Annotated in this window: 48 protein-coding genes and 1 tRNA gene; 25 read left to right on the top strand and 24 right to left on the bottom strand. The window is 34.9% G+C overall.

Annotation, left to right across the window (positions count from 1 at the left end; genetic code table 11):
• Window positions 1-157 precede the first annotated feature (157 nt).
• The 3 genes from LUU93_RS18775 to LUU93_RS18765 all read right to left on the bottom strand — a co-directional run bounded on the left by LUU93_RS18775 (window position 158) and on the right by LUU93_RS18765 (window position 1,444).
• Entirely contained in the window at window positions 158-700 is a 543-nt protein-coding gene (locus tag LUU93_RS18775) for a dihydrofolate reductase family protein (RefSeq protein WP_232682680.1), read from the bottom strand.
• A 263-nt stretch (window positions 701-963) separates the two neighbouring features.
• Window positions 964-1,221 (bottom strand): hypothetical protein, encoded by a 258-nt coding sequence (locus tag LUU93_RS18770; RefSeq protein WP_232682679.1) that lies wholly within the window; start codon window positions 1,219-1,221, stop codon window positions 964-966.
• 149 nt (window positions 1,222-1,370) lie between these two features.
• A tRNA-Met gene (locus LUU93_RS18765) sits at window positions 1,371-1,444 on the bottom strand.
• Window positions 1,445-1,595: 151 nt separating this feature from the next.
• On the opposite strand from LUU93_RS18765, the gene LUU93_RS18760 reads away from it, so the two are divergent.
• A complete protein-coding gene (locus tag LUU93_RS18760; RefSeq protein ID WP_026727620.1) occupies window positions 1,596-1,988 on the top strand; it encodes an START-like domain-containing protein in 393 nt (130 codons plus the stop codon).
• A gap of 54 nt (window positions 1,989-2,042) precedes the next feature.
• Window positions 2,043-2,879: an aminotransferase class IV gene (locus LUU93_RS18755; RefSeq protein WP_232682678.1), complete on the top strand. Its 837-nt coding sequence runs from the start codon at window positions 2,043-2,045 to the stop codon at window positions 2,877-2,879.
• On the opposite strand, the gene LUU93_RS18750 is transcribed toward LUU93_RS18755, so the two are convergent.
• From LUU93_RS18750 to LUU93_RS18725, 6 genes are all read right to left on the bottom strand, one after another.
• Window positions 2,876-3,436 carry a YqgE/AlgH family protein gene (locus LUU93_RS18750; RefSeq protein WP_073416430.1) on the bottom strand — a complete coding sequence of 187 codons (561 nt, stop codon included), beginning with the start codon at window positions 3,434-3,436 and terminating at the stop codon, window positions 2,876-2,878. The two genes, LUU93_RS18755 and LUU93_RS18750, sit on opposite strands and share 4 nt — an antisense overlap.
• A gap of 129 nt (window positions 3,437-3,565) precedes the next feature.
• Window positions 3,566-3,838: an HU family DNA-binding protein gene (locus tag LUU93_RS18745; protein WP_012022249.1), complete on the bottom strand. Its 273-nt coding sequence runs from the start codon at window positions 3,836-3,838 to the stop codon at window positions 3,566-3,568.
• A gap of 180 nt (window positions 3,839-4,018) precedes the next feature.
• A complete protein-coding gene (gene fmt, locus LUU93_RS18740) occupies window positions 4,019-4,966 on the bottom strand; it encodes a methionyl-tRNA formyltransferase (protein ID WP_232682677.1) in 948 nt (315 codons plus the stop codon).
• Window positions 4,966-6,861 carry a RecQ family ATP-dependent DNA helicase gene (locus tag LUU93_RS18735; RefSeq protein ID WP_232682676.1) on the bottom strand — a complete coding sequence of 632 codons (1,896 nt, stop codon included), beginning with the start codon at window positions 6,859-6,861 and terminating at the stop codon, window positions 4,966-4,968. Before LUU93_RS18735 ends, fmt begins: the two co-directional genes overlap by 1 nt.
• Window positions 6,862-6,926: 65 nt before the next feature.
• A complete protein-coding gene (locus tag LUU93_RS18730; RefSeq protein WP_073486309.1) occupies window positions 6,927-7,460 on the bottom strand; it encodes an AAA family ATPase in 534 nt (177 codons plus the stop codon).
• Window positions 7,461-7,935: 475 nt separating this feature from the next.
• Window positions 7,936-8,847, bottom strand: a complete 912-nt coding sequence (locus tag LUU93_RS18725; RefSeq protein ID WP_232682675.1) for an alpha/beta hydrolase family protein — start codon at window positions 8,845-8,847, stop codon at window positions 7,936-7,938.
• 286 nt (window positions 8,848-9,133) lie between these two features.
• Here LUU93_RS18725 and LUU93_RS18720 point away from each other — a divergent pair, with 286 nt between their 5' ends.
• The 4 genes from LUU93_RS18720 to LUU93_RS18705 all read left to right on the top strand — a co-directional run bounded on the left by LUU93_RS18720 (window position 9,134) and on the right by LUU93_RS18705 (window position 12,493).
• The gene (locus LUU93_RS18720) at window positions 9,134-9,430 is read left to right on the top strand and encodes a DUF493 family protein (RefSeq protein WP_053472805.1); all 297 of its coding nucleotides are present in this window, start codon (window positions 9,134-9,136) and stop codon (window positions 9,428-9,430) included.
• 4 nt (window positions 9,431-9,434) lie between these two features.
• Complete coding sequence (locus tag LUU93_RS18715) at window positions 9,435-10,157, top strand: DUF4290 domain-containing protein (protein ID WP_073486305.1); 723 nt, start codon at window positions 9,435-9,437, stop codon at window positions 10,155-10,157.
• Between the two features lie 91 nt (window positions 10,158-10,248).
• On the top strand, window positions 10,249-11,562 hold the full coding sequence (gene murA / locus LUU93_RS18710) for a UDP-N-acetylglucosamine 1-carboxyvinyltransferase (RefSeq protein WP_073486303.1): 1,314 nt from the start codon (window positions 10,249-10,251) through the stop codon (window positions 11,560-11,562).
• Window positions 11,563-11,617: 55 nt separating this feature from the next.
• Complete coding sequence (locus tag LUU93_RS18705; protein ID WP_073486302.1) at window positions 11,618-12,493, top strand: cation diffusion facilitator family transporter; 876 nt, start codon at window positions 11,618-11,620, stop codon at window positions 12,491-12,493.
• Window positions 12,494-12,740: 247 nt separating this feature from the next.
• Here the strand turns inward: LUU93_RS18705 and LUU93_RS18700 are convergent, their stop codons facing one another.
• The 3 genes from LUU93_RS18700 to LUU93_RS18690 all read right to left on the bottom strand — a co-directional run bounded on the left by LUU93_RS18700 (window position 12,741) and on the right by LUU93_RS18690 (window position 16,502).
• The gene (locus LUU93_RS18700) at window positions 12,741-15,230 is read right to left on the bottom strand and encodes a DUF5686 and carboxypeptidase regulatory-like domain-containing protein (RefSeq protein ID WP_232682674.1); all 2,490 of its coding nucleotides are present in this window, start codon (window positions 15,228-15,230) and stop codon (window positions 12,741-12,743) included.
• 169 nt (window positions 15,231-15,399) lie between these two features.
• Window positions 15,400-15,813, bottom strand: coding sequence for a type II 3-dehydroquinate dehydratase (gene aroQ / locus LUU93_RS18695; RefSeq protein WP_073486298.1), 414 nt, complete (start codon window positions 15,811-15,813; stop codon window positions 15,400-15,402).
• Window positions 15,814-15,938: 125 nt separating this feature from the next.
• Window positions 15,939-16,502 carry a porin family protein gene (locus LUU93_RS18690; RefSeq protein WP_073486296.1) on the bottom strand — a complete coding sequence of 188 codons (564 nt, stop codon included), beginning with the start codon at window positions 16,500-16,502 and terminating at the stop codon, window positions 15,939-15,941.
• A gap of 559 nt (window positions 16,503-17,061) precedes the next feature.
• Between LUU93_RS18690 and LUU93_RS18685 the strand changes: the two genes are divergently transcribed.
• The 3 genes from LUU93_RS18685 to LUU93_RS18675 all read left to right on the top strand — a co-directional run bounded on the left by LUU93_RS18685 (window position 17,062) and on the right by LUU93_RS18675 (window position 20,275).
• Window positions 17,062-17,637 (top strand): porin family protein, encoded by a 576-nt coding sequence (locus LUU93_RS18685; RefSeq protein WP_073486294.1) that lies wholly within the window; start codon window positions 17,062-17,064, stop codon window positions 17,635-17,637.
• Between the two features lie 78 nt (window positions 17,638-17,715).
• Window positions 17,716-18,612, top strand: a complete 897-nt coding sequence (gene xerD / locus LUU93_RS18680; RefSeq protein ID WP_232682714.1) for a site-specific tyrosine recombinase XerD — start codon at window positions 17,716-17,718, stop codon at window positions 18,610-18,612.
• A gap of 142 nt (window positions 18,613-18,754) precedes the next feature.
• Window positions 18,755-20,275, top strand: a complete 1,521-nt coding sequence (locus tag LUU93_RS18675) for a sensor histidine kinase (protein ID WP_232682673.1) — start codon at window positions 18,755-18,757, stop codon at window positions 20,273-20,275.
• Between the two features lie 57 nt (window positions 20,276-20,332).
• Here LUU93_RS18675 and rny read toward each other — a convergent pair whose 3' ends face one another.
• The 3 genes from rny to LUU93_RS18660 form a co-directional block, all read right to left on the bottom strand.
• Window positions 20,333-21,892: a ribonuclease Y gene (rny, locus tag LUU93_RS18670; protein ID WP_232682672.1), complete on the bottom strand. Its 1,560-nt coding sequence runs from the start codon at window positions 21,890-21,892 to the stop codon at window positions 20,333-20,335.
• Window positions 21,893-22,100: 208 nt separating this feature from the next.
• Complete coding sequence (locus tag LUU93_RS18665) at window positions 22,101-22,394, bottom strand: cell division protein ZapA (RefSeq protein ID WP_057124075.1); 294 nt, start codon at window positions 22,392-22,394, stop codon at window positions 22,101-22,103.
• 5 nt (window positions 22,395-22,399) lie between these two features.
• On the bottom strand, window positions 22,400-22,690 hold the full coding sequence (locus tag LUU93_RS18660) for a coiled-coil domain-containing protein (RefSeq protein WP_232682671.1): 291 nt from the start codon (window positions 22,688-22,690) through the stop codon (window positions 22,400-22,402).
• 179 nt (window positions 22,691-22,869) lie between these two features.
• Here LUU93_RS18660 and LUU93_RS18655 point away from each other — a divergent pair, with 179 nt between their 5' ends.
• The 3 genes from LUU93_RS18655 (at window position 22,870) to LUU93_RS18645 (ending at window position 27,839) form a co-directional block, all read left to right on the top strand.
• Complete coding sequence (locus LUU93_RS18655; RefSeq protein WP_232682670.1) at window positions 22,870-24,552, top strand: M23 family metallopeptidase; 1,683 nt, start codon at window positions 22,870-22,872, stop codon at window positions 24,550-24,552.
• Between the two features lie 11 nt (window positions 24,553-24,563).
• A complete protein-coding gene (locus LUU93_RS18650; RefSeq protein WP_232682669.1) occupies window positions 24,564-27,035 on the top strand; it encodes a TonB-dependent receptor in 2,472 nt (823 codons plus the stop codon).
• 84 nt (window positions 27,036-27,119) lie between these two features.
• Entirely contained in the window at window positions 27,120-27,839 is a 720-nt protein-coding gene (locus tag LUU93_RS18645; protein WP_232682668.1) for a hypothetical protein, read from the top strand.
• Window positions 27,840-28,007: 168 nt separating this feature from the next.
• Here LUU93_RS18645 and LUU93_RS18640 read toward each other — a convergent pair whose 3' ends face one another.
• From LUU93_RS18640 to LUU93_RS18620, 5 genes are all read right to left on the bottom strand, one after another.
• Entirely contained in the window at window positions 28,008-28,709 is a 702-nt protein-coding gene (locus tag LUU93_RS18640; protein ID WP_232682667.1) for a DUF2971 domain-containing protein, read from the bottom strand.
• Window positions 28,710-29,042: 333 nt separating this feature from the next.
• Window positions 29,043-30,872: an ABC transporter ATP-binding protein gene (locus tag LUU93_RS18635; protein WP_232682666.1), complete on the bottom strand. Its 1,830-nt coding sequence runs from the start codon at window positions 30,870-30,872 to the stop codon at window positions 29,043-29,045.
• A 282-nt stretch (window positions 30,873-31,154) separates the two neighbouring features.
• A complete protein-coding gene (locus LUU93_RS18630; protein WP_232682665.1) occupies window positions 31,155-32,882 on the bottom strand; it encodes a phospho-sugar mutase in 1,728 nt (575 codons plus the stop codon).
• 181 nt (window positions 32,883-33,063) lie between these two features.
• The gene (locus tag LUU93_RS18625) at window positions 33,064-34,011 is read right to left on the bottom strand and encodes a glycosyltransferase family 2 protein (protein ID WP_232682664.1); all 948 of its coding nucleotides are present in this window, start codon (window positions 34,009-34,011) and stop codon (window positions 33,064-33,066) included.
• Between the two features lie 9 nt (window positions 34,012-34,020).
• On the bottom strand, window positions 34,021-34,551 hold the full coding sequence (locus LUU93_RS18620) for a DUF4199 domain-containing protein (protein ID WP_232682663.1): 531 nt from the start codon (window positions 34,549-34,551) through the stop codon (window positions 34,021-34,023).
• Window positions 34,552-34,800: 249 nt separating this feature from the next.
• Here LUU93_RS18620 and LUU93_RS18615 point away from each other — a divergent pair, with 249 nt between their 5' ends.
• The 6 genes from LUU93_RS18615 to LUU93_RS18590 all read left to right on the top strand — a co-directional run bounded on the left by LUU93_RS18615 (window position 34,801) and on the right by LUU93_RS18590 (window position 43,089).
• Window positions 34,801-35,055 (top strand): type B 50S ribosomal protein L31, encoded by a 255-nt coding sequence (locus LUU93_RS18615; protein WP_011921626.1) that lies wholly within the window; start codon window positions 34,801-34,803, stop codon window positions 35,053-35,055.
• 530 nt (window positions 35,056-35,585) lie between these two features.
• Entirely contained in the window at window positions 35,586-36,761 is a 1,176-nt protein-coding gene (locus tag LUU93_RS18610) for a GlmU family protein (protein WP_232682662.1), read from the top strand.
• Window positions 36,762-37,413: 652 nt separating this feature from the next.
• Window positions 37,414-39,048, top strand: coding sequence for an ABC-F family ATP-binding cassette domain-containing protein (locus LUU93_RS18605; protein ID WP_232682661.1), 1,635 nt, complete (start codon window positions 37,414-37,416; stop codon window positions 39,046-39,048).
• 205 nt (window positions 39,049-39,253) lie between these two features.
• Complete coding sequence (locus tag LUU93_RS18600) at window positions 39,254-40,429, top strand: hypothetical protein (RefSeq protein ID WP_232682660.1); 1,176 nt, start codon at window positions 39,254-39,256, stop codon at window positions 40,427-40,429.
• A 111-nt stretch (window positions 40,430-40,540) separates the two neighbouring features.
• Window positions 40,541-41,638 (top strand): porin, encoded by a 1,098-nt coding sequence (locus LUU93_RS18595; protein ID WP_232682659.1) that lies wholly within the window; start codon window positions 40,541-40,543, stop codon window positions 41,636-41,638.
• A 20-nt stretch (window positions 41,639-41,658) separates the two neighbouring features.
• Entirely contained in the window at window positions 41,659-43,089 is a 1,431-nt protein-coding gene (locus LUU93_RS18590; protein WP_232682658.1) for an anion permease, read from the top strand.
• Here the strand turns inward: LUU93_RS18590 and LUU93_RS18585 are convergent.
• The gene (locus LUU93_RS18585; RefSeq protein ID WP_232682657.1) at window positions 43,086-43,397 is read right to left on the bottom strand and encodes a GNAT family N-acetyltransferase; all 312 of its coding nucleotides are present in this window, start codon (window positions 43,395-43,397) and stop codon (window positions 43,086-43,088) included. The two genes, LUU93_RS18590 and LUU93_RS18585, sit on opposite strands and share 4 nt — an antisense overlap.
• A 285-nt stretch (window positions 43,398-43,682) precedes the next feature.
• Between LUU93_RS18585 and LUU93_RS18580 the strand changes: the two genes are divergently transcribed.
• Window positions 43,683-44,342 carry an alpha/beta hydrolase gene (locus LUU93_RS18580; RefSeq protein ID WP_232682656.1) on the top strand — a complete coding sequence of 220 codons (660 nt, stop codon included), beginning with the start codon at window positions 43,683-43,685 and terminating at the stop codon, window positions 44,340-44,342.
• A 239-nt stretch (window positions 44,343-44,581) separates the two neighbouring features.
• Here the strand turns inward: LUU93_RS18580 and LUU93_RS18575 are convergent, their stop codons facing one another.
• Window positions 44,582-44,941, bottom strand: coding sequence for a hypothetical protein (locus LUU93_RS18575; RefSeq protein WP_232682655.1), 360 nt, complete (start codon window positions 44,939-44,941; stop codon window positions 44,582-44,584).
• Between the two features lie 99 nt (window positions 44,942-45,040).
• On the opposite strand from LUU93_RS18575, the gene LUU93_RS18570 reads away from it, so the two are divergent.
• The 4 genes from LUU93_RS18570 (at window position 45,041) to LUU93_RS18555 (ending at window position 50,465) form a co-directional block, all read left to right on the top strand.
• The gene (locus tag LUU93_RS18570) at window positions 45,041-45,247 is read left to right on the top strand and encodes a hypothetical protein (protein WP_232682654.1); all 207 of its coding nucleotides are present in this window, start codon (window positions 45,041-45,043) and stop codon (window positions 45,245-45,247) included.
• 63 nt (window positions 45,248-45,310) lie between these two features.
• Entirely contained in the window at window positions 45,311-45,526 is a 216-nt protein-coding gene (locus tag LUU93_RS18565; RefSeq protein ID WP_232682653.1) for a hypothetical protein, read from the top strand.
• Between the two features lie 301 nt (window positions 45,527-45,827).
• The gene (locus LUU93_RS18560; protein ID WP_232682652.1) at window positions 45,828-48,983 is read left to right on the top strand and encodes a phage tail-like protein; all 3,156 of its coding nucleotides are present in this window, start codon (window positions 45,828-45,830) and stop codon (window positions 48,981-48,983) included.
• Window positions 48,984-49,160: 177 nt separating this feature from the next.
• On the top strand, window positions 49,161-50,465 hold the full coding sequence (locus LUU93_RS18555; protein ID WP_232682651.1) for a peroxiredoxin family protein: 1,305 nt from the start codon (window positions 49,161-49,163) through the stop codon (window positions 50,463-50,465).
• A 2,137-nt stretch (window positions 50,466-52,602) separates the two neighbouring features.
• Here the strand turns inward: LUU93_RS18555 and LUU93_RS18550 are convergent.
• Complete coding sequence (locus tag LUU93_RS18550; protein WP_232682650.1) at window positions 52,603-53,118, bottom strand: DUF2892 domain-containing protein; 516 nt, start codon at window positions 53,116-53,118, stop codon at window positions 52,603-52,605.
• A gap of 168 nt (window positions 53,119-53,286) precedes the next feature.
• Here LUU93_RS18550 and rpmH point away from each other — a divergent pair, with 168 nt between their 5' ends.
• Both rpmH and carB read left to right on the top strand, forming a co-directional pair.
• Complete coding sequence (gene rpmH / locus LUU93_RS18545) at window positions 53,287-53,448, top strand: 50S ribosomal protein L34 (RefSeq protein WP_008464848.1); 162 nt, start codon at window positions 53,287-53,289, stop codon at window positions 53,446-53,448.
• A 145-nt stretch (window positions 53,449-53,593) separates the two neighbouring features.
• Window positions 53,594-56,449 (top strand): carbamoyl-phosphate synthase large subunit, encoded by a 2,856-nt coding sequence (carB, locus tag LUU93_RS18540; RefSeq protein ID WP_232682649.1) that lies wholly within the window; start codon window positions 53,594-53,596, stop codon window positions 56,447-56,449.
• Window positions 56,450-56,512: 63 nt separating this feature from the next.
• Here the strand turns inward: carB and yiaA are convergent, their stop codons facing one another.
• Window positions 56,513-56,911: an inner membrane protein YiaA gene (yiaA, locus tag LUU93_RS18535; RefSeq protein ID WP_232682648.1), complete on the bottom strand. Its 399-nt coding sequence runs from the start codon at window positions 56,909-56,911 to the stop codon at window positions 56,513-56,515.
• Between the last annotated feature and the right edge of the window lie 760 nt (window positions 56,912-57,671).

Raw genomic sequence — 57,671 nt, 5'->3', positions numbered from 1 at the left:
CCATTAGCAATGAACTGCTCTCAAATAGTGCCTAACTTTTTGGGGGCAGTTTAAAAATAATAGAGTCTTTTGTTATATATGTTTTGAATCTTTAATATCAGGTTTTGCAAAAATTCTCATTTCTCTCAAGGTATAAGCTAAAGCTTCGCTTGTTTTTTCATTCTGGTTGATAAGTTAGCTCTACCACTCCGGATTTAAAAACTCTGGTATCGATTAGCTTCAATCCAATTCGTTCCGATAAATTTTCAAACAAAGGTTTACCTGAACCTAAAGCAACCGGATGAACAGAGATTTTATAAACATCAACAAGGTTTAAGTTTATAAATGTCTTGATAAGACTGGCACCTCCATAGAGCCAGATATCTTTACCTTCCTGATTTTTTATTTCGGTTACTTTACGGGCAATATCTGAAGAAATAAAAACTGCTTTTTCATCATTTCGATTTTGGCTTGAGAAAACAAATTTGTTTTTAGAATGAATACTTTTCCATATTTCTTTTTCGGCAGGATCAGCATTTTCGTCTGCCTGAAAATTTCCCCAGGCATCGTAACTTATTCTTCCGTAAAATATTGTGTCTATGCTATCTAGGAAGGCATCAAAATTCATATCATCATCCATTATGCACCAATCAATTTCTCCGTTTGGACCTTCAATAAATCCGTCTAATGTAGCTGCAAGATTTAGAATTACTTTTTTCATATTTACAGGTTTATATGCAAAAGTAAAAATAGAATCCCAGACTTTCTCCACCGATTTTAAAATATAAAAAGGAGAAAGCCCGTATTTTTTTAAAGTAAAAGAAAAGTGGGAGAGGTATTCAAAACCTAGATCAAGATAAATTTAAAAGGAATGAGTCCTGCACAATATCGAACACATATTATCTAAATATAATTATTAATTTGGCTAAACTTTTGGTGCAGTCTATTTCAGTGTTTTTTTTGCAGACTTTAATTGAAGCCTGTTTATATCTGATCTTCTAAGCTGTCAACAGCAGAAATCTGATCCAGAATATTAGTTTGATTTGGCGAAATATAGTTTTTAGTTTCCGGAGGAGTTTCTTTCTTAAAAAGAAGATCTAATGCGTGGTATAGTTTCAATAAAACATCTTTGTCTTCTTTTGCAATATCTAAGGCAGTATTAAAATTAAAAACATAATTATTCGAATTGCGTACTTCTACTTTTATCGTTTTTGATGTAATTTTAAATTTAACTATGTCCATATTGTTTAAGTTGCTTAATGAAACTGCAAAGTTATTGTAATTAATTGTATAAATAAAAATATGAATAATTTAAAATAGCAAGCAGAGGTATTCTGGTTTGCATCAATAAAAAACCCTTAAACATTTACTGTTTAAGGGTTTGCCTTTTGTAGCGAGGACGGGAGTTGAACCCGTGACCTCAGGGTTATGAATCCTGCGCTCTAACCAACTGAGCTACCTCGCCTGGACTGCTATCATTGAATTCCTGATTGCGGGTGCAAAGATAGAAATAATATTAAAGCTTACAAGAATAAAATGAAGAAAAAAAAATATTTTTAAAAACGCATTGTTTTTGGACATATATTCTTATATTTCGAAAAAATTAAAAGTAGCACATGGATTCAAAAATACGTTACGAAATCGAGTTTCCGATCAATTCTTCCCCACAATTATTGTATCAATATATATCAACTCCGTCAGGTTTATCAGAATGGTTTGCTGACAATGTTAATTCAAGAGGTGAATTTTTTACTTTCATCTGGAATGACTCGCAGGAAAAAGCACGTCTTGCTTCTAAGAAAACAGGTGAAAAAGTAAAGTTTAAATGGGTTGATGAAAGCAGTAAGGATACTGAATACTTTTTTGAACTCCATATTTTAGTTGATGAATTAACTAAAGATGTATCATTGATGGTAGTCGATTTCGCTGAAAAAGAAGAAGTAGGAGAAGCTAAACAATTGTGGGAGAATCAAATCTCAGACCTAAAACATCTTATAGGATCTGTTTAGTAAAAGTCTATTTTATGCCTTATATTTGCCCTGAACAAAATTCAGGGTTTTTTTATGATCAATTTTAACGGAAACATTGCACAGGAAGAAAATGTATTAACTCAAAATCGTGCCTTTTTATATGGAGACGGCGTTTTTGAAACAGTAAAAATTATCAACAATAAAATCTTGTTTCTGGAAGATCATTATTTCAGGTTAATGGCTTCGATGCGTGTTGTCAGGATGGAAATTCCGATGAATTTTACAATGGAATATTTTGAAGAACAGATTTTGAATCTTGTACAGCAAAAAAACATTACTTCATCGGCAAGAGCCAGAATAACTGTTTTTAGAAACGATGGAGGTTTATATCTGCCAAAAACCAATGATGTTTCATTTTTGATTCATGCAGTGCCACTTGAAAACACTTTATATGCTTTAAATACGGACGAATATGAAGTTGATTTGTATAAAGACTTTTATGTAACAAAACAATTATTATCGTCGATTAAAACGACTAATAAAATGATTAATGTTACAGGTAGTATTTTTGCCCATGAAAACGGATTGGCAAATTGTATTTTACTAAACGATACTAAAAATGTTGTCGAAGCTTTACAGGGAAATTTATTTATGGTTTCGGGCAAAAAATTAATTACACCTCCAATTTCTGAAGGATGTTTAAACGGAATTATGCGCAAGCAGATTTTAGCCTTAGCTAAGAAAGTTGAAGGTATAGAAGTAACAGAAGAAATAATTTCGCCGTTTGATCTTCAAAAAGCTGATGAATTATTCTTGACAAATGTAATCACAGGAATACAACCGATAAGCAAATACCGAAAAAAAGAGTTTACCAGTAATCTGGCTCATTTATTAGTACAAAAACTAAATGAATCCATATCCGAAAATTAATTCAGATATGGGTTTTCAGGTGCATTTGACCAAATAACATAATCACCGCCAAGTTCAATAATCTGCTCTTTCCAAAAATGGGTAGTAGATTTTCCAATAATTTTGTTTTTGTAATTATTGTCAGCAATGATCCAGGAGTTTCCCTGCATTTCGTTCTCAAGCTGATTTTCGTCCCAACCGGTATAACCTAAGAAAAAACGAATATTGTTCTTATTGATCGATCCGTCGTTTATTAAGTCTTTAGTTGACTCGAAATCTCCCCCCCAATAAATTCCATTAGAAATCTCGACACTATTCGGGATCAAGTCAGGAATATTGTGAATGAAGTACAGATTGTCTTGTTCAACCGGTCCTCCATTATATATCTTAAAGTTAGCATCAATCTCTGGTATTAAATCATTAATAGTGTATTTTAATGGTTTATTAATGATAAAACCTATTGATCCTTCTTTGTTATGGTCTGCTAATAAAATTACCGATCTGTTAAATGATAAATCTCCAATTATTGAAGGCTCGGCAATAAGCAGGTGTCCTTTTTTTAATTTTTCTGAAATCATACGGCTACAATTTTTATTAAATTTAATCATAAAATTTCTAAACTCCCAAATAAAATCGTTAAACCGCATAAAAAAACCCTCCATAAGGAGGGTCTTAATTATATTATTTAGTTTAGAGAACTTTCTTACTTAGTTCACTGCACCTTCTAATTCAGCTCCAGCTTTGAATTTTACTACATTTTTTGCAGCAATTTTGATAGTTTTTCCTGTTTGAGGATTTCTACCGTCTCTAGCAGCTCTCGCAGATACTGACCAAGATCCGAAACCTACTAATGAAATTCTTCCGCCTTTTTTCAAAGTAGTTCCTACATTTCCTAAAAATGACTCTAAAGCTAGTTTAGCCGCAGCTTTTGTAATTCCTGCATCAGCAGCGATAGCATCGATTAATTCTGATTTGTTCATAATAATTAGTTATTAATTGTTGGTTAAAAAAAATTGTTAATACACAAATTTAGTAGGAAATCCGTTGCGTGCAAGTGTTTTCTTTAATTTTAGCAATAATTGTTGATAACTTGTTTTTTTTGTTCATAAAGCATGTTGTTTATCGATCAAAAACAGGTAAAAACCCCTGTTTTACTGACCTTAATAGACCTTTGCGCTATCTGAAAAAGTTATTCCATTTAACAATTCTGCCACCTGCATTCGTTTTTTTCCTGGTAATTGTAGACTTAATAACTGAATGAAGCCCTCTTTTATTGCAATTTTGATTTCTTTTTTATTACTGATTAAACTTCCAACTTCATAAGAATGAACTTCTGAAACCAGTTTGGCTTCATATATCTTTATATTTAATTCTTCATTTTTATCTTTCAAAAAGCACCAGGCTGCTGGATACGGACTTAAACCACGAATCAGATTATTGATTTCATCTCCAGGTTTTGCCCAGTCGATTTTACAATTTTCCTTGTTTAATTTATAAGCTGTTTTGATATCATCATTATCTTCCTGAATTGTCGTAGTAACATTTCCGTTTTCAATCACTTTTAAAGTATCAATAACAGTTGCGCTTCCCAAATTCATTAATCGGTCGTGCAGTTGTCCCGCATTTTCTGTTGGCTCAATTGCAATTTCAGAATTTAAAATCATTGCTCCGGTATCGATTTTATCATCGATAAAAAATGTAGTAACCCCGGTTTTGGTTTCTCCATTAATAATAGCCCAGTTTATTGGAGCCGCGCCGCGATAATTTGGTAACAATGAAGCATGAAGATTAAAAGTTCCTAAACTTGGCATTTCCCAAACTACTTTTGGTAACATTCTAAAAGCAACAACAATTTGTAAATTAGCGTTCAAAGCTTTTAATTCTGCCAAAAAACTTTCGTCTTTTAAATTTGTTGGCTGTAATAAAGTAAGATTATTTGCCAGAGCATATTCCTTAACAGCCGAATATTTTATTTTTTGTCCGCGTCCAGCTGGCTTGTCTGCCGCTGTAATAACGCCAACAACTTCGTAATTGTTTTTAATAATGGTGTCCAGAATGCCAACTGCAAATTCTGGAGTTCCCATAAATATAATTCGTAATTTTTCCATTATGATTTTAAAGCGTATTTATTATTGGCCAAAATAATGATATGATTGTTTTCAAGTAATTCCTGAAGAACCTCAATAACATCTTTAGCATCTAATTTTATTTGATTCTGAATTTCGCGCGAAGTTAGTGCAGTTGCCTTTAATAAGTGAAGAATTTTATCGGCAATTGAATCAGCTTCGGTGATTTTTCCTTTTTGAGTAATACAGAAAGAGCAAACGCCGCAATTCGATTTAGTTTCTTCTCCAAAATAATCCAAAACCAATCGGTTCTTGCACGTTTTATCTTCCTTTATATAATAAAGAACAGACGAAAGCTGATCCCGTTTTAGTTTGTTTTGTTTTTCCAGATATTTTGAAACTCTGTTTATTGTCAAATCATCTTCGCGGACTTCATTAAATAAAATCGTTGCATCGTTGTTTTTAGATTTGTATTCAATAATATCTTTCTCTTTTAATTTTTCTAAAAGATTCGTAACCTGTTCTTCGGTGTGATTTGATTTTTTTGCAATCAGCGAAAGATTAAGCGGTGTTTTCATTTCATGAATTCCCGGATAGGTTCTTAAAATAGCCAGAATAATTTCTTCATCATTCGGATTCAGGCTCATGTATCGAATTACTTCTTTCGATTCGATTAAAAACTGAATTGAAACTTTTTCTGAAAATTCCTGAGACATTGTGATGATCCCCTGCTGATTTAAAAACTGCAAAGCATTATACGTTTTCAAAGTAGGGAAGTCGTATTTATGGCAAAAATGATTCATTTTAAAAGAATACGAATCGTCTAAACCTTCGCCGTATGCAATCTGAAAATAATTACACAATTTAATGTACATCGTTTTCAGGAACTTTTTATCAGGAAGAACACTTATAAATTGCTGTTCTGTTTGATTTGCATCTGAATTATTAAATAATAAAACCGAAAATGATTTTTCGCCATTTCGTCCCGCACGTCCAGATTCCTGATAATAGTTTTCTAAGTTTTCTGGCAGTTGCGTATGAATAACCGTTTTTACATTGTCTTTGTCAATTCCCATTCCAAATGCATTGGTGGCTACAATGACCTGCGCTTGTTCTGACATCCACAATTGCATATTTTTATCTTTTTCCTGAGCCGAAAGTCCGCCGTGATAATATGTTGCCCGAAATCCCAACGATTGTAATTGCGTTGACATATTCAAACACGATTTTCTGTTTCGGACATATATAATAGACGGCTGCGGATTTTTCTTCAAAATCTGTTCAACACGATATAATTTGTCTTCAACTTCAAAAACCATGTACGCAATATTCTTTCTTTCAAAAGACTGTTGAAAAAGTTTGGTGTCTTTTAATCCCAATTCGGTTTTAATATCTTCGACAACTCTTGGTGTTGCAGTTGCTGTTAAGGCTAAAAATGGAATTTTAGGAAAGTATTTTTTAAGTTCTGAAATTTTTAAATAAGCCGGTCTAAAATCGTGACCCCATTGCGAAACACAATGCGCCTCATCAATAGCAATTAAATTTATAGGAAGATTTTTAATGCGCTCTAAAATCCAGTCAGACTGTAAACGCTCTGGTGAAAGATAAAGGAATTTATAATTTCCGAATTGGCAATTATCCAGAAGATCAATAATTTCTTCTGTGTGAATTCCGCCTGTAAGGGCAATCGCTTTAATATCTCTTTTCTGCAAATTCGCTACCTGATCCTTCATCAGAGCAATTAAAGGAGAAACTACCAGACAAATTCCATCTTGCATCATCGCCGGAACCTGAAAACAAATCGATTTTCCGCCTCCGGTTGGCAGCAGTGCAAAAGTGTCTTGCCCTTCTAAAACCGAATCAATAATTTCTTTTTGCAACGGTCGGAAACTTTGGTGTTTCCAGTATTTTAAAAGAATTTCCTGTGCGTCCTGCATGGCCTGTGTTTTAAAGTTAAAAATGTAGAAATCAGTTTCTAGTTTTGCAACTTTAAAACCGGCTGCTAAATTTTGTCTAAGATATAAAGAATTCTGTTTTCAACCGTATCTTTCGGAACCTCAATTAAATCGTAACCATATTTTTTATACGTTTCAATTAAGTGCTTCTGAATCGTAAGTGCCTGCTCGAAATTTTCATAACGCTCAGTGTCGCTCTGATAAATTTCTTCCCAAGGCGGTAAAATAAAAGTTTTAGAATATTTATAATTCTCACATGCTTTTACAAAATCTTCGGGATATTCATCGCCAATATAATCCATATAAGCCACAACATCAGGAATACCGCGATCTATAAAAACGATAGTATCGGGTTCTTTTTTAGCGTTTTTAAATTGCTGAATACGCCCTTCTAAAAGCATTTCGCTAAACAATAAAGGCTGTTCCAGAAACAATTGTTCGACGCCTCTTTTTTGGGCTTCGAGTGTAACTTCTCTGGAAATTTCAGGGTAACAACAATAGCCACGAGCGACTAATTCGTTTATAAGCGTAGATTTTCCTGTACCAGGACCGCCAATGAGAACTATGATTTGTTTTTGCACTATTCTAAAAATAAAGCGCAAATTTACCTAAACTTATTCGTATTTAAAAAGAATATTTATCAAGAGCGAATAAATTAGCATTTTTGTTAGGTAAATATTCCTGCTGTAAGCTTAGGTTCGATATATATTCTGGTAAACTGGACTGAAGTCCAGCTCTACAATATGGATCGTTCCTTCGGAACTGAATTGTGAAAAGAGCTGTGGGCTTGCTAAATATTGGGGTAACTGGACTGAAGTCCAGCTCTACAATATGGATCGTTCCTTTGGAACTAAATTATGAAAAGTATTTGGTTAATACTGTAATCATTGGACTATGTGCATCTCTATAATATAGATTGTTCTTCTGGAACTAGATTGAAAAGAGAGCCATAGGCTCGCCAAATATTGTAGGGCTGGACTTCAGTCCAGTTTGAGAATGTTTGTTTTAGATACCTAGCCGGAAACAGAATAATAATTTTGACATGATCAAATTTTTCTAATCACAAAACAAATATTTCCCAGAACCATTTCCTTTTTTAGAAGGAACAATCAAATGCGATTCAAATTTCTTTCCTTTCAAAACATCATTCACAAAATCCAGAACATATTGTTGACCGTCATGAAAAAGATAGCCAGAGAATTCATGTCCGCCGCCACAGAAAGTAATCAACTCAACATCTTTATGTAAATCCTGCATGTGATTGTAAACCGCATATGAACCAAATAAAATTAACCAGCCCGAAGCATTTGTTGGACAAGATCGGTGTGAACCAGCACTGTAAGGAACCGTATCGTCATTACTGCCATGTGCCAATAACATCGGAATTGCTTTTTCTTTGGTAATCAAATTGATATCCTGAATAGCGCCTGAGCCTCCAATAAATCCGGCATACTTAAAATTTTCCGGCAAATTGTTTTTGTATAAATTCATGAGTTTATAATCCCAAAATGAAGCGTGAAAACCAATTTCTGCCCCGGCACTAATTCCCGAAATAAAGATTTTCGAAGAATCAAGATTGTATTTGTCAGCGTTTTCAATTAAAAAGGAAGTAGCCTGCCACATATCGCTCACGCCAATTTGAATCGCTTTTATCTTTTCGGTTAAAACACCTTTGCATCCAAAATCTTTCCCTTTCATATATAAACTATACGAAATACTGGCAACCGCATAACCGTTTTCGGCCATAAACATTCCGAAGTTTTTTTCGCTCGTACGTTCTCCGCCAGAAAATCCACCGCCAAAAGCAAACATAATCAACGGGATTTTTTCGTTAGATTTTTTCTTTGGCAGATATAAATCTAAATCTAGTTTTAAAGTGTCATTTTGAAAATAGGTTAAAGTTTTAATTTCTTGTGCATGAATATTGTTGAATATGAGTATTATAAAAAGTAAAAGATTCTTTTTCATTTGTAATGTGATTTAGTCTCGTAATTTCGATAATTATGGGAAGCGAAGTAGCAAAGTATTTCAAATATAAAGGTTTGCCACGAATTTCACGAATTTTCACGAATTTTAATTTTAAAATTAATCAAAAGTCAGTAAAATTTATGAAGATATTCACCCCAATATAATTAGTGTAAATTAGTGAAATTCGTGGCAAAAAATCTACAGTTTCTCCAATGAAAAAAATCTAAAATCTAAAATCTGAAATCTGAAATCAAAACCGTATATTTGCGTTTATTTTTAATTACGAATGGAGAACGATAAAGAAAAAAATACCGCCGAATTTTTCGAAAGATTAAAAGTCGAATTAGACAACGCAAATACTTGGCCAGCAGAATATTTGTACAAATTTATTGTGCCTTCTGTAGGTGATAATGTTGAACGTGTTGAAAAAGCTTTTGACAGAATGGGCGCGGTTATTAAAACAACAAAATCTAAAACTGGTAAATTTACCAGTGTTTCTGTAGATGTTACCATGAACAGCTCTGACGAGGTGATTGGTAAATACAAAGAAGTTTCTACAATAGAAGGTATAGTTTCATTATAAACTTATGGTCGAAAAATATAAAAAAGAAGTCGCAAATGACGTTGTGTATAATTTAGAATACAATTCTGAAAGACAGCGTTTGATTATTCCGGAGTACGGTCGTCATTTACAAAAACTGATCGATCAGGCTACTGCAATCGAAGATGATGAAACACGCAACAAAGCTGCGAAATATATCATTCAGGTTATGGGAAGCTTAAATCCGCATTTGCGTGATGTGCCGGATTTTCAGCATAAATTATGGGATCAGCTTTTTATCATGTCTGATTTTAAACTGAATGTTGAGTCTCCGTACCCAATTCCTTCAAGAGATGTACTGCAGTTAAAACCAGATGTTTTACAATACCCTCAGAATTTTCCAAAATACAGATTTTACGGAAACAATATCAAATACATGATTGATGTTGCCAATAAATGGGAAGATGGTGAAATGAAAAATGCATTGGTTATGGTAATTGCCAACCACATGAAAAAATCATTTTTGAGCTGGAACAAAGACACAGTAAAAGACGATGTTATTTTTGAACATTTATACGAGTTGTCCGGAGGAAAAATAAACTTGCTGCACAGTACAGAAGAGCTGTTGAACACAACAGATTTAATGCGTACAAACAAACGTGTGTCAAACAAAATCACGCCTGCAGGACAGCCTAAAATTCAAAATAACAAAAACAATAATAAAGGCGGTAAACCTAAAACTTTTCAAAAAAACAATAATCAGAAATAAATAAAGGGGCTAAGATGCTAAGGAACTAAGACACTAAGAATTTTATCTTAGAACCTCAGAATCTCAGAACCTTAGAACCTAAAAAGAATCTATGGGAATTTTTAAAATCGAAGGAGGAACTCCTTTAAAAGGAGAAATCACTCCGCAAGGAGCAAAAAATGAGGCATTACAAATTTTATGTGCCGTGCTTCTAACAGGAGAGAAAGTAAGAATTAATAACATTCCTGATATTATAGACATCAATAAATTAATCACTTTGCTGGGTAATTTAGGTGTAAAAATTCAACGCAATGAACCGGGTTCGATTACGTTTCAAGCCGATGAGGTTAATGTTGGATATTTAGAAACCGAAGCTTTCAAAAAAGAAGGTGGAGCGCTTCGTGGTTCTATTATGATTGTTGGACCGCTTTTAGCACGTTTCGGAAAAGGATATATTCCAAAACCGGGAGGAGATAAAATTGGCCGTCGTAGATTAGATACTCACTTTGAAGGTTTTATTAACCTTGGAGCAAAATTTAGATATAACAGAGAAGATCACTTTTACGGAGTAGAAACTCCAGAAGAAGGACTGCAAGGAACAGATATGCTTCTAGACGAAGCTTCTGTAACAGGAACTGCAAACATTGTAATGGCTGCGGTTTTGGCAAAAGGAAAAACAACAATTTACAACGCTGCATGTGAGCCTTACTTACAACAGTTATGTAAAATGTTGAACTCTATGGGAGCTAAAATCACCGGAGTTGGTTCTAACTTATTGACTATCGAAGGTGTTGAAAGTCTTGGAGGATGTGAACACAGAATTCTTCCTGATATGATCGAAATTGGTTCTTGGATTGGTCTTGCGGCTATGACAAAAAGCGAAATCACGATCAAAAATGTAAGCTGGGAAAATTTAGGTTTGATCCCGAATACCTTTAGAAAATTAGGAATTACTATCGAAAAACGTAACGATGATATATATATTCCGGCTCACAAAGACGGATATGAAGTAAAAACAGATATCGACGGATCTATCTTAACAATTGCTGATGCACCTTGGCCAGGATTTACTCCTGATTTATTAAGTATCGTTTTGGTTGTGGCAACACAGGCAAAAGGAGATGTTTTGATTCATCAAAAAATGTTCGAAAGCCGTTTGTTTTTCGTTGACAAATTAATTGACATGGGAGCAAAAATCATGTTATGTGACCCGCATAGAGCTGTGGTTATGGGACATAATTTTGAATCTCAATTAAAAGCAACTACAATGTCATCTCCTGATATTCGTGCAGGAATTTCATTATTGATTGCGGCACTTTCTGCAAAAGGAACAAGTACAATTCAAAATATCGAACAAATTGACCGTGGATACGAGCGTATCGATGAGCGTTTAAGAGCTATTGGAGCAAAAATTGTAAGAGCATAAAAAATATTTGCTACTCCTGATAGCGATCGGGAGTGGCGAAAAAAAATGTCTTTAAATGACAGATGAACAAAAAGCTATAAAAGCTACTATTTTTAGTATAGCCGGAAACACCTGCTTAGCCTTGATAAAAGGGTTGGCAGGTTTTTTTGGCAATTCATACGCCTTGATTGCAGATGCAATCGAATCAACAGCAGATATATTTTCGTCCTGTTTGGTTCTATTTGGGATTAAATATTCTAATAAACCGGCAGATGAAAATCATCCTTACGGTCACGGTCGTGCAGAACCTTTAATTACTTTTTTGGTTGTTGGTTTTTTAATTACTTCAGCAACGATTATTGGATACGAAAGTATTGCCAATATTCAATCGTCGCATGATTTACCAAAATCCTGGACATTATATGTTTTAGGAACCATAATTATTTGGAAAGAATACTCGTATCGTTTAGTCATGAAACGAAGTAAAGAAACCAATAGTTCGTCTCTTGCAGCAGATGCCTGGCACCATCGCAGTGATGCTGTAACTTCTGTTGCGGCATTTATCGGGATTTCGATCGCACTGATTATGGGAAAAGGTTATGAATCTGCAGATGATTGGGCAGCTCTTTTTGCCGCTTTTTTTATCTTATATAACTGTTATAAAATTTTCAGACCTGCGCTTGGCGAAATCATGGATGAAAACATGAACGATGATTTAGTCGAAGAAATTCGTGTAAAAGCGCTGACAGTACCGGGAATTCTCGGAACTGAAAAATGTTTCATCAGAAAAGCCGGAATGCGCTACCATGTCGATCTTCATGCCATTGTATCAGCTGAAATTTCAGTAAAAAAAGGACATGATTTATCGCATAAATTGCAAGATACTTTAAAAGAAAAAATTCCGCAGTTAGGAAATGTTTTGATTCATATTGAACCAGATGATTATCATTGAGATTCTAAGTTACTAAGGTTCTGAGATGCTAAGATTCTAAGTTTTTCTTTTAGTAGGATCTAATTTTTTTGTCAGGCTGAGCGAAGTCGAAGCCCTTCAAAGTTTATCAAGTTTCAAATAAAAATCCGCTTTATCTGCCAAATCTGCGAGAAACAAGATTGCAGATAAGCGGATTTTTTTATTATTTAAGATGTTATAATTCAAAAGAAAAAAACTTAGAATCTTAGCATCTCAGAGCCTTAGCACCTTAATTAAGAACATTCAAAATCTTCAACCCAAACACAACACCATTTTGCTGAATTCCGCCTTGGTAAGAGTGCACATAATCAACCCTGAATAATTTAAATTTTCCGAAACCTAGATTATCTAAACCAACTGTAAATTCAGTATACGGTTTACGATCTGGAATTGCCAGCGAATGAAAACCAAGATTCATTGTTGATTTTAAAAGATTCAAAAGCGGAATTTTATTCGTTACAAATCCCATATCGTTATGTTCTAAATGCATTTCAAAATAACTATCGTTTGTACTATTGTCATAATACGGCATTAAATTGAAAACATTCAAATAACGATCGCTGGTGCCAATGTGGGTTTGGTTTCCGTTAAAATGTCTGTAATCTATAAAAGAAATATTTTCGGCATTAAAGAATTTACCCGTTCTAAAATTCATTCCTAAAATACCTTTGTTATTCAATGATAAATCATATTGAACAGCAGCGCCGATTCTTTCAAATTCATATTTTTTTTCACTTGCAGCAAATGCCTTTTCAAAAGCTAAAAATACAGTTGGATATTTTTCATCTTTAAAATTATACCTTCCGTCTGGTCTTGAAATGTATTTGTTCCCAAAATTAATTCTAGCCGTTAAATTAGCTTTCATTAAATGATGCTGATCAAAAGTCGGCGTGCTGAAATCATTTGGTGCCAGCGGATTATTTGACGAATAAATATCATCTCTTTTAAAGAACGAATAATCGGTTGTATTAAAAAGAGGCTTTCTTTGTTCGTAAGCTATTCTTGCGTTTAAATTTAGTCCGTTTGCGACATCTTGCGCATAGTTAATTTGAGCAAATTCCAAATTATACAATTTCATATAATTGTCTTTAAAAAACAACGAACTAACAGAATTGATTAATTTGCTAATAGGTTCAGCACTATTAAACTGCTCTGTTTTTGTTCCTCCTGAGGCTGAAATTGTGGCATAATTAATAGTATTAAATCGGTGGCTGAATTCACCAATAACGCGAAGACGTTCGTCAGAAAAACCATAATTGAAATTTGTACTTATTGAAGTGCTTTTTCCATTTTCTTCATTCCATTTTTTAAACGAAAATCCGGTTCCCAAATTAAAACCCTGAACCGTATTAAAACTCAAAGAAGTTGGACTTAACAAACCGTCAAATTTAAAAGAGTATTTCTCAAAAGTATTTTTATAATCGTAACCGCCAAGAATATCTAAAATCTTAAACTTATTATCTTTTGCATCAATAGAATCAGTGTATTTTTTAGATTTTCTGATAACCTGTAAACTGTCTTTTTTGGTATAATCGGTACTTTCTTCAAGGGTTAACGGAATCGGACGGATTTCATTCCAAAATGAATCGTCTTTTTTATTGGCATTCAAATCAAAAGCTACAATTTCGTTTCCAAAAGTTTTCTCGGCAAACGATTCCGGAAATTCATAATTAGAGTAAATATAATTAAACTGACCCGAAAATTTTATTCCAAGGCCACCCGCATTAAACGAAAGTGTTTGTGCATTTTTTGACCAGATTTTGTTTTTTGCATTGTGACTAAAGCTTTGTTTTAAATTCATCACTTCAGTAAATTCATTTTTCATTCGATAACCTTTAATGTCGAAATCAACGGCATAAATGGCAAAACTGTCATCAACAATGTAAATGTAGCCTTCAAAAACAGGTTCTTTATCTCGTTTTGGAATTACTTTAATTTTGTAAATCTGCTGTTTATTATCATCATAAAAACTTCCTTCCAGTTTGTATTTATAATAACTGAAAGCATTATTAGCAATAGGAGAGATGAGGTTTACATCAAATTCTAATGTATTATCATAGAAATCATAAGTTGATAAAGCGGCAGTATTATAGCTGAAACCTTTATTGTTTCCAGAGATTTTAGAAGCAATTATAGTCTCCTTTAATTTATCTGGTTTTTGATAGGAAACTTTCGAAATGGTTTCGGATAAATATAAAATTCCCGTTCCGGTTGAATCTAAATTAGAAGATAAATCCGGGCCAAGATCTACTTTTTGACCTAATATTTTCTTCGGAAGATCTTTTACTTTTAAGATTCCTTTCGAATAAAAATCGGCAGTAAAGCGAGCCGTTTTTTCAGAGTTTTCTTTTCTGTTTGCAATCGCGTTTTTAATGATGGCATTCGCAGGATTGTTTTTTGCATCAATAACAACTTCGTTTAATGCAAAACTTTCTTCCTGCATTTTTACATCTAGAGTTACTATTTTTGAATCTGCAGAAACGGTTATTTTCTGAGTCTTAAATCCCAGATATTGAAAAACGATTCTGTTTTTACCAATTTCTTTTACCTGCAATTGATATTGTCCTTGTTCGTTTGAAGTTGTTCCGCGATAGGTATTCTCTTCAAAAATAGAAACAAACGGCAGTGGATTCCCTTTCTCATCGGTTATGGTTCCTTTGATTTGGGCAAAATTGGAAAGCGAAAAAAATAAAAAGGCGAATAAAATAAAGTTTTTCATGAAAGCGGTTTCTCTCACAAAAATAAAAGAAGTTGAAAATGAGCTTATTAATAATTTGTTAAATTGTAATCAGGAAAATCAAAGTCGTTTGTCAGGCTGAGCGAAGTCGAAGCCCCTCACACACTATAAGCCCTTCGACTTCGCTCAGGGTGACATTCGTATAAAGTTTTTATAAAAAAGACTGAATCGCCAGTTCGTAACTTTTTAATCCAAATCCTAAAATAACACCTTTTGCATTTCCAGACAAATAAGACTGATGTCTAAAACTTTCGCGGGCATAAGTATTCGAAATATGTACTTCGATAACTGGAGTTGTAACTGCTTTTATAGCGTCGCCCAAACCTATAGAAGTATGAGTATAAGCGCCAGCATTTAAAATAATTCCGTCAAATGAAAAACCAACATCCTGAATTTTTCCAATCAATTCTCCTTCAATATTACTTTGGTAATAAGAAAGCTCAATGTTTGGAAATTTTTGTTTCAACGTTTCAAAGTAATCTTCAAAAGTCTGACTTCCGTAAACTTCAGGTTCACGTTTTCCTAAAAGATTCAAATTTGGTCCGTTGATAATGCAGATTTTCATAGTTTAAAATTATTTATTGAAATATTGATATTGCTATTGATTTTTGCAATTGCAATTGAATTCTGTAAAAATAAAAAAACCGATCTAATTAATAGACCGGTTTTTATTAAAGTATGTGATATTTTCTAGAACAAGAATCCTGCAGATACTTGAACAGTTGAGTTTTTAACGTCAGCATTTTTTGAAGCTTCAGTAAGTCCTAAACTATAACGACCTTGTATGAAAATATTTTTAGTTATTTTTAGACCTAAACCTGCGTTTACTGCAAAATCAAATGTACTGGCATCATCAAATCTTACATCATCTTTTTGGCTTAATAAAAACGAAGCCTGTGGTCCAACCTCTAAACTTAATGATTTTGTCATATAGATTTTAGCCATTACAGGAACTGATAAATAAGCTAATTCATTTTTAAAATCTTCTTGAGCATCGGCAAATTTATAAGTTGCTCCTTGTGTAGAATACAAAAGCTCTGGCTGAATTGAGAATTTCTCTAATAATTTAATTTCTGCAACTAGACCTGCATGGAAGCTGGTTATTCCATCTTTGTTAAAATTTTGCTCTGGAAATGCATCTCCGGTTTGGCTTGCAAAGTTTACCCCCGCTTTAACCCCAATTTGTAATAATTGTGCCTGGATTGTAGCTGTTGTTGCAATGAACAATACAGCTGCTAAAAGTATTTTCTTCATAAAAAATGTTTTTAGTTTGGTATTTAAATGTTATTCTATAGTTCAAAACTACATTATTTTGATTTTATTGTTTTATATACAGGAATATAAATTTATTAAAATTCTCACATTTTTTCAACTTTCCTCTATTTAAACTATTGTTGTTTGTACAAATGAACTGAAAATTAATAGGTTATTCGGAAATCCATTTTGCCTTATTTTAATACTTTAATTACTTTTAGGGTTACTTTTTAGTAAGTATAATCTTGGTTTTAATGTCTGGAAAAATGATAAACAATATTTTGGCTAGTTTTTAAAAAAGGCTTCTTCATCTTTGAACTGCCCCCAAATAGTGTCTAACTTTTGGGGCAGTCTACTTTGAGGGGCCTTTTTTATTTTTTTAAAAGGACATTGATTTTCACTTAAATAATTTGTGCTCTTTTTTCTTTTCATTTAAAGGCAAATTGACCTTCAGTTAACAATTTGTATGCTTATTACTATTTTTTTTGTTAAATTCCAAATTAGTTTTTGTGAAGAATTTTTTTATATTTGATTATTAATTTTAACCAAAATAAATAAGATGAGAAAAATTATTTTATCAGCAATTGCTATTCTTGCATTTGGATTTACTAATGCACAGCAAACTAGATTTGGAGTAAAAGGAGGTCTTAATATCACAAGTTTTAGTGGAGATAATGACTCAAATGCATTAATAGGTTTTCAGGTTGGCGGTTTTGCAGAAATAAAAGTTATTGAAAGATTATCGATTCAGCCAGAGCTTTTATTTTCTACACAAGGTGCATCGTTTGATGCTATTGGAAGTAATAATGATATTGATTATAAATTGAATTATATTAATATTCCAGTATTGGCAAAATTTTATATTACAAAACAATTTACTGTTGAAGGAGGTCCGCAAATAGGATTTTTAGTTTCTGCTAAAAGAGATGGTAATGATGTAAAAGGCGCTTATAAATCTACTGATTTAGGTTTTAACTTCGGGGCAGGGTATAATTTTACAGATAATTTTTCTGTTGGTATACGTTATACAGTTGGTTTATCGAATGTTGGAGATTATGATACAGATGATATCGATGACTATATTGATAGCCCAAAAAATAGCGTTTTAGCTTTAACAGCTGCATATAAATTCTAATCTGAATTTTAAAAATATTTAAAAACCTTCCGGAAATGGAAGGTTTTTTTATGCTCAAAAATGTTTTACTTTGTAAATATGAAATGGAACAATTATATAAAAGACTATCAATCGTATCTGCGAATAGAAAGAGGTTTGTCTAAAAATACAATTGAAAACTACAGCTTTGATATTGAGCGGTTATGTCTTTTTTTAGAAACCAATCAAATTGATGTTTCGCCTATAAAAATTACTGATGAAACTGTTCAGCAGTTTATATATTCAGTTTCAAAAGAAGTAAATCCGCGTTCTCAGGCGAGGATTATTTCTGGTTTGAAAAGTTTTTTTAATTATTTAGTTTTTGAAGATTATCGAAATGACAGTCCGCTCGAATTAATCGAGAGTCCAAAAACCGGACGAAAACTTCCAGATACATTATCAATAAAAGATATTGATGCGCTTATCGCTGCTATTGATTTAAGCAGCAATGAAGGGGAACGCAATCGCGCCATTTTAGAAACATTATACGGCTGTGGACTTCGGGTTTCTGAATTGGTTTCGCTTAAAATATCAGATTTGTTTTTTGACGAAGGTTTTATAAAAATTACCGGAAAGGGTAATAAAGAGCGTTTTGTGCCCATTGGAAAATTAACTAAAAAATATATTGAAATCTATCAGGAGGAGATTAGAGTTCACCTCAATATTAAAAAGGGCTGTGAAGATACTTTGTTCTTAAATCGAAGAGGAAACCAGCTGACCCGCGCCATGATTTTTACTATTATAAAAGATTTAGCTGTAAAAATTGGTTTAAGCAAAAATATAAGTCCGCATACTTTGCGCCATTCTTTTGCAACTCATTTATTAGAAAATGGAGCCGATTTAAGATCTATTCAATTAATGCTGGGGCATGAATCTATTACAACAACAGAAATTTACGTGCATCTGGACAGAAGTTTCCTGAAAGAAGTAATGCATTCTTATCATCCAAGGAAGTAATTTTTTGGATGGAGTCTGGTTTTTTTACGTCAAAAGTTATAACTTGGTATCACATTTGTATTCAAAGGAAGTAAATTAAAAGGATTTTGAGGATTTTTTTAACCCAGATCCAATAAGATATTATTTACTTAAATAGCAGCATATGGTTTTTGATTTGTATAGTAATGAAGATTGCCTGGAAGTAAATAATTTTTACAAAAAATTATTTGCCGAAATGCCAGATTTGCTTTTTCAATTTGTTATAGATAGTAATAATCATTATACTTTTCCCCTAGTCAGCAAATCAGTTGATGAAATTTTCGAACTTTCGTTTAATGAATTTACCGATGATGTTAAGCATATTATTTACGAGCGAATTTTTGAACAGGATAGAGAAATATTTTTTCAGTCTTTAGTAAAAGCGCGTAAAGAAGTTCGGCCTTGGGGATTAGAGTTTAGATCGGTTTTACCCAAAAAAGGACTGCGCTGGTTTCGGGTTTCTGCAAAAACAGAATTATCTCCAGATGGAAAAGTTAGCTTTTTTGGACATGTTTCTGATATTACCGACTTAAAAGACAAAGAAGAAAAACTCCGCATCTCCGAAGAACGTTTCCAGTTTGCTCTTGATGCATCAACCGTAGGGATTTGGGATTGGGATATGGTAACAAATAATGTTTTTTATTCTTCACTTTCATTAAAAATATTAGAATTAGAGTCGGCAGATATTTTTGATGACCCGGAACGCTGGGATAAAATTGTGCATCCTGATGATCTGCCAAAATATTACTCAGATATTAAAGAACATTTTGATAATAAGATTCCGTATTATGAAAATTACCATCGTGTAATGACTTCAAGCGGCAATTATAAATGGATTCTGGACAGGGGTAAAGTAATAAAACGTGATGAAAACGGTAAACCATTACGTGTTATAGGAACTCACACAGATATCTCTCTTCAAAAAGAGAAGGAGCTGGAGCTGCTCAAAACAATGAAATTATACAGTGACCAAAATAGCAGACTACTTAATTTTTCGCATATTGTTTCACACAATTTAAATACGCAGGCAGGAAATATAAAGTCGATTTTAGACTTTATTGATGCCGATGGAGATAAAGGAGCTGTTACCGAAATGCTGGAACACCTTAGAACAGTTTCAAATGATTTAAATGAGACGATTTCTAATTTAACGCAGATTGTAAAAACACAGAGTAATATTAATATTGCAGTTGAGCCTTTGAAACTTCACGAATATATTGAGAAAACCGTTTCGACTATAAAAGGTTATGATAAACAGAAAAAAGTTACAATCATAAATAACGTTCCGCAATATTTAACGATCAATTTTAATCCGGCTTATCTCGAAAGTGTTTTGTTAAATTTTACAACAAATGCTATAAAATATGCGCATCCGGATAGAGATCCGATTATTGTATTTGATTTTGGAATCGAACCGGAAGGGTATAAATCTTTAAAAATTACAGATAACGGTTTAGGAATCGATTTAAAAGTCTACGGTGAATTACTATTCGGGATGTATAAAACGTTTCATAAACACGATGATGCCCGCGGAATTGGTTTGTATATTACCAGAAATCAAATAGAGGCGATGAAAGGAACGGTTTCTGTAGAAAGTGAAGTTGGAGTAGGAACGAGCTTTAAAATCGTTTTTAATGATCTTTAAATAATTAATAAGGCTGTCATTTGACAGCCTTATTAATTTTATATAACAGAAAGAGAATTATTTAGCAATGTTAACTGCTCTTGTTTCTCTAATTACAGTAACTTTTACCTGACCCGGATAAGTCATTTCTGTTTGGATTTTTTGTGAAATCTCAAAAGATAGATTTGCAGCATTATCATCAGAAACTTTTTCGCTTTCTACAATAACACGCAGTTCTCTACCAGCCTGAATTGCATAAGCATTTTTTACACCGCTAAATCCGTAAGCAACATCTTCAAGATCTTTTAAACGTTGAATGTATGAATCCAGAACCTGACGTCTAGCGCCTGGTCTAGCACCTGAAATAGCATCACAAACCTGAACGATTGGCGATAATAATGATTTCATTTCGATCTCGTCGTGGTGCGCTCCAATGGCGTTGCAGACTTCTTCTTTTTCGCCGTATTTCTCAGCCCACTGCATACCTAATAATGCGTGTGGTAAATCACTTTCTGTATCTGGGACTTTACCAATATCGTGAAGTAAACCAGCTCTTTTTGCCAGTTTTACATTTAAGCCTAATTCAGCTGCCATGATACCGCAAAGTTTAGAAACTTCTCTTGAGTGTTGTAATAAGTTTTGTCCGTAAGAAGAACGGTATTTCATTCTACCCACAACTTTAATTAATTCCGGGTGTAAACCGTGAATTCCCAAGTCGATTACAGTACGTTTTCCAACTTCGATAATTTCATCATCGATTTGTTTAGCAGTTTTAGCAACAACCTCTTCAATTCTTGCAGGGTGAATACGTCCGTCAGTAACTAATTTGTGTAAAGACAAACGGGCAATTTCTCTACGAACCGGGTCAAAACAAGAAAGGATAATAGCTTCCGGTGTATCATCAACAATGATTTCAACTCCCGTTGCAGCTTCAAGAGCTCTAATGTTACGACCTTCACGGCCAATAATGCGGCCTTTTACATCGTCAGATTCAATGTTGAAAACAGAAACGCAGTTTTCAACAGCTTCTTCCGTTCCAACTCTTTGAATGGTATTGATAATGATTTTTTTAGCTTCTTGCTGTGCCGTAAGTTTAGCCTCTTCAATAGTTTCCTGAATGTGAGACATGGCTTTGCTTTTAGCTTCGGCTTTTAAGCCTTCAACTAATTGCTCTTTTGCTTCTTCTGCAGAAAGTCCAGAAATTACTTCAAGCTGTTGTAATTGACTTTTGTGTAATTTGTCAACTTCAGCTTGTTTTTTGTCTAAAATTTCAATTTTGTTATTGTATTCTTCTGTTTTAGCTTCAAAATCGTCATTTACTTTTTTAGCCTTAGAAAGCTCATTAGAAACCTGAGATTCTTTATCACGCACGCGTTTTTCTACTTCGGCAACTTTTTTATCGCGTGCCAGAATAACTTGTTCGTGTTCAGATTTTAATTCGATAAAACGTTCCTTTGCCTGAAGTATTTTATCTTTTTTTATGTTTTCGGCTTCTAAATTAGCATCTTTTAAAATAGAAGCTGCTTCTTTTTTAGCATTTTTAATGAGGTTTGAAATATTACTTTTCTCGATAATTTTAGCTATTGCAAAACCTGCCGCAATACCTACAATACCAATAATGATCGTTATGATGTCCATGTTTGTTAGGGTTTATATATAAAAAAAGCCTACATTAATTGCTTGTATAAACTCGTAAAGACAAGTTTTGAGCTAACTCACTGTTCAAGTTTCCCGGTCAAAGCTGGGCATACTATAGTAGCGACGATTTGCTCATTCTAAATTGTTAGTGTTGAGTTTACCAATTGTGAACTAATGTAGGCAGTATCTTAGTTTATGTAAAGAACGTTTAATTTTCGAGATATTGATCTAAAAGCAAATTTAATCTTTTAATTCTTTCGATAGTTTCTTCGCCATCGATTGCGTTGTCAATTTGTTTTTGTTCCACCTGCGATGCAAACTGCAGTGCGCACATGGCTAGTACATCTTGTTTGTCGCGAACTGCGTAACTTTCTTCGAATTGCTTGATCATAGCATCAATTTTTTTTGAGGCGCTTCTAAGGCCTTCTTCCTGAGCCGGTTCAACCGTTAATGGGTAAACGCGGTCGGCAATTGATATTTTAATTCTAAGCTTTCCGTCCATGTTTTCTAATCTGATAGTTGTGCTATACAGTAATCAATTTCGCGAATTAATGAATTTATTTTAAGCTTTGTCTCTCTCTTGTTATTGTCGCTGCCGAGCAACGAATTGGCTATCTTAAGTGTTTCATATTGCTTTTTCAAAGCTTCCATTTCTTCAGATTGTTTCTGGATAATTTGCACGGCTTTGTCTAATTCTAATCGTAAATCCTGATTGTTTTTCTCCAGGCTTTTTGATTTTTCAAAAAGCTTCTCGACTTTATATTCAAGAGTATCAATTATTTCGGCAATTACACTCATTATAAATCCTTTTCATTACTTAATCATACAAAGTTAGTATTCCTTTTTATTAATGCAATTTTTTCTCGATTTTTTTGCATTAAAAATAGACAAATAAATGAATTTCAATCAATTGTGTTTTTGTGAGTTTTTCTTCGGTTTTTACCTGTTAATTTTTTACCTTAGCAAAAATGTTACTCATGAAATTTTTAATACTTGCCTTTTTATTTAGCCCTTTTCTATTCGCCCAGACACAATATCCTAAAGATTATTTTCGACCGCCTCTTGATATTCCAATGCAGCTTTCGGGGAATTTTGGTGAGTTAAGACCCAATCATTTTCATGCAGGTTTTGACTTAAAAACGAATCAAAAAGAAGGATTAAATGTGTATGCGATTGCTGACGGTTATGTGTCAAGGATTAAAATTTCGACCTTTGGAAACGGAAAATGTATCTACATCACGCATCCAAACGGGTATACTTCTGTATACGGACATTTGCAGACAACAGTTGGGCCAATTCAGGATTATGTAAAAAAGACGCACTACAAAGAAAAGGCTTATGAAATTGAAATGCTCCTGAAACCAGATGAGCTTCCGGTTACAAAAGGACAGTTAATTGCGCTTTCCGGAAATACAGGATCTTCAGAAGGACCGCATCTTCATTTTGAAATTCGTGATACCAAAACGGAGTTTGTAATCAATCCGATATTCTTTGGCTTTGACCAAAATATTAAAGACACTAAGAAGCCAACATTATCGAGTTTGTATGTGTATCCATTGTATAATGCAACGGTTAACCAGTCCAAACAGCCATTGCTTGTAAACATGACGCTTCAAAAAGATGGAACTTATTTGGCAGCAAAAGTAAAAACAAACGGAAAAATTGGTTTTGGAATTAATGCCTCAGATACTGATGATGTTTCTTTTAATAAAAATGGGGTTTTTAATGTTTCAACATTTTTAAACGGAAACCAGAATTATAATTATCAATTCAATACCTATTCGTTTGATGAAATGCGTTACATTAACGCTTTTATCGATTATCCGCGATATAAAAAGACAAGCCAGCGCGTGCAGAAACTTTTTATGAAAACGCCTTTTGCATTAAGTATTATTAAAACAGATTCGCTGAGAGGGATAATTTCGGCTGTGCCAAATCTGACTTCCAATTATAGAATTGAAGTTTCGGATTATTTCGGAAATTCAAATTCGATTACAGTGCCAATTGAATATGATTTGGAAACGCCGCTTGTTCCGTCAGAACCTGTAACTTCAAAATATTTTGTTCGTTACAATAAAGATTCCAATTTTGAGAAAGATAATATGTCTGTTTTCTTTCCTGCCGGAACTTTTTACGATGACTTCAATTTGAATTTTGATGTAAAAAACAACAAAATTTATATTCATGATGATACTGTTCCGGTACATTCTAATTTTACAATTACGATAAAAGATACCGTTTACCCGGAATCTTTGAAGGATAAACTCTACATCGGAAAAGGTACCAGTTATAACGGAACTACAAGAAAAGGGGATGTTTTTACCGCTAAAGCAAAAATATTGGGAACGTATGGTTTAGTTCTCGATACCATTGCTCCGGTTATAAAAATCGCAAAACCTGTTGAAGGAAAATGGATCAGTGATCAGAAAAAAATTGAGTTTACAATTAGTGATTCTCTATCTGGAATAAAATCGTATAACGGTTATTTAAACGGAAGCTGGGTTTTATTTGAATATGAAAATAAAAATAGAAAAATTACTCATATTTTTGACGATCAATATTTGACAGAAGGAGAAAACTTTTTAAAAATTGAAGTAGTTGATAATGTAGGAAATTCTACTATCTTTGAAACTCATTTTTTTAGAAGTCAACAAAAATAAACCCCAAATCATTGAACAAAAACAGGTTAATATTCGCTTTACTTTTCTTGTGTTTTAGTTTTACTTGTATTTCATTTGCTCAAAACGCTCATGTAAAAGGTATTATTTTAGATAATGAAAATCATCCTGTTTCGAATGTCAATATAACTTCGGGTAAAAATAATACACAGTCAGATGCGAATGGTTTTTTTGAAATTGATGTAATTTCTAATAAAAAGGCCTCGATTATTTTTACACATATTTCGTTAAAAATGATCAGCCTTACGGTTACTTTAAAACCGGATGAAGTTTTTGTTTTTAATCCTGTAATGAATAATTCGCAGGAGCAAATGGGAGAAGTTTTTGTTTCTTCCCGAAATAAAAAACGGGTTCAGGGAATCACGACTATAGAAACTGCCACTATAAAAAAGATTCCGGGAGCAAATGCCGGTATCGAAAATATTCTAAAAACACTTCCCGGCGTAAATTCAAATAATGAACTAAGCACACAATATGCCGTTCGGGGCGGAAATTATGACGAAAATTTAGTGTATGTAAACGAAGTCGAAGTTTATCGCCCGTTTTTAATTCGTTCTGGCCAGCAGGAAGGATTGAGTTTTACCAACACAGATTTAGTTCAAAACGTTGATTTCTCAGCTGGAGGATTTCAGGCAAAATTTGGAGATAAATTATCATCTGTTTTAGATATTACCTATAGAAAACCAACTCAGTTTGGAGCTTCACTCGAAGCAAGTTTTTTAGGAGGAAGCGCTTCTGTAGATTTAGTTTCTAAAAATAAAAAATGGTCGACCGTAACCGGAGTTCGTTATCGAAATAACAGTTTATTAGTAAACAGCCAGGATACACAGACGAATTATACACCAACTTTTGCGGATATTCAAACCAGTATAAATTATGATATTTCTGAAAAATGGCAGGTTAGCTTTTTAGGAAATATTTCGGAGAATAAATATTTGTATCAGCCATTAACCCGCGAAACTAAATTTGGAACCATTGATCAGCCAATGGCTTTGGCGGTTTATTATGAAGGTCAGGAAAAAGATCAATATGATACTTATTTCGGGGCTTTTAAAACAACTTACAAAGTTTCGCCTTCTCTGACTTTAAAGTTTATCGGTTCCTTATTTCATACGACAGAAAAAGAACATTTTGATATTTTAGCACAATACCGTTTAGGAAATGTTGATGCTGAGAACCCAACAGACGCATCGACAATTGATTTTACACGCGGAATTGGTTCGCAGTTAAATCACGCCCGAAATGATTTAGATGCTTTAATCGCAAATGCTGAAATTAAAGGTTTTAAAGACTGGAAAGAAAGCCAGTTAGAATTTGGATTAAAATATACCAGAGAATCAATCCGGGACAGAATTGTAGAGTGGGAGATGATCGATTCAGCAGGGTTTTCTATAAATCCGCCGTTGGTTATCCTGCCAAAAAATAATCAGCCTTATTCGCCTTATACAGGCCCGCTTTTGCCTTATCAGGATATTCGCGCTGCAAATTTTAATACAATCAATAGATTTTCGGGTTATGCACAATGGAACAAACAGTCTGAACTGGGTTCGAGCCAGATTTGGTATCATATTGGGGCTCGTTTTCAAAGTTGGAATGTTACTGGAGCTATACAAGAAGGAAAAAATCAGTTTGTGGTAAGTCCGCGTGCGCAGTTTGCCATAAAACCAGATTGGGATCGTGATATGGTTTTCAGGATTTCGGGAGGATTATATCATCAGCCGCCATTTTACAGAGAACTTCGTGATTTGGACGGAGTTGTAAATCCAAATGTAAAAGCGCAGGAAGCAGTTCATGTTGTATTAGGAAATGATTATAATTTTAAAATGTGGAATCGCCCTTTTAAATGGGTGACAGAGGTTTATTATAAATCCCTTTCGGATGTAAATGTCTATTCGATAGATAATGTTAGAATTCGATATGTGGCAAATAACAATGCTAAAGCCTATGCTCAAGGTCTTGATTTTAGATTAAACGGAGAATTTGTGCCGGGGACAGAATCGTGGGTGAGTTTTGGATATTTAAAAACAGAAGAAAATTACGAAAATAAAGGTTATATTGCTCGTCCGACAGATCAGCGTTTAAAATTTGCGATGTTGTTTCAGGATTATATGCCGAATATTCCAAGTGTAAAAGTTTATCTTAATGTAGTTTATAATACAGGTTTGCCAGGCGGCGCGCCAGCATATTCTGATCCGTATTTATATCAAAACAGATTAAACGATTATAGAAGGGCTGATATTGGTTTTGCTAAAGTTTTTGTAGACAGCAGTACGCAGGGTTCAAAAACAAGCTGGTTGAAAAACTTCAAAGAATTAGCGGTTGGACTGGAAATTTTCAATCTTTTCAATAATCAAAATGCGATTACAAATACCTGGGTCCGCGATGTGTATTCTAAAAATCAATATGCGATTCCAAATTATATGACTTCCAGAGTTTTTAATATAAAGCTTAATGCGAGATTGTAACTTCTGAATTTGTCCAGTAAAATTCAATAAAATCGAAAATTACAATCAAAAATAGTATATTTGATAATTGAATATAATTTGTCGATGAGAAAGTACTTTAAATATATAGCCTTAGCAATTGTTGGAACGTTAATTAGCTGTCGTGAAGAAGTTAAAAAACCAAAAGTAAGTTACGATGTGTCAAATAAAGTAAGTGTTACGAAAACAGATTCGACTCAGGTTGAAGTTGCTGATCTGCCTATTCAGATGGAAGGAACAGATTATTTAATTCATCCGATTGGGGATTTAAGGGTTTTTGAAAAAGGTTCAAAAGCACGTTATGGATCTTCAAGTGTAAACGATGTAAGTTTTACGATCTCTAACTTAGGCGAATATGAAATTACGGGATATTTACAAAACTTGAAATTTCAAAAAACAGATTCAGATTCGATTCATGCTTTATCAGATAAACCTGTTTTGATTTTAACAGCAACGTATTTAAAAACGGTTGCAGATAAAACTAAAAATAAAGTTATGGTATACACTTTAACAGATTCTGATACCAACAAAGATGGTAAAATTGATACCAGCGATATCAAAACTTTATATCTAAGTAATATCAGTGGAGAGAACTTTACAAAAGTCTCAGCAGATCTTCAGGAATTGGTAGACTGGAGTTTGATTGAATCTAAAAACCGTTTGTATTTTAGAACTATTGAAGATACGAACCAAAATGGTCAGTTCGATAAAAACGATGTACTGCATTACAATTATATCGACTTAGCTTTTAAAAAATGGGAAGTGAAGAGCTACAAGCCTATTTAAAGGGTTTAGCCACAGATTACACAGATTAAAAGGATTTTTTTTAATTCTGAAATATAAAAGAAAAGCATTTAAAAATTAAATCTTAATTTTTAAATGCTTTTCTTTTTAAACTAATAATCCTTTTAATCTGTGTAATCTGTGGCAAAAAAACTTAGAATCTTAGCATCTTTAGATCAATATATCGCTTTCCAAATCCGATTTTTCAATTTCAAAACCAAAATCTAAGCGTTCTACCAATTCGATTACCAGTTTTTTATACCAGTTTTCAGATTTTGGGTGAATGTATATTTTCTCAATCAATTGATTGATATCAACATTAATTTTTAATCCGTCGTTTAGTTTGATGTCACTTTTTGAAGTGTCGGTAAGAATACGTACTTCGCGTTCGTATTGAAAACTTTTTCTTTTGAATAAAAAAGGAAAGAATAAATCTTCAAACGGAATATATTCTTTTTTATAATCAATGTAATTTACTTCGCCAATATACTGATCAAAATTATTCTCAGGCTTTAAAGCTTTTTGCAGTCTTCCAATTGTAGACTGAATTGCTAAACCTTCGCTGTTTTGGGTAAAAATCTGCCACATTGCAAACGATTCGTATTCGTTAATATGCCAGCTGCTTACAGCAACCTGCTCGCGATGCGTTTTGTAATAATTTAAAAAGTCGGGATTGTCAACGGCAAGTTTTTTAATCTCTTCATAAGTCGGCTCACTAAAAGTACCTTCATATTGATCTTCAAACTTGTCAGATCGCGACATGAATAGTTTTTTAGAAAGCAGTAAATCAAGAAATTTAGATAGGTCAAGATATTTCCAGACAATAGTATTAGGATCGGCCGGCAGTTTTATGTTGGGGTTGTTAAGATACATTTTCCATAAGAATTAAATGATTTTAACCCGTTGGGTGTAATTATTTTTAACACATAGAAACATAGAATTATTGAACATAAGAAAGGCGTTTCACTTGTATTAACAACACATAGCTATGTGTGAGAAACAAGTTTCTTTTTGATTTACTTTTTTCAAAAACATAAGATCTATGTCTCTATGTGTTTAATTATTATTTTTTATGTATTACGCCCAACGGTTTGATTTTAATCTTTACTACCTAAAGTTATAAAATAAAACACAGATTAAAGAAATTAAACTGAGTTTTAATATTTCCTTAATCTGTGTAGATTGTTTGGTTATTATGTATAAGTCTTAAGATTCGAAAGACTGCATTGTAACCAGTTTATTGTAAGTTCCGTTGTGTGCAATTAATTGATCGTGAGTTCCCTGTTCAACGATTTTTCCTTTTTGCATTACTACAATAACATCTGCTTTTTGAATAGTCGAAAGTCGGTGTGCAATTACAATCGAAGTCCTGTTCTGCATCATGTTTTCAAGTGCAACCTGAACAAATTTTTCGCTTTCAGTATCTAATGCTGATGTTGCCTCATCCAGGATCATAATCGGCGGATTTTTCAATACCGCTCTAGCAATAGATAAACGTTGTTTTTGCCCGCCTGAAAGTTTGTTTCCGCTGTCTCCAATGTTTGTATAAATTCCTAAAGGTAAATCTTTAACAAACTCATACGCATTGGCAATTTTAAGTGCATCGATAATTTCATCATCTGCAGCGTCTAATTTTCCTAATGCAATATTTGCTTTGATAGTATCATTAAATAAAATACTGTCCTGAGTAACTAATCCCATTAAACTGCGAAGCGAATGCAGGTTCATATCTTTAATATTGATGTTGTCAATAGAAATTGAACCTTCGCTTACATCATAAAAGCGGGTTAATAAATTCGCAATGGTGCTTTTCCCACTTCCTGATTGACCAACAAGAGCAACAGTTTGTCCTTTTTTAATTTGAAGAGAAAAATCTTTTAAAACATTTTCATTTTCATATTTAAAGTTGATATGCTGAATGCTTATATCGCTATCAAAAGTTGTTTTTTCTATCGCATCAACTTTGCTTGTAATAGGGTTATCCTGATCTAAAATTTCCAAAACACGTTCTGCTGCGGCATTTCCTCTTTTTACACCGTATGAAGCTTTAGAAATTGCCTTTGCAGGAGTTAAAATATTATAAGCTAATCCCATGTAAGCAATAAAAGCAGCACCATCTAAAGTTTTATCAATTAAAACCATTTGACCTCCGTACCAAAGTAAAACGGCAATTACCGTAATTCCCATAAATTCACTGGCTGGCGAAGCTAAGTTCTGACGGTTGCCAATACTGTTTGATAAATTAAAAAAACGTTCTGTAGAGTTTTGAAAAACATTATTGAAATAATTTTCAGAGTTATAACCCTTAACTACTTTTAATCCGCCAATAGTTTCTTCAATAGTAGATAAAAAAGTTCCTTGTTCCTGCTGTGCTTTTGTCGATTGTTTTTTAAGCTGTTTCCCTATTAATGAAATAATATAACCAGAAACCGGAATAAATATAAAGACAAACAAAGTTAATTTCGGGCTGATAATTAACATTGTAACAATGGTAAAAATAATAGTAAGAGGCTCTTTTACAATAAGCTCCAAGATGGCCAAAAAGGAAGTCTGAACCTCATTTACATCGGCAGAAATTCTGGAAATTACATCTCCCTTTCTTTTTTCAGAATAAAAAGCCAAAGGCAGTTCGAGCGTTTTTTTGTACATCGCATTTCGCATATCTCTTAAAACACCATTTCGTAAAAAAGTGATAAAAAACATAGCGGCATAATCGGCTAAGTTTTTTAATAAAAAGATCGAAATTATAATGGCTACCATAATGGATAAAACATACCCGGATTCGTGTGTGCCTTTTGTTGTTGTAATGTAGTAGCTTAAATAATCTTCGCCGTATTGCTGGATTTTCATAATTCCGTGAAATACCGGTTTTACTGTGTTTTGCTTTGTTTTATCAAATAAAACCTGAAGCATTGGTATTAAAGCTACAAACGAAAGTGTGCTGAAAAGTGCATACAAAACATTGAAAAAGATGTTTAAGAACGCATATTTTTTATATGGATATATAAAAGGAACTATTTTTTTGAAATTACTCATTTATTTTTGAATATTATTTTCTGCTATGGCAATGCTCTTTCGAGTTTTTAGCAATATTTTTTTTGTTATAACTACTAATTTGTTCTGGCGATTTTTTCACTGCACAAAATTAATCCAATTGGTTTGTTTTCAATTTTTTTTTAGTTTTTTTTATTAAAAAACTCCGATTTGCATTTGTTCTAAATGTAAACCAGAGTCCTAAAATATCAAAATTTAATCAGTTGAGCAGATATTCTCTGCTCAACTGTGATAGGTATTTTAAAGAGTTTATCACTCGTTTTTTTATTTCAATTGCATATCTGCAATGATATTCTGTATTTTTTTGTCTAAGAAACTTTCGGCGGCATCAAAATCTAAAACCGATTCTAATTCGGCATTTACGCTGATGTAGAATTTAATTTTAGGTTCGGTTCCACTAGGTCTTGCACAAATTTTAGATCCGTCTTCTGTGTAATAAATCAATACATTCGATTTCGGAATATCCATTTCAGATACTTCATTTGTCAATAAATTCAATGCTGTCGATGATTGATAATCTTCAACCATAATTACACGCTGACCGTTGATTTCTTTCAGAGGATTTTCACGTAAATCAATCATCATCTGATTAATTTCCTGTAAACCTTCCATTCCTTTTTTAGTCAGTGAAACTAAATATTCTTTGTAGAAACCATTTTCAACATAAAGTTGTAAAAGTTCTTTGTAAACAGAGCTTCCCGCAGCTTTTGCCTGAGCAGCAACTTCGCATATTAATAAGGTGGCAGCAACGGCATCTTTGTCTCTTACAGCATCGCCAACCATAAAACCAAAACTTTCTTCACCTCCGCCAATAAACTGAAGTTCAGGAAAATCTTTGATCATTTTAGCGATCCATTTAAATCCTGTTAATCCAACTTTGCATTCAACGCCATAGCTTGTAGCTAGTTCCATCATCATTGGAGTCGAAACAATAGTTGAGCCTACAAATTGTTTACCGTTAATTTTTCCGGCCTTTTTCCATTGTTTTAAAAGGAAAGAAGTCATTAAAATCATCGTTTGGTTTCCGTTAAGCAAAATCATTTTACCGTCGTTGTTTCTAACCGCAACACCTAAACGGTCACAGTCAGGATCTGTACCCACAACGATATCAGAATTTGTTTTGTCTGCCAGGGCCAAAGCCATTGTCAAGGCCTCAGGTTCTTCTGGGTTTGGAGATTTTACAGTTGGGAAATCTCCGTCTGGAACTGCCTGCTCCGGTACAATATGAACATTTTTATATCCAGCCTGAGATAAAGTATCAGGAATAGATTTTATAGAAGTTCCGTGCAGTGAAGTAAAAACAATATGCAGATTATCTTTGGCTTCAGCCGGAGTGTTAAAACCTGCGTTTTCGATAGACGATTTCACAAACGCTTTATCAATTTCAGTATCAATATATTGAATTAAACTTTCGTTTGCGCTGAACTTAATTTTATGGTACTCTAAGTTTTCAATTACGTTAATGATTTCAGCGTCTTGTGGAGGAACAATTTGTCCGCCATCCTGCCAGTACACTTTATATCCATTGTATTCTGGTGGGTTATGCGAAGCCGTAAGAACAATTCCGCATTGGCATCCCAAATATTTAAGTGCAAAAGACAATTCTGGAGTAGGTCTTAAATCTGAGAATAAGTAAACCTGAATTCCGTTTGCCGAAAAAACATCAGCAACCACTTTTGCCAAAGTATTACTGTTATGACGGCAGTCGTAAGCAATAACAACTTTTAAAGGCTGGTTTGGAAAAACCTCATGTAAATAATCAGATAAACCCTGAGTGTTTTTTCCAAGTGTATATTTGTTAATCCTGTTGTTTCCTACGCCCATAACGCCGCGCATACCGCCGGTTCCAAATTCAAGGTTTTTATAAAAACTTTCCTCAAGGTCCTTTGGTGAAGTAGTCATTAATTCTTTTACCGCTGCCTGCGTTTCCTGATCAAATGTTGGCGTCAGCCATTCGTTTACTGCGTTTAATATATTAGGTGCAATATTCATTTTAAATGTATTTTTAATGTTCTAAATTAAAGATAAGATTTTTCAGGAACCAATTATTTCGTCAGTTCACTTTCGCTCGTGTCCGCTGTCTGCTTTATTCCCGATTAATAAAAACTACGGCTAAAAAGCTTTGTTTTTTTAAATTGGGAGATGCCGTTCCCTTGATGGCTGGGGCTTTACGTTAAAAATTAACCTCTCGTGATATTTTATAACGTGCTTCGTTGCTTTTGGTACGCAGAATAATTTCGCCCAAAAAGCCGGCTAAAAATAACTGCGTTCCTATAATCATTGCTGTTATTGATAAATAAAAATGAGGTCTTTCTGTAATTAATCTGCTGGTTTTGTTAATAAATAACTTGTCGATTCCTAAATACAAGGCAAGTAAAAACCCAATTAAAAACATGATAGATCCCAATAAACCAAATAAGTGCATTGGTCTTTTTCCAAATCTTGATAAAAACCAAATTGTAATCAAATCCAGAAAACCGTTTATAAAACGATCCATTCCAAATTTAGTTTCGCCATATTTACGAGCCTGATGAATTACTACCTTTTCTCCAATTTTATTGAAACCGGCGTTTTTTGCCAAAACCGGAATATATCGGTGCATTTCGCCCGAAACTTCAATGTTTTTTACAACGGCATTTTTATAGGCTTTTAATCCGCAGTTAAAATCATTCAGCTCAACACCAGAAGTTTTTCTGGCAGCCCAGTTAAATAACTTTGAAGGTAGATTTTTTGCTACAACAGAGTCATAACGTTTCTTTTTCCAACCCGAAACCAAATCGAACCTCTCTTTGGTAATCATTTCGTATAATTCAGGAATTTCATCCGGGCTATCCTGCAGATCGGCATCCATAGTAATGATAACATCGCCTTTTGCTTTTGCGAAACCAGCATGCAGGGCCTGCGATTTTCCAAAATTCTTCATGAAACGAATCCCTTTTACATTTGGATTTTCGTTAGAAAAACTTTCAATAATATTCCAAGAATCATCCGTACTTCCATCATCTACAAAAATGATTTCATAAGAGTAATTGTTAGACTGCATCACTTTAATAATCCATGTGTAGAGTTCTTGAAGCGATTCCTCCTCGTTTAGAAGCGGTATAAGTATAGATAGATTCATTTATAAATTTTATTCTTGTGTAGATTTGCTTTTAAAAAACGCAGCGAAAATTAATCCGAAAATTGAACTTATTACAATAGCAAAAGCAGATCCTTTTAGCAATTCGATTGTCGAATAAGGATTGCTTACTTTCATTTTGGCAATTGCTTCGTTAATAGACGAAGCCGGAGCGCCAAATTTCTGCATCATGTTTACGGTATATTTTATCATTATTTCGCTCAAAGTATCTTTTGCGCCCGGATCAATAACGTTAAATAGAATGATATTAAAAGAAGTAGAAATCAAAATACCAATTACAGCTGCTATAAAATAAGTGGTAAAAGCTTCCTTAAAAGTAAAAACACCATTTAATGCTTTCTTGGTTTTAGAAAGTAGAATGATGCTGATAGTAACATTTATAGCTAAACCTATTAATCCCATCCACCAAGCTGTAAATAAGTTTAAATCAATAGCATATATAGTCGCAGTAAACAAAGCAGATGTAATTCCAATCATTACACCATAAGTAATACCATTTCTTTTTATAACTTCATTAATCATATTTCTATATGTTTTAAAATTAATCCACAAATATAGCAATTCCCAATATAATCAAGGAGAAAAAAAGCTTTTTGAATTTAACTAAAAAAAAGTACGCTAAGTATTTGTTTATTAAAAAAGAATTGTAAATTTGCACACTCAAAATTAATTAAAATTTTAAACAAAAAAGAGCATCGTTTGTTTATACCTTTTTCTAACCATGAAAAAGCTTCAAAATAAAAATGTTCTGAACAATAAATAAAAAGAAAGATGAAAAAAGGAATTCACCCAGAAAATTACAGATTAGTTGCATTTAAAGACATGTCAAATGATGACGTTTTTATCACTAAATCTACTGCAGATACAAAAGAAACAATTGAAGTTGACGGAGTTGAGTATCCAGTTGTAAAAATGGAGATTTCTAGAACATCTCACCCTTTTTATACTGGTAAATCTAAACTTATCGATACTGCAGGACGTATTGATAAATTCAAAACTAAATATGCAAAACACGCTAAGAAATAATAGCTGTTTAAAATTATATAAAGCCTTCCAATTTGGAGGGCTTTTTTTATGCTGTATTTTTAATAGCAACAGATTCACGAATTTTCTTTTTGTAAATTATTAATAAATAAAAAACCTGATTTTAAAATATTGCTGGTGGTTTAAACAACAGGGACGAAGGATAAGGATTGTGGAATATATTGCGTCCCGGCGGTTGAAACCGCTGGCTATGTTTTTCATATTGAATTGAGAAGATTTGGCTAAAGCCTTCACAATTTAACTAAGCTGTCAACATCTAAAGATGTTGGCTATTGATTATTTCCACAACATTATTTTTTTTCAATTGCCTTCAGATTTATCTGAAGGTTATAAAATCAAACCTAAAATAGGCTTTAGCCAAATAATCGCAATCTAAATCAAATAAAATTTAAGAGGATATAAAAAATCATGAATTTGCGGTTATGAGAAAAAACATATATTAATGAAACACATAAATATTTGTAACTTTGGCCTCGGTAACCAAACAAATTTTAACACATTAAATTAATTTTATGAATTACATTCTTTTTGACGGTCCCGTCCGGAATGCTCTATTACCTTTTACGTTTACCAGACCCGTGGCTGATATTTTAATCGGAATTATGACGATTCGCCAAAAATGGGAAACTCGTTTAGGTTCGACTATAACAACTATTACTGAGGATTACCTTTCTGCTAAATTTCCAATGGTAGAAATGGAAGAAAACGTAATGATAAATGCTGCGTATTTGCCAAATGATGCGCTTGCAGAATTAGTTTCTGACTTAAAAGCCAATCAGGCAATTTTTAAAGGAGAAGATGTAATTGCTTTTTTCACAACAGAAAACCAGGAAGAAGTTGATTTTGATACCTATGAAATTATTCAATATAACGGTGAATGTTTGACAATAGAGCATACTTGGGATATTTTCTCAAAAAATGACGCTGCTATTCGCGCTGACTTTGCTTACCTGACCGAAGACAGAAAATCACAGCCAATTCCTAAAAGTGTAAACACAATTGCGCCGGAAAATATTTTTATTGAAGAAGGGGCAAAATTAGAATTTGTAACCCTAAATGCATCAAACGGTCCTATATATATAGGTAAGAATACCGAGATCATGGAAGGAACCGTAATTCGTGGTCCTTTTGCGTTGTGCGAAAATGCACAGGTAAAACTAAATGCAAAAGTTTACGGAGCAACGACAGTTGGCCCGGGATCAAGAATAGGGGGAGAGGTTAAAAATTCTGTTCTGTTTGCTAATTCAAACAAAGGTCATGACGGGTTTCTTGGAGATTCAGTTTTAGGCGAATGGTGTAATATTGGGGCTGACAGTAATAACTCAAACCTGAAAAATAACTACGAAGAAGTAAAATTGTGGAGTTATGAAACAGAAGGTTTTGCTAAAACAGGACTTCAGTTTTGCGGCTTAATGATGGGTGACCACAGTAAATGCGGAATCAATACGATGTTTAATACAGGAACTGTAGTAGGCGTAAGTGCTAATATTTTCGGATCTGGTTTTCCCAGAAACTTTGTTCCGAGTTTTTCCTGGGGCGGCGCTGCAGGTTTTACTACGTATGTAACCAAAAAAGCTTTTGAAACGGCAAAGCTGGTAATGGGAAGACGTAATGTTGATTTTGATGAAATCGAGGCTTCAATATTAGAACATGTTTTTGAAGAAACTAAAAAATGGAGAAAAGATTAATTAGATAATTAGTCAATTTGATAATGAGATAATTTCAACCCGACAGGTCTTAAAAAAACCTGCCGGGTTTTATTTTTTACATAGTAACCAAACAAAAGCGAGCCCAACAATATGAAGAGCCAAAGGTTCTCATTTAAAGTTCCGAAGGAACGAATTATATTGTAGAGCTGGACTTCAGTCCAGTTTAATATGTAAAATAAAAAAAACGACAGGTTTTAAAAACCTGCCGAACTGAAATTATCTATGTTTCGTCAAATTCTATATTTCTGCTCTTAACTGGACTGAAGTCCAGCTCTACAATATAATTCGTTCCTTCGGAACTTACAAGAGCCTTCGGCTCTAGCTATATTGTAGGGACGGATTTTAATCCGGTCAAAAAAATAGAATAAAAACATTTTTTTGTTTTGCCACAGATTAAAAAGATTAAAAAAGATTTTTTCTCAAAAGTTTATTCTTGAAAAAATAATCAGTGAAAATCCTTTAATCTGTGGCAAAAAAGAAAATTTTCTAATAGCCGCATTCTCAAAATTATCTAATTAATAAATTGCTACATTTTCTAATTGCCTAATTATCTAATTAATCTATCTTTGCAGCACGAAAAAAACAGGTAGTCAATAAACGATTAACCGATAAAACAAATTCACAGAAGATAATGATTACAGTTAACGATATTTCGGTTCAGTTTGGCGGGACTACACTTTTTAGCGATGTCTCTTTTGCTATCAATGAAAATGATAAAATTGCCCTTATGGGTAAAAATGGTGCGGGAAAATCGACACTTTTAAAAATTATAGCAGGACAAAGCAAACCTTCTACCGGAAGTATTTCTACGCCAAAAGATGCCGTTGTAGCTTATCTGCCTCAGCATTTATTGACAAAAGACGGTTCGACTGTAATGGAAGAAGCATCTAAAGCCTTTGGTGAGATTTTTAAAATGAAAGCCGAAATTGACGAAATCAACGAGCAGTTAACCGTTCGTACCGATTACGAAAGTGACGAATATATGAAACTGATCGAAAGAGTTTCAGACTTAAGCGAGAAATATTATGCTATTGAAGAAGTAAATTACGAAGCCGAAGTTGAGAAAATTTTAGCTGGTTTAGGTTTCGAACGTGAAGATTTCACAAGACAAACTTCTGAATTTTCCGGAGGATGGAGAATGCGTATCGAACTGGCAAAAATCCTATTGCAAAAACCAGACTTGATTTTACTGGATGAGCCAACCAACCACATGGATATTGAAAGTATCCAATGGTTAGAAGAGTTTTTGGTAAATTCAGCAAAAGCGGTTGTGGTAATTTCGCACGACAGAGCGTTTGTAGATAATATTACAAACCGTACGATCGAAGTAACAATGGGAAGAATTTACGATTATAAAGCAAAATATTCTCATTACTTAGAACTAAGAAAAGACCGTCGTATTCACCAGCAGAAAGCATACGATGAACAGCAGAAAATGATTGCTGATAACAGAGCCTTTATCGATCGTTTTAAAGGAACGTTCTCAAAAACAGATGCCGTTCAGTCTCGTGTAAAAATGCTTGAAAAATTAGAGATTGTTCAGGTAGATGAAGTCGATACGTCGGCATTACGTTTAAAATTTCCGCCGGCAGCACGTTCTGGACAATACCCGGTTATTGTAAAAGAAATGGCAAAATCATACGGTGGCCATGTGGTTTTTAAAGATGCCAATATCGTAATTGAGCGCGGTCAGAAAGTAGCTTTTGTTGGAAAAAACGGAGAAGGAAAATCGACCATGATCAAAGCGATTATGAAAGAAATTGGCGTTGATTCAGGAAGTGTTGAAATTGGGCATAACGCACAAATTGGATATTTTGCACAAAACCAGGCCTCATTATTAGATGAAAACGCAACCATTTTTGAAACAATCGATGCCATTGCAGTTGGAGATATCCGTACACAGATAAAAAATATTTTAGGGGCATTTATGTTTCAGGGCGATGATATTACCAAAAAAGTAAAAGTACTTTCAGGAGGAGAAAAAACTCGTTTGGCAATGATTAAACTACTGTTAGAGCCAGTTAACCTGTTAATTCTCGATGAGCCTTCGAATCACTTAGATATGAAAACCAAAGACATTATAAAAGATGCTTTACGCGATTTCGACGGAACCCTAATCTTGGTTTCGCACGACCGTGATTTCCTTGACGGATTGGCAACTAAAGTATTTGAATTTGGAAACAAACGAGTAAAAGAACATTTTGAAGATGTTGCAGGTTTCCTTGCCCACAAAAAAATGGATTCTATGCGAGAAATAGAAAAATAAATAATTGAAAGATATCATTTTAAAAGCACAAGAAATTTTACTCTTGTGCTTTTTTGTTTTTTAGGTAAATAGAGAAAAGGGTTTGAGGAATTTTAGTAATTTATAGTATAAAACAGAAAGTGTATAAAGTTTTACAGCATTGTTAAACTTTGTAAGTTTTTTTATACCTTAGTGATATTATTTCCAAATTAACTAATTTATTAACATGAAGAAAAGAGCCTTATTTCTAGTTGTTATAGCGGCTGGTTTATTTAGTATTCCTTTATTTTCTCAAACAGATAATGAACCGGTTGCTTTAGGTCTTCCGGGAGATAATCTTAATCTGTATGCCGTATTGGATATTTTCCAAAAATCTAAAACCTTAGAAGATTTTGAAAAAACATTAAATGATCCGGATAGTAAGATTAATAATTTAGATTTAAATAATGACGGGCAGACCGATTATATTGAAATAGAGAGTCATAAAGAAGGAAATACCCATGTAATTGTGCTTCAGACTGCTGTAAATAATACAGAGACACAAGATATTGCGGTTATAGAAGTAGATAAAGATAAAAAGAATAATGTGCATATCCAGATTATTGGAGATAAAGATTTATATGGTAAAAATTATATTGTAGAACCTTCAGATACTGTTTCAGGAACACCAAATCCTGGTTATAAAGGAGATGCTGCTGTAATTGTAAATAATAATACAACCAATAATTACAATACGACAAGTTATGTAAGCGCCGGCGTGAGTACATGGCCGGTAGTGGTGTTTTTGTTTTCTCCTGTATATGTAGTCTACAGATCTCCTTGGTATTGGGGATATTATCCTCCGTACTGGCACCCTTGGCGTCCGGTTTATTACCATGACTATTGGGGGTATCACGGACATTATTATAATGACCGTTATTATAGAAGAACAACTGTTATAAGAAATCCCAGATATTATAATACTTATGCAAGCAGAAGAAATACATCAGTAGTCGTTAGGGATAATCGGGTTAACGGGCGTTATAATACTACCTACAATGGCAGAGATTATAAAAGACCGGCACCGGTTACATCACCAAGACCAGCCAGACCAGGAAACACAACTAAACCGGGAGTACGCCCTGCGAATCCCTCTACCAGACCCGGAGGTACAACCAGGCCCGTAACTCGTCCTGCAGATCCATCGACCAGGCCAGGTACAACAAAACCCGCTGTAAGGCCGGCACAACCTGTAACACGTCCGGTTACTCCAGCTAATCCGTCCACACGACCTGCTGTAAAACCGGCACAGCCAGCAGCAAGACCGGCAGCTCCGGCCAATCCGTCTACACGACAGGCGGCACCTAGACAAACACAATCGGCAGCGCCTAGACCTGCTAATGGTAATTCTGGAAGAAGATAGAAAGGCTAAAGATTTAAAATTGCTGTTAGTAACTTAATTTTTATTTCAGAGTTTATGATTAAATCTTTACACATAAAAATTGTTTTTATCTTTTTTATCTTTTCGCTTTTTATGAATGCACAAACTGCTAATACAGAACCGCCGCAGGCAGATTCTGAAAGTAGTATTAAGTATCCCCAGTTTCAATTTAAAGGGCTTTTTCAGGCAAGATACCTGGAAAGTTTTGGCGATAATGTAGACGTTATGGGGCTTCACCATTCTACGGGCGACGTAACCCAGAGTTCCTTCGATATTAAAAGAATGCGTGTGGGGCTAAACACAAAGTTAAGCGAAGCTGCAGAAGTTGTAATCTTAGTAAACCTTGCCGATTTTAAATCAGACACAAAAGGTAAAGTGCTCGAAAATGCCTATGCAAAATATACCTTCAATAAATACATTGCCGTTTTGGGAGGACAGTTTCGGCCGGCTTTTGGTATTGAAGAATTAGTTCCTGTAGATATTATAAAATCGTTTGATTTCTCTAATCAATATTATGAGTTTGGAAAAAATGGCTGGACCAGTTTTCAAATAGGGGCCTCTGCAGCCGGAAATTTTGATCTGGGCAAGATTCCTGTAAATTACTCTGTTTCGGTTTTAAACGGAAATGGAAAAAATCAGGAAAAAGACAATGATAACGGGAAACAATATTCATCAAGATTGGTTTTTGAATTATCAAAAAAGCATAAAATTAATCTGGGATTAAACGGTGGTATTGGTAAGTATGCCAAAGAAAAAGTGTATGCTTTGGGAGCTGATATTACCAGTGATTTTAGGCTTACAGATCGTTTTACATTTGATTTGCAGATAGAATACAAACAAGGAACAAACCACAATTTGTACTTTTCTCTGCCCGTTGATTCCAGAACAGATGATGTTGCTGATTATCAAATGCGCGGAATTTATTTCCTGCCCAATTTGAGATATCAAATCGATTATAAAAAATTAACCTCTTTAGAAGTTTCCTGTCGTTATGAAAGATTTGACCCTAGTTATAAAATCGATTCAAACTTAAGGCAGACTTATACCCCTATGATAAGTCTTGAATTTGGAAAAAACTACACAGGCCGTATAGAAATGGGGTTTGAGATAGACCGTTTTGATCGAAATATTCCAGATACAACAACCTATAATGACAATTTATTTATTATTCAGTTTCAGTGCAGGCTGTAGTTTAATTTAATTCCAAAACAATGAAAGAAGTAAAAATTCCTCAAATCCTGATTACGCTTGCAGTTGGAATTGCAATTTGGTTTATACCTGCGCCAGACGGCGTTGCGGCCGAAGCCTGGCATTTGTTTGCAATATTTGTCGCAACAATTTTAGGAATTATTCTAAAAGCCGCCCCAATGGGAACCATGTGTATGATTGCCATTGCCTTAACCGCTTTTACTCAGGTTTTAGCACCTGGCGATCCGGGAAAATCAATTACATTGGCATTAAAAGGATTTGGGGACAAAGTAATCTGGCTTATTGGAATTTCATTTTTTATAGCCCGCGGATTTATAAAAACTGGTTTAGGAAACAGAATTGCCTTTCTGTTCATTCGAATATTCGGAAAAAGTTCCCTTGGGTTAGCTTACGGTTTAGGTCTTGCCGATTTGGTTTTGGCACCAGCCGTACCAAGTAATACCGCTCGTGGCGGAGGAATTATTTATCCCATTATGAAATCAATGTCGATGAGTTTTGGTTCAATGCCGGAGCAGCCCGAAACACATCAAAAACTAGGTTCGTATTTAACATTAAACTGTTATAATATGAATTTAATAGCATCCTCAATGTTTCTTACCGGAACAGCGAGCAACCCAATGTGCCAGAAGTTTGCCCTTAATCTCGGAATAAAAATAACATGGATGTCGTGGGCAGCCGCGGCAATTGTACCGGGATTATGTGCCTTTTTTGTTATTCCGTTTGTGCTGTACAAAATTTATCCGCCGGAACTTAAAAAGACAGGAGATGCTCCGCAGATAGCTTCGCAAAAATTAAAAGAAATGGGTCCAGTCACGAGAAACGAATGGATGATGCTGCTAACTTTTTTTATTTTATTATTTCTCTGGATGACCGGCGATTTGTTTTCTATTGATGCCACTACAACCGCCTTTATTGGTTTGGTGATTTTACTACTCACTTCTGTTTTAACCTGGGATGATGTAAAAGCCGAAAAAGGGGCGTGGGATACCATTGTATGGTTTTCGGTATTAGTAATGATGGCAAGTTCCCTAAACGAATTAGGTTTCATTGGCTGGTTTAGTAATGTTATAAAAGCCGAAATTGGCGGACTAAGCTGGCAGATGGCTTTTCCTATCATTATATTGGTATACTTTTTCAGCCACTATCTTTTTGCAAGTGCAACCGCGCATGTAGCGGCAATGTATGCGGCACTTTTAGGTGTTGGGGTTTCGCTGGGAATTCCGGGATTGCTTCTCGCTTTTATGCTTGGTTTTGTGGGATCAATTTATGGAACATTAACGCATTACGGACATGGTCCGGCTCCCGTTTTCTTTGGGAGCGGATATGTCGATTTAAAAAGCTGGTGGGTCAAAGGTTTAATAACCGGACTTGTAATGCTTTTTATTTATATGGTAATTGGCGGATTATGGCTTTGGGTAATTGGCGATTTTTAAATCCTGATTCCCGGAGGCAGTAAATCTTTGTATTTTGGGTTTTTTTTGAAAAAAGCAGCAATTTTTGGGTGAATTGGTACAACCCTAAAATTTTTCTCGGTGCTTAATTCCATAATGTTTTTGAGCAGAGTGTCGATTACTGGCTGGTTTTCAAAGTTTTCGGGAGTGTTGATTTTAGTTAAAAAAATCTTTTTTTCCTGAAAAGAATATTCAACGCTTAATAATCCTTCAGGGACCACGGTTTCAAATTGTCTTGCAAAAGTATTGTCTTTGATTTCCATAGTTTCGGTAGGTTCCATATTTGTCATGTTTTGGGGTAGGTTAAAAAATAGTAGAAAAAGAACGAAAAATATAGTCAGCTAAAATCTTTTAAAATGATATTTAGCTGTGAATGATTTGGAACGCAAAGGTAATCATTTGATTTTCAATATAAAATTATTTTTTTAAGATCGGGTTCATTGCAAAATTGATCTTTTTGCAGTTCATTTTTTTTTAATATGCAATTATGGTGTGCGATTTGCTGTAGATATTATTAAAAAAAGTAAATTTAGCTTGAAATTAAGAGCTGTAAGTTGTAATTCTATTTCAAACAAATGAGTAAAATACCCGTATATTTTATGCCTGGTCTGGCGGCTGGCCCTACTATATTTGAAAGAATCAAATTAGATGAATCTGTTTTTGAAACCTGTTTATTAGAATGGGAAATTCCGCATCCAAAAGAAGCATTATCAGATTATGCACTTCGAATTTCGAAAAACATCAAACATGAAAACCCTGTGTTAATTGGCGTTTCTTTTGGAGGAATTTTAGTGCAGGAAATTGCAAGGCATATTCAGGCCAGAAAAGTAATCATTATTTCGAGTGTAAGGAGTAATGCCGAATTTCCGAGAAGAATGAAAATAGGGAAGAAGACAAAAGCCTACAAGTTGATTCCCATGAAGCTGATTTTGAATATCGAAAGCCTGGCAAAATACTCTTTTGGAGAAAAAATCAATAAACGAATTAAATTATACGAGAAGTTTTTGGCCGTGCGCGATCTTAATTATCTGCAATGGGCTGTAGAATCTGTTATTTTGTGGGATAGAAATAAAGTCGACGAAAATGTAATTCATATACACGGCGATCAGGACGAAGTTTTTCCTATAAAATATATCAACAGCTGTATAGTAGTAAAAGGCGGAACCCATATTATGATTCTTAATAAATATAAATGGTTCAATGAGAACCTGCCTTCGATTATATTAGAGGAGTGAGTAAATAAATTGATAATTAATAATTATTTTGTCACCCTGAGCGAAGTCGAAGGGCGCAAAGTAACTCCAAAATATAAAACTTCAGGCCTGACGGGTTTTTAAAACCTGTCAGGTCTCTTTGCGTCAAAAACTATGTGGTTAGATAATCTTTGCAAAAGTTTTAAACTTTGGCAAAGATTCACACATGCACCGTCTTCGTTCCTCGCAAAGGCATATCTTGTAAATAAAAGGCAGCCACACTACAAACCCTTCTTTTTTTTAAGCTCCTTATTAAGCCACTCAATTTTTTCATCTTTAAGATTGATAATTTCAAGTCTTGCTTCGGCTAATTCTTTGTAGTTAATATTGACTTCGGGGCTGTCGCTTCTCTTTAGCATAGATCCCTCACCGGTTAAAAGCCAGTTCGCATCTATATCTTTATATCTTGCTAATAAATTAGATATAGGGACCATTCCTGCATTTGTTCTTTTTTTACAAATTTCTGTAACAAGCGAAGTGCTAATATTAAGTTCTGCAGCAAAACTTTTAATATTTGAAACAACTTTTGCTTCTTTCAGATATTCATAAGTTATTAGAAATCTTAAAGTTACGTCGTTCATTGCGAGAAAATTACAGATTTTTGTGTTTTGTAGGGTTTTTTATACAGTTTTTTGTATATATTTGCATATTATTTAGCATTCAAAGATAAACTTTTTGTTATGACAATCGAACAAATTAAGGAAAAAACGCTGTATGGTGATTACACTTTGCTTGGTCAGGTAATGGGTATTAATGCACCTGCAGCGAAAATGAGATTCTTTAGAGGTGATGAAATTGCGAAAAATGCTTTGCTTAAAATAATTGCAAATCGCGAGGCATTAATCAAAGAATTTCAAAAGAAAATAAAAACAGGCAGTATAGATTAACTCCAGGAAGTATTGCAGCCAGAGTAAAATTAAGATCATTAACAAATGAAAATAAATAAGACAATGGATAAAAGGAAGACAAAAGCTTATAGCTCCTATGATGCAAATATTTTAGAAGCTTTGTTTGTAAAGTACGGTCTGTCAAAATATTACATACGTCAATGTGTAAATGGAACTGTGCACGGAATAACACCGGACAGTATAAAAAGAGACTATGAAACAATGGAAAAAGCACACAAAGATGTTATTATGAACCTTATTCAAACAACACTTAAATAATCAGGTCAATATACCAGAAACAAAAAGTTGTTGCATTCTTTTATCAGTCTTAAAGCCCCAAGTTTTATAAGCAGATTATATAATATCCCTCGTTTATATTAATAAACAGGCAGGCCATTCATCTTTATAAGCCGTATTGATAAGATTCAATAGTTCCTGTTTTTTTACCCAATAATACCATAAATACCACAAAATATATACGAATATCCCAAAAGGATATCGATCAGGTATGCCTTCTGCTCTGTTATTCCATATAACGGTTAGGGGTCTGCCGCTTTAAATAATTAAAACAATTTAAAAAATGAAGAAAAATCTATTTTGTATGTGGCTTCTCCTTCTGGCCATATTATTTTCGGTAAACACGCAGGCCCAGATGACCGTGGGGGGCAAAAAAGAACCCGAGGCTTTCTCAGTTCTGGAACTGCTTAACAAAGGCGGACTTAGACTGCCGCAAATGACTACCGCACAGCGTAACGCTTTTGCAGTAAAAAACAATGATAAAGGAAACGGACTTACTATTTATAATATCGACACCAAGTGTGTGGAGTATTGGAACGCTGTACGCTGGGTAAGTTTATGCGAAGGAACATCGCAGACAAGCATAAGCCCGCAGCCATGTGTAAATGTGGCGGCAGATGGTACCGGCTGTAATCAAAAATTTGATGTTACAGATCCTGACTGTCCTAACGGCCCATTTACTATAGCTATTGTAGTGGGTTCAGAATATGCTTCATTAAGTGAGGTTGACAATGTCAGCGGAAGTTTTAAAATAAACTTTAATCCAAACGAAACCGTAAATGTGCATACAGTACTGGTGCGTGTTACCAGTACCTGTACGAGTTTATATAAAGAGTTTTTATTCTCTCAAAACGGGGTAGACTGCAGTTCTATGGCCTATACTGCGCCATCGGTAACAGCATCCGGGACTTCTTTATGTGCAGGAGGTTCTGTGTATTTATCAGTTCCTGCTAATACGGCCAACCTTGATAAATTAATATGGACCCGTAACGGTATCGAAGTAGCGCGCGGGGTTAATTATTTTATTGCCACACTGGCAGGAAAATACAATGTTTCTATGGGGGCTGTAGGGTGTAATACAAATGCTGCAGGCGAAAAAATTATTACTGCATCCGGTACTGCGGCACCAACTGCTATTTCGATATTGGCTTCTAATAATGGTGTATTGTGCGGTACAAATTCAGTTACACTTTCTGCATCCGGCACCGGCACTATAGCCTGGTTTCACAATGGAGTTGAAGACAAATCAAAAACAGGCAAATCTATAGATATAAGCGGAGACAGCAGTGTTGGCGATTGGTTTGCAGCGGTAAAAGATGCAGACTGTTATTCTAAACAATCCAACACTATTAATGTGACTAAAAGTGCAGCATCAGGATCAATAACGGTACCCGATGCTGATGTACTGGTAAACGGAAAACCATTAAATACGTTTACTTCATTCTGTTCTGGCGGAACTCTGGATTTAAGTATTGCCAACAAACAAAACGGAATTACCTATACCTGGTACAATGGCAACGACCTTATAACAGCGAACCCATTTGTGGTGCCAGGTTCACAGACTACCATGTCGCTGCGAATGATTGCAACAGACAACAGCGGGGCTAAATGTCCTGCAGAAGCACATGTATTAGAAAAAAATATTACAACAGGAAATACCCCTGCACAGCCAAATATTACAGGTAAAACAGTACTTTGCGACGGAAGCACAGATTTAACAGTGGTACCGGCAGTGGCAGGTACTTATACTTATGTGTGGTATAAAGACAATGTAAAAATGAGCCAGACTGCTCAAACCATTACAGTATCTGAAGGCGGGGTTTACAACGCCACGGTTACCAATGCAACTGGCTGTACCAGTACACTGGCAGTAAAAAATGTATCATCGACCGTTTCAAGCTTACCGGTGGTTTCATGGGTGTCTAATCCTGCAACGGCTGTATTTGGGGCAAAAGTTACCCTACAGGCATCTGCTACATTCAACCCAACAGCTTATACCTGGACAGCAGATAATGGTGCGGTGGTAACAGGTTCAGGAGCTAGTGTATCTGTACAGCTTCCGGCAAGCGGAACTGATGGATTAAAAGTAAAAATTACCGTAACGGCTAAAAACGACTGTGGTGATTCTGTACCGCTGGTGCATGAAATCACAATGAACAATGCATGTCCTACACCTACACTTACGGCGCAATCAGGTACAGCTCAAAATACAACAGCAGGTTCTGCCGTAACATTATCTGTATCTGTGGCAAATGCTGTGCAGGCAACTTATCAATGGTACAGCAATACATCTGCGAGCAATACAGGCGGTACAGCTGTAAGCGGGGCTGCATCAGCTTCTTATTCTTATACTCCTTCGGCTGCAGGCAGCTATTATTTTTACTGTATCGTAAAAAATGGCTGTACAGGTAATCCAACAGGAACTTCACCGATATTTACGGTTACAGCAGCAGTTAACCCGGCTAATATACCAACAGGTACAGGTACACTTGGCGGTAAAACTTGTTTTGATATTGCAGAAAGTAATGATAATGCTGTAGGTTGTGGTACACTTGCATCTCGTATATCTCAGAAAGCAGATTTTAATACGATTGCAACAAATACACAAACGTATACCTTTACCCCGGTTGGTACAGTAAGTAAAGTGCGCTTTGTCTATGTAGAATCCCTTACAGGTATTGTTAAATCGTTTACTGCGGATGCCGATAAATCGCAGACTCTTAATGTATCTGGAGCCCTTACCGCTAAAATGGTATACAATAGCAATTTAAGCAGCAGCAGTGCCGGTGCAGCAAATGGTGTAGCTTACGGGAAAGCAACTGCAGATGCGCTTAAGGTAACCATATATGCTGTTTACAATACAAAAGCAGATGGAACCGGTACAGATGCAGCAGTACAGCTTACAGCCGAAATAAAAGACTGTGCTTGTTGTGGTGCAATGGTAAGTGCTACAGAATGGAGATCATTTATGTGCCATAACTTAGGTGCCGATACAAGTTTAAATCCGTATGTACCTATGCCAGGCTTGGTAGGAACTCGCTATAATGCCTATAGATATTGGTATGTTAATGGTAAGAAAAATACAGCGCTTGATCCTTGTCCTGAAAATTATCGTATTCCAACTGTGAATGAGTGGCAGGGAGTAATAGACAATAATTTGATTTCGACTGTACCAAACAGTAAAGCTGGAAATGGTACTGGAGGATACTTTTTAGGTCCAAACTTAATGCTGCCTTATGCTGTACGAGGTTCTAATGCTATTGGTTATTGGGCTGGAAATCAAAAGCTTCCTACTTACCCTAATGCGTTTAGTCTTGTTAGCAGCGGATATACGAATACCCTATTTTTGGGATATTCTGTATATGATTATAGTAATGACGTATATTCTACAATACCATCACCTATCCGTTGTATAGCAATACCTGATAACGAAAAATAATAAATTTATTTGTCAGGAATATATAAGTCTTTAGTTGATTTGCATACAGCCGCTCAACTATAAAAACTCAAACAATAAGATTACCAAAAAGGACTGTAACGTTTTTCATTTCCTACCTATGGGCAGGAATGAAAGACGTTTCGTCATTAAAATAAAACGATTTAATTTATAGTAAATATGAAAAAAATAATTATAGCTGGGTTTGCCGTTTTTTGTTTGCTTACCACAGCAAAAGCACAAACCATAAACGTTACTTTTTCGCATTATGCAGGAAAGCAATATGTGTATGTATTAGAACGAGGAAACAAAAAAGATACCATCGCCACAGGCAAACTCGATACAGCCGGTAAAGCGGTACTGGTTATCCCTGCAGTAAAAAAAGGCTATGCGGGTATTTCGCATTTTGTCCTTACAGACGGCGGCGGTATGGATTTTGTTGTGAACAAAGAAAATTTCTCTGTTTCCTCTCTGGAAGAACAGCCCAATTTTGAAAACACAAAATATACCGGTTCTGTTGAAAATGATTTTTTAAATCAAAAAATAAAACAGCAAAAAGCAGTTCTGGACAAAGTCGGTTTTGTGCAGTACGGTCTTAATTTATATACCAAAGAAGAACCTTTGTATGTCGCTTTTCAAAAAGAAAACCAAAACCTGCAGCAGCAGTTTACCGCACTAGCAGACGAAACAGCAAAAAGTCCGCTTTATGCAGCGCGCTTTATAGAAATCTATAATTTTTTAATGGGTATAGGCAGCAGCTTTAACCAGCCCGAGGAAGAAAAAGCAAAAGAATTAAACCTTTTTGTAAAAGAAAAACTCGATATGCAGGTACTTTACAACAGCGGTTTCTGGAACCAGGCCATAGAAGGCTGGACAGATTTACAGCAAAAAGTAATTAAAGATGATGCTGTTTTACTGGCAGATACCAAACAAATATTATCACGCATAAAAAGCAATGAAACCTACACCGCCTTTACAGAAAAAGTCGTGGCTGTGTTTACCAAAGCAGGAAAAGATGATTTAGCAGCAGCCATAAGCCAGTATGCCGCAAAATCCGGAAGGCTCGAAAAACCGGCCAAACAATTAACAAATGCAATTAATGCCCCGGTAATTGGCGGTTCGGCTCCTGCCCTGCAAACGGCAAACGGTAAAAAAACAATCAGTAAAAAAACATTGTTGTTCTTTTACGAATCGGGCTGTAACAACTGCGAAAATGAGATTCACCAGTTATTAGGCAATTATGAAATTGTAAAAAGTAAAGGCTACGAAATTATAAGCGTCGCTGCAGACATGACAAAAGATGCCGCAGACGGTCACAATCACACCTTCCCGTGGAAAGAACAGTTATGCGATTTTAAAGGTTTTGCAGGCCCAAACTTCCAAACCTACGCCATAATAGGAACCCCGACTTTTTTCACCATAGATGAAAAAGGAAAAATCACAGGACGATATGCGAGGTTAATAGATACGGATATTCTTAAATAATGGTGAATTGCTAATTGTGAGTTTTTTTGTCATTCCAAGGAACGAGGAATCACACTAGAAACTCCGCAAAGCATATCGCCAATCCTATTCTAACCACAATCTTGTCATCCTGAGGAACGAAGGATCGCACAAGAAACTCTACAAAGAAACTCCTCAAAGAGAATCGCCAATCTTTGTCGATAAGCGTGTGCGATCCTTCGTTTCTCAGGATGACATAACAAACCCTATTATTCCAGAGAGAAACGAAGCCAAACATTGCCAGCGGTTTCAACCGTCGAGAAACGTTGTGTTATCATGACAATCGGTATCCCGCGGTTGAAACCGCGGACTATAGTCGAAATCAGATTAGAAAAACGGCATAGTTTGTCATCCTGAGGAACGAAGGATCGCACAAGAAGCTCTACAAAGAAACTCCTCAAAGAGAATCGCCAATCTTTGTCGATAAGCGTGTGTGATCCTTCGTTCCTCAGGATGACATAACAAACCCTATTATTCCAGGGACAAACGAAGCCAAACATTGCCAGCGGTTTCAACCGTCGAGAAACGTTGTGTTATTATGACAATCGGTATCCCGCGGTTGAAACCGCGGTCTATAGTCGAAATCAGATTAGAAAAACGGCATAGTTTGTCATCCTGAGGAACGAAGGATCACACATGAAGCTCTACAAAGAGAATCGCCAATCTTTGTCGATAAGCGTGTGCGATCCTTTGTTCCTCAGGATGACATAACAAACCCTATTATTCCAGGGACAAACGAAGCCAAACATTGCCAGCGGTTTCAACCGTCGAGAAACGTTGTGTTATCATGACAATCGGTATCCCGCGGTTGAAACCGCGGGATATAGTCGAAATCAGATTAGAAAAACGGCATAGTTTGTCATCCTGAGGAACGAAGGATCGCACAAGAAACTCTACAAAGAAACTCCTCGAAGAGAATCGCCAATCTTTGTCGATAAGCGTGTGTGATCCTTCGTTCCTCAGGATGACATAACAAACCCTATTATTCCAGAGAGAAACGAAGCCAAACATTGCCAGCGGTTTCAATCGTCGAGAAACGTTGTGTTATCATGACAATCGGTATCCCGCGGTTGAAACCGCGGGCTATAGTCGAAATCAGATTAGAAAAACGGCATAGTTTGTCATCCTGAGGAACGAAGGATCACACAAGAAGCTCTACAAAGAAAGTCCGCAAAGAGAATCGCCAATCTTTGTCGATTAGCGTGTGTGATCCTTCGTTCCTCAGGATGACATAACAAGCCCTATTATTCCAGAGACAAACGAAGCCAAACATTGCCAGCGGTTTCAACCGTCGAGAAACGTTGTGTTATCATGACAATCGGTATCCCGCGGTTGAAACCGCGGTCTATAGTCAAAATCAGATTAGAAAAACGGCATAGTTTGTCATCCTGAGGAACGAAGGATCGCAAAAGAAGCTCTACAAAGAAAGTCCTCAAAGAGAATCGCTAATCTTTGTCGATAAGTGTGTGCGATCCTTCGTTCCTCAGGATGACATAACAAACCCAATTATTCCAGAGACAAACGAAGCCAAACATTGCCAGCGTTTCAACCGTCGAGAAACGTTGTGTTATCATGACAATCGGTATCCCGCGGTTGAAACCGCGGGATATAGTCGAAATCAGATTAGAAAAACGGCATAGTTTGTCATCCTGAGGAACGAAGGATCGCACAAGAAGCTCTACAAAGAAAGTCCTCAAAGAGAATCGCCAATCTTTGTCGATAAGCGTGTGTGATCCTTCGTTCCTCAGGATGACATAACAAGCCCTATTATTCCAGAGAGAAACGAAGCCAAACATTGCCAGCGGTTTCAACCGTCGAGAAACGTTGTGTTATCATGACAATCGGTATCCCGCGGTTGAAACCGCGGGATATAGTCGAAATCAGATTAGAAAAACGGCATAGTTTGTCATCCTGAGGAACGAAGGATCACACAAGAAGCTCTACAAAGAAACTCCTCAAAGAGAATCGCCAATCTTTGTCGATCAGCGTGTGCGATCCTTCGTTCCTCAGGATGACAAACGGTATGTTTCTAGAATAAAAAAATCCCAAATTCATCCCGAAGCATCGGGAGAATTTGGGATTTTATCCCGATAGTTATCGGGATAAAATTTTAGAAAAACTAGATTTTTTTCATTTGTTCTTTCATCATAGAGATTTGGTCTTTCAGCATTCCTTGTTTATCTAATTTTTTAGCTTCGGCCAATAAATTAGTAGCTTCAAGTTTTCTGCGGCGTGACATTGCAACTCCGGCAAGGTTTAATTTTGCTACAGCAAGGTCCATATCCATTGATAGTCCAAGTTCGATAGCTTTTTTGAAATGTTTCTCAGCCTGAATTAAATTAGTCTGCGAAAGCATGATTCCGTGAAGGTAATTAAAGTAACCCTGTTGTTTTCTTACTAAAGCAGTTTCCGGATTTTTGATGTATGCTAACCATTTTTTAGCGCCTTCGAAGTCTTGTTTTCTCAATTTAAGAAAGGCTAAAAGGATAAATTCATTTTTAAAATAAAGAAAAACAGGAATTGCAGACAATAATATAAGGAAGATACCATTACCGGTTTCTTTATCTACAATTTGCCAAACGCCAGCTATTATAAGAAGTCCGGCCAGAATAAGTTTGATAATTTTGTTAAACATAATAGATGTATATTTGTGACTGCAAAGATAGTAAAAGGAATTAAAAATATTTTTATAAAACTACTTGCCAGAAAAAAAAGTCTTTGTATATTTGCACTCGGTTTTTGAGTAACGATATCCAAAACCAAGAAAGAGTTAATTAGATACCATTTTTAAAGATACAAAGCAATGAGCAAAAGAACATTTCAACCATCGAAAAGAAAAAGAAGAAATAAGCACGGATTTATGGACAGAATGGCTTCTGCGAATGGAAGAAAAGTTCTAGCGCGTAGAAGAGCAAAAGGAAGACATAAATTAACTGTTTCTAGCGAGCCTAGACACAAAAAATAATGTTTCTGTAAACATAAATAAGGCGTTACTTTCTTAGTATCGCCTTTTTTTATACCTTGTCGGTAAAAATTTTCTCAACATTCTAGTTTTTAGTACACTAAGAATGTTTTTTTAAATACTTATATAACTACACAATACATAAAAAATGCCTAAAGACACATCAATTAAATCAGTTTTAATAATAGGTTCGGGACCTATTGTTATTGGTCAAGCTTGCGAATTCGATTATGCAGGATCACAATCTGCACGTTCGATTCGTGAAGAAGGAATTGAAGTTATCTTGATTAACTCAAATCCAGCGACGATTATGACCGACCCAACCATGGCCGATCATGTTTATTTGAAACCATTAACAACAAAATCGATTATTGAAATTCTGAAGGAACACCCGCAAATTGATGCTGTTTTGCCAACAATGGGAGGACAGACCGCTTTGAACTTGTGTCTGGAGGCTGAAGAAAAAGGAATTTGGCAGGATTTTGGGGTAAGATTAATAGGGGTTGATGTAAACGCCATTAATATTACTGAGGACAGAGAGCAGTTTAAACAGCTTTTAGAAAGAATAAATGTGCCAACAGCGCCTGCAAAAACAGCTACTTCATACTTAGAAGGAAAAGAAATTGCACAGGAATTTGGTTTCCCGCTTGTAATACGTCCTTCGTTTACACTAGGAGGAACCGGAGCTGCAGTAGTTTACAAAAAAGAAGATTTTGATGACCTTTTAACACGCGGTCTTGAAGCGTCTCCAATTCACGAAGTTTTAATTGATAAAGCTTTAATGGGATGGAAAGAATACGAATTAGAGCTTTTAAGAGATAAAAACGACAATGTTGTTATTATCTGTTCGATCGAAAATATGGACCCAATGGGAATTCATACCGGAGATTCGATTACTGTTGCGCCGGCAATGACATTATCAGATACAACTTTCCAAAAATTACGTGATTACGCCATCTTAATGATGAGAAGCATCGGAAATTTTGCCGGAGGATGTAACGTACAATTTGCAGTTTCACCAGACGAAAAAGAAGATATCGTAGCCATCGAAATCAATCCTCGTGTATCTCGTTCATCAGCATTAGCGTCAAAAGCAACAGGTTATCCAATTGCTAAAATTGCTTCTAAACTGGCTTTAGGATATAACTTAGATGAATTACAAAACCAAATTACAAAATCGACTTCGGCTCTTTTTGAACCAACTTTAGATTATGTAATCGTAAAAATACCACGCTGGAACTTCGATAAATTTGAAGGATCAGACAGAACTTTAGGTCTTCAGATGAAATCTGTAGGTGAGGTTATGGGAATTGGCCGTTCTTTTCAGGAAGCGCTTCACAAAGCAACCCAGTCTTTAGAAATTAAAAGAAACGGTTTAGGTGCTGACGGAAAAGGATACAAAGATTATGAGCAGATTATCGAAAAGCTTACGTATGCAAGCTGGGACAGGGTTTTTGTAATTTATGACGCAATTGCAATGGGAATTCCGTTGAGCCGTATCCATGAAATTACAAGAATCGATATGTGGTTCTTAAAACAATACGAAGAACTTTATGTTTTAGAGAAAGAAATTTCAAACTATAAAGTTTCAAACCTTCCTAAAGAATTGTTACTTGAAGCCAAACAAAAAGGTTTCGCCGACAGACAATTGGCCCACATGATGAACTGTCTGGAAAGTGAAGTACATTCTTTACGTATGGAAAAAAACATCAACCGTGTATTTAAACTGGTTGATACCTGTGCTGCGGAGTTTAAGGCAAAAACACCTTATTACTACTCAACTTTTGAGGCTGAAATTGAAAAAGCAAACGGAGAGCGTTATGTAGATAACGAAAGTATCCTGACAGATAAAAAGAAAGTTATCGTTCTGGGTTCCGGGCCAAACAGAATCGGGCAGGGAATTGAGTTCGATTATTCTTGTGTACACGGAGTTTTAGCAGCAAAAGAATGCGGTTACGAAACAATTATGATTAATTGTAATCCTGAAACAGTTTCAACGGATTTTGATACTGCTGATAAATTATACTTTGAACCAGTTTTCTGGGAGCATATTTATGACATCATTCAGCACGAAAAACCAGAAGGTGTAATTGTGCAGCTTGGTGGTCAAACGGCTCTTAAATTAGCAGATAAATTATCTAAATACGGTGTAAAAATCATCGGAACTAGTTTTGATGCGCTTGACTTGGCTGAAGACAGAGGACGTTTCTCAGATTTATTGACAGAATTACATATTCCTTTCCCAAGATTTGGAATCGCAGAAACGGCAGACGAGGCTTCGACTTTAGCTGACAGTTTAGATTTTCCGCTTTTAATTCGTCCTTCTTATGTATTAGGAGGTCAGGGAATGAAAATTGTAATCAATAAAAAAGAACTTGAAGAGCATGTTATCGACTTATTGAAAACAATTCCGGGAAACAAATTATTGCTGGATCACTATTTGGCCGGAGCAATCGAAGCTGAAGCTGATGCCATTTGTGATGCTGATGGAAATGTGTACATTATAGGAATTATGGAGCACATCGAACCTTGCGGAGTTCACTCTGGAGATAGTAATGCAACACTGCCTCCTTTTAACTTAGGAGAATTCGTGATGCAGCAAATAAAAGATCATACGCATAAAATTGCGAGAGCTTTAAAAACAGTTGGTTTGATTAATATTCAGTTTGCGATAAAAGATGATACGGTTTATATTATCGAGGCAAACCCAAGAGCTTCAAGAACGGTTCCGTTTATTGCAAAAGCTTATGGAGAGCCTTATGTAAACTACGCTACAAAAGTAATGTTAGGTGAAAATAAAGTAACAGACTTTGATTTTAAACCTAAATTAAACGGTTATGCAATCAAACAGCCGGTTTTCTCTTTCAGTAAATTCCCGAACGTAAATAAAGCATTAGGGCCAGAAATGAAATCGACAGGAGAAAGCATCTTGTTTATTGATGATTTAAAAGACGATCAATTCTATGAATTGTACTCCAGAAGAAAAATGTATTTGAGTAAATAATCTCAGATTCTATTATAATCAAAAAGCTCCAATGAAAATTGGAGCTTTTTTAGTTTTAAACTTTTATTCGTTTTGACTAAAGTTCATATTGTCTCTAGTATTTTTTTGTACCGAAATAGCGCCAAATAAGGCTAATAAAAATGCAAATGCGTAGAAACCTTTTTCGCTTGGTAAAATAGTGGCATTCCATAATCCTACTACTAAAAGAACAATTGATAACAGCGTTCCAAACCAGCAGATTCCGTAGTAAATATCAGTTACGGGAAGTTTTTCCAATCGGTCCCTTACACTTTTTTGCAGTGAAACAACAGCAAAAAGCCCGAACATTAAAACGGTAAAATAATATCCTTTTTCGTTTAGGAGCATTTCGGCCCTGGCAAGTCCAACAATAAAACCAATTGTTCCGGCTCCAAGAGCTACCCATGATGCCGCGATAAAGGCATTTGATGTTTTTTGTATCATAATTAATTAGGTTTATTTATATTTAGAGATCTAAGTTTTTGGTAGTTTTAAATCTCATTTTGTAAATGTAATTAAATTCAATTAACATCAAAATAAAAATTACGAAGAATAATCTTCTTAAATGTTTGAATTAAATTAATAGGTTCCAATTATCCGTAGAGGCGCACAGCAGTGCGTCTACGTCCAGTATCGACATCCGTTATTTTTATTTTTGAGATATACTTTGCGCATAAGACGCACTGCTGTGCGTCTCTACAGATATGCTTTGTGTGGTTTGCAGGTTGAATGATAGAAGTAAATTCATCCCAATTTTCCGTAGAGGCGCACAGCAGTGCGTCTACGTCCAGTATCGACGTCCGTTATTTTTATTTTTGAGATATACTTTGCGCATAAGACGCACTGCTGTGCGTCTCTACAGATATGCTTTGTGTGGTTTGCAGGTTGAATGATAGAAGTAAATTTATCTGTGTTTTCCGTAGAGGCGCACAGCAGTGCGTCTACGTCCAGTATCGACGTCTGTTATTTTTATTTTTGAGATATACTTTGCGCATAAGACGCACTGCTGTGCGTCTCTACGATATGCTTTGTCGAAATTCATACCGTCAAATAATGCACTAAAAACTTAATTAAAAATAAAAAAAGAGGCTGTCTCAAAAGGACAGCTTCTTTTTTTTGGTAAAAACAAGATTGTCCACTAAAAACATTAATTCAGGTTTTTCGGATTCCACTTTCAAGATAATTTTTTATTTCTTGCTGATTT

The sequence above is a fragment of the Flavobacterium soyae genome, from assembly GCF_021245985.1.
Classification (GTDB): Bacteria; Bacteroidota; Bacteroidia; order Flavobacteriales; family Flavobacteriaceae; genus Flavobacterium; species Flavobacterium soyae.
This window is presented reverse-complemented; position numbering and strand designations above follow the sequence as displayed.

Bases quoted from the DNA above. Each gene is read 5' to 3' on its own strand.
- LUU93_RS18775 (WP_232682680.1), bottom strand. From the start codon at position 700: ATGAAAAAAGTAATTCTAAATCTTGCAGCTACATTAGACGGATTTATT.
- LUU93_RS18770 (WP_232682679.1), bottom strand. From the start codon at position 1,221: ATGGACATAGTTAAATTTAAAATTACATCAAAAACGATAAAAGTAGAA.
- LUU93_RS18760 (WP_026727620.1), top strand. From the start codon at position 1,596: ATGGATTCAAAAATACGTTACGAAATCGAGTTTCCGATCAATTCTTCC.
- LUU93_RS18755 (WP_232682678.1), top strand. From the start codon at position 2,043: ATGATCAATTTTAACGGAAACATTGCACAGGAAGAAAATGTATTAACT.
- LUU93_RS18750 (WP_073416430.1), bottom strand. From the start codon at position 3,436: ATGATTTCAGAAAAATTAAAAAAAGGACACCTGCTTATTGCCGAGCCT.
- LUU93_RS18745 (WP_012022249.1), bottom strand. From the start codon at position 3,838: ATGAACAAATCAGAATTAATCGATGCTATCGCTGCTGATGCAGGAATT.
- fmt (WP_232682677.1), bottom strand. From the start codon at position 4,966: ATGGAAAAATTACGAATTATATTTATGGGAACTCCAGAATTTGCAGTT.
- LUU93_RS18735 (WP_232682676.1), bottom strand. From the start codon at position 6,861: ATGCAGGACGCACAGGAAATTCTTTTAAAATACTGGAAACACCAAAGT.
- LUU93_RS18725 (WP_232682675.1), bottom strand. From the start codon at position 8,847: ATGAAAAAGAATCTTTTACTTTTTATAATACTCATATTCAACAATATT.
- LUU93_RS18720 (WP_053472805.1), top strand. From the start codon at position 9,134: ATGGAGAACGATAAAGAAAAAAATACCGCCGAATTTTTCGAAAGATTA.
- LUU93_RS18715 (WP_073486305.1), top strand. From the start codon at position 9,435: ATGGTCGAAAAATATAAAAAAGAAGTCGCAAATGACGTTGTGTATAAT.
- murA (WP_073486303.1), top strand. From the start codon at position 10,249: ATGGGAATTTTTAAAATCGAAGGAGGAACTCCTTTAAAAGGAGAAATC.
- LUU93_RS18705 (WP_073486302.1), top strand. From the start codon at position 11,618: ATGACAGATGAACAAAAAGCTATAAAAGCTACTATTTTTAGTATAGCC.
- LUU93_RS18700 (WP_232682674.1), bottom strand. From the start codon at position 15,230: ATGAAAAACTTTATTTTATTCGCCTTTTTATTTTTTTCGCTTTCCAAT.
- aroQ (WP_073486298.1), bottom strand. From the start codon at position 15,813: ATGAAAATCTGCATTATCAACGGACCAAATTTGAATCTTTTAGGAAAA.
- LUU93_RS18690 (WP_073486296.1), bottom strand. From the start codon at position 16,502: ATGAAGAAAATACTTTTAGCAGCTGTATTGTTCATTGCAACAACAGCT.
- LUU93_RS18685 (WP_073486294.1), top strand. From the start codon at position 17,062: ATGAGAAAAATTATTTTATCAGCAATTGCTATTCTTGCATTTGGATTT.
- xerD (WP_232682714.1), top strand. From the start codon at position 17,716: ATGAAATGGAACAATTATATAAAAGACTATCAATCGTATCTGCGAATA.
- LUU93_RS18675 (WP_232682673.1), top strand. From the start codon at position 18,755: ATGGTTTTTGATTTGTATAGTAATGAAGATTGCCTGGAAGTAAATAAT.
- rny (WP_232682672.1), bottom strand. From the start codon at position 21,892: ATGGACATCATAACGATCATTATTGGTATTGTAGGTATTGCGGCAGGT.
- LUU93_RS18665 (WP_057124075.1), bottom strand. From the start codon at position 22,394: ATGGACGGAAAGCTTAGAATTAAAATATCAATTGCCGACCGCGTTTAC.
- LUU93_RS18660 (WP_232682671.1), bottom strand. From the start codon at position 22,690: ATGAGTGTAATTGCCGAAATAATTGATACTCTTGAATATAAAGTCGAG.
- LUU93_RS18655 (WP_232682670.1), top strand. From the start codon at position 22,870: ATGAAATTTTTAATACTTGCCTTTTTATTTAGCCCTTTTCTATTCGCC.
- LUU93_RS18645 (WP_232682668.1), top strand. From the start codon at position 27,120: ATGAGAAAGTACTTTAAATATATAGCCTTAGCAATTGTTGGAACGTTA.
- LUU93_RS18640 (WP_232682667.1), bottom strand. From the start codon at position 28,709: ATGTATCTTAACAACCCCAACATAAAACTGCCGGCCGATCCTAATACT.
- LUU93_RS18635 (WP_232682666.1), bottom strand. From the start codon at position 30,872: ATGAGTAATTTCAAAAAAATAGTTCCTTTTATATATCCATATAAAAAA.
- LUU93_RS18630 (WP_232682665.1), bottom strand. From the start codon at position 32,882: ATGAATATTGCACCTAATATATTAAACGCAGTAAACGAATGGCTGACG.
- LUU93_RS18625 (WP_232682664.1), bottom strand. From the start codon at position 34,011: ATGAATCTATCTATACTTATACCGCTTCTAAACGAGGAGGAATCGCTT.
- LUU93_RS18620 (WP_232682663.1), bottom strand. From the start codon at position 34,551: ATGATTAATGAAGTTATAAAAAGAAATGGTATTACTTATGGTGTAATG.
- LUU93_RS18615 (WP_011921626.1), top strand. From the start codon at position 34,801: ATGAAAAAAGGAATTCACCCAGAAAATTACAGATTAGTTGCATTTAAA.
- LUU93_RS18610 (WP_232682662.1), top strand. From the start codon at position 35,586: ATGAATTACATTCTTTTTGACGGTCCCGTCCGGAATGCTCTATTACCT.
- LUU93_RS18605 (WP_232682661.1), top strand. From the start codon at position 37,414: ATGATTACAGTTAACGATATTTCGGTTCAGTTTGGCGGGACTACACTT.
- LUU93_RS18600 (WP_232682660.1), top strand. From the start codon at position 39,254: ATGAAGAAAAGAGCCTTATTTCTAGTTGTTATAGCGGCTGGTTTATTT.
- LUU93_RS18595 (WP_232682659.1), top strand. From the start codon at position 40,541: ATGAATGCACAAACTGCTAATACAGAACCGCCGCAGGCAGATTCTGAA.
- LUU93_RS18590 (WP_232682658.1), top strand. From the start codon at position 41,659: ATGAAAGAAGTAAAAATTCCTCAAATCCTGATTACGCTTGCAGTTGGA.
- LUU93_RS18585 (WP_232682657.1), bottom strand. From the start codon at position 43,397: ATGACAAATATGGAACCTACCGAAACTATGGAAATCAAAGACAATACT.
- LUU93_RS18580 (WP_232682656.1), top strand. From the start codon at position 43,683: ATGAGTAAAATACCCGTATATTTTATGCCTGGTCTGGCGGCTGGCCCT.
- LUU93_RS18575 (WP_232682655.1), bottom strand. From the start codon at position 44,941: ATGAACGACGTAACTTTAAGATTTCTAATAACTTATGAATATCTGAAA.
- LUU93_RS18570 (WP_232682654.1), top strand. From the start codon at position 45,041: ATGACAATCGAACAAATTAAGGAAAAAACGCTGTATGGTGATTACACT.
- LUU93_RS18565 (WP_232682653.1), top strand. From the start codon at position 45,311: ATGGATAAAAGGAAGACAAAAGCTTATAGCTCCTATGATGCAAATATT.
- LUU93_RS18560 (WP_232682652.1), top strand. From the start codon at position 45,828: ATGAAGAAAAATCTATTTTGTATGTGGCTTCTCCTTCTGGCCATATTA.
- LUU93_RS18555 (WP_232682651.1), top strand. From the start codon at position 49,161: ATGAAAAAAATAATTATAGCTGGGTTTGCCGTTTTTTGTTTGCTTACC.
- LUU93_RS18550 (WP_232682650.1), bottom strand. From the start codon at position 53,118: ATGTTTAACAAAATTATCAAACTTATTCTGGCCGGACTTCTTATAATA.
- rpmH (WP_008464848.1), top strand. From the start codon at position 53,287: ATGAGCAAAAGAACATTTCAACCATCGAAAAGAAAAAGAAGAAATAAG.
- carB (WP_232682649.1), top strand. From the start codon at position 53,594: ATGCCTAAAGACACATCAATTAAATCAGTTTTAATAATAGGTTCGGGA.
- yiaA (WP_232682648.1), bottom strand. From the start codon at position 56,911: ATGATACAAAAAACATCAAATGCCTTTATCGCGGCATCATGGGTAGCT.